The sequence below is a fragment of the Pseudomonas sp. PA-1-6B genome (assembly GCF_021609545.1).
Taxonomy (GTDB): Bacteria; Pseudomonadota; Gammaproteobacteria; order Pseudomonadales; family Pseudomonadaceae; genus Aquipseudomonas; species Aquipseudomonas fluorescens_BV.
This window is the reverse complement of the sequence record NZ_WJZM01000038.1, coordinates 1-57,392: the sequence shown is the minus strand read 5'-3', so window position 1 is coordinate 57,392 and position 57,392 is coordinate 1. Positions and strand designations below refer to the sequence as shown.

General features: G+C 61.5%; 50 protein-coding genes. 26 read left to right on the top strand and 24 right to left on the bottom strand.

Going from position 1 to position 57,392, the window contains the following annotated elements:
* Positions 1-688: LysR substrate-binding domain-containing protein (locus GIV35_RS18265; RefSeq protein ID WP_236491424.1), on the bottom strand; the 688-nt coding region annotated here is incomplete at its 3' end.
* A 94-nt stretch (positions 689-782) separates the two neighbouring features.
* Between GIV35_RS18265 and GIV35_RS18260 the strand changes: the two genes are divergently transcribed.
* The 5 genes from GIV35_RS18260 (at position 783) to GIV35_RS18240 (ending at position 6,525) form a co-directional block, all read left to right on the top strand.
* Positions 783-1,967 (top strand): MFS transporter, encoded by a 1,185-nt coding sequence (locus GIV35_RS18260; protein WP_236265898.1) that lies wholly within the window; start codon positions 783-785, stop codon positions 1,965-1,967.
* Between the two features lie 64 nt (positions 1,968-2,031).
* Entirely contained in the window at positions 2,032-2,751 is a 720-nt protein-coding gene (locus tag GIV35_RS18255; protein WP_236265899.1) for an SDR family oxidoreductase, read from the top strand.
* 65 nt (positions 2,752-2,816) lie between these two features.
* Positions 2,817-3,299, top strand: coding sequence for a VOC family protein (locus tag GIV35_RS18250; RefSeq protein ID WP_200648956.1), 483 nt, complete (start codon positions 2,817-2,819; stop codon positions 3,297-3,299).
* 686 nt (positions 3,300-3,985) lie between these two features.
* Complete coding sequence (locus tag GIV35_RS18245; RefSeq protein ID WP_072434648.1) at positions 3,986-5,362, top strand: pyridoxal-phosphate dependent enzyme; 1,377 nt, start codon at positions 3,986-3,988, stop codon at positions 5,360-5,362.
* Positions 5,359-6,525, top strand: coding sequence for a cystathionine gamma-synthase (locus GIV35_RS18240; RefSeq protein ID WP_014718631.1), 1,167 nt, complete (start codon positions 5,359-5,361; stop codon positions 6,523-6,525). The genes GIV35_RS18245 and GIV35_RS18240 overlap by 4 nt, the downstream gene beginning before the upstream one ends.
* A gap of 136 nt (positions 6,526-6,661) precedes the next feature.
* Here GIV35_RS18240 and GIV35_RS18235 read toward each other — a convergent pair whose 3' ends face one another.
* Entirely contained in the window at positions 6,662-8,860 is a 2,199-nt protein-coding gene (locus tag GIV35_RS18235; RefSeq protein WP_236265782.1) for an OsmC domain/YcaO domain-containing protein, read from the bottom strand.
* Between the two features lie 164 nt (positions 8,861-9,024).
* On the opposite strand from GIV35_RS18235, the gene GIV35_RS18230 reads away from it, so the two are divergent.
* Entirely contained in the window at positions 9,025-9,603 is a 579-nt protein-coding gene (locus GIV35_RS18230; RefSeq protein WP_198716576.1) for a cysteine hydrolase family protein, read from the top strand.
* A gap of 109 nt (positions 9,604-9,712) precedes the next feature.
* Here the strand turns inward: GIV35_RS18230 and GIV35_RS18225 are convergent, their stop codons facing one another.
* A complete protein-coding gene (locus tag GIV35_RS18225) occupies positions 9,713-10,162 on the bottom strand; it encodes an NUDIX hydrolase (protein WP_236304446.1) in 450 nt (149 codons plus the stop codon).
* A gap of 149 nt (positions 10,163-10,311) precedes the next feature.
* On the opposite strand from GIV35_RS18225, the gene GIV35_RS18220 reads away from it, so the two are divergent.
* On the top strand, positions 10,312-11,748 hold the full coding sequence (locus tag GIV35_RS18220; protein ID WP_200648960.1) for a hypothetical protein: 1,437 nt from the start codon (positions 10,312-10,314) through the stop codon (positions 11,746-11,748).
* A gap of 7 nt (positions 11,749-11,755) precedes the next feature.
* On the opposite strand, the gene GIV35_RS18215 is transcribed toward GIV35_RS18220, so the two are convergent.
* Together GIV35_RS18215 and GIV35_RS18210 are read right to left on the bottom strand one after the other, a co-directional pair.
* Complete coding sequence (locus GIV35_RS18215; protein ID WP_236265890.1) at positions 11,756-12,529, bottom strand: nucleotidyltransferase domain-containing protein; 774 nt, start codon at positions 12,527-12,529, stop codon at positions 11,756-11,758.
* Positions 12,526-13,005, bottom strand: coding sequence for an AAA family ATPase (locus GIV35_RS18210; RefSeq protein ID WP_236265891.1), 480 nt, complete (start codon positions 13,003-13,005; stop codon positions 12,526-12,528). Before GIV35_RS18210 ends, GIV35_RS18215 begins: the two co-directional genes overlap by 4 nt.
* Positions 13,006-13,747: 742 nt before the next feature.
* Between GIV35_RS18210 and GIV35_RS18205 the strand changes: the two genes are divergently transcribed.
* Positions 13,748-14,173 carry a DUF2231 domain-containing protein gene (locus GIV35_RS18205; protein ID WP_054921373.1) on the top strand — a complete coding sequence of 142 codons (426 nt, stop codon included), beginning with the start codon at positions 13,748-13,750 and terminating at the stop codon, positions 14,171-14,173.
* On the top strand, positions 14,170-15,462 hold the full coding sequence (locus GIV35_RS18200; protein ID WP_200648963.1) for a PQQ-dependent sugar dehydrogenase: 1,293 nt from the start codon (positions 14,170-14,172) through the stop codon (positions 15,460-15,462). Before GIV35_RS18205 ends, GIV35_RS18200 begins: the two co-directional genes overlap by 4 nt.
* A gap of 30 nt (positions 15,463-15,492) precedes the next feature.
* On the opposite strand, the gene GIV35_RS18195 is transcribed toward GIV35_RS18200, so the two are convergent.
* Positions 15,493-16,401 (bottom strand): LysR substrate-binding domain-containing protein, encoded by a 909-nt coding sequence (locus GIV35_RS18195; RefSeq protein WP_213152785.1) that lies wholly within the window; start codon positions 16,399-16,401, stop codon positions 15,493-15,495.
* Between the two features lie 92 nt (positions 16,402-16,493).
* Between GIV35_RS18195 and GIV35_RS18190 the strand changes: the two genes are divergently transcribed.
* Positions 16,494-17,477, top strand: coding sequence for a DMT family transporter (locus GIV35_RS18190; RefSeq protein WP_213152784.1), 984 nt, complete (start codon positions 16,494-16,496; stop codon positions 17,475-17,477).
* Positions 17,474-18,319 (top strand): alpha/beta fold hydrolase, encoded by an 846-nt coding sequence (locus GIV35_RS18185; protein ID WP_236265779.1) that lies wholly within the window; start codon positions 17,474-17,476, stop codon positions 18,317-18,319. Before GIV35_RS18190 ends, GIV35_RS18185 begins: the two co-directional genes overlap by 4 nt.
* On the opposite strand, the gene GIV35_RS18180 is transcribed toward GIV35_RS18185, so the two are convergent.
* Positions 18,306-19,709 (bottom strand): MFS transporter, encoded by a 1,404-nt coding sequence (locus GIV35_RS18180; RefSeq protein ID WP_236304485.1) that lies wholly within the window; start codon positions 19,707-19,709, stop codon positions 18,306-18,308. The genes GIV35_RS18185 and GIV35_RS18180 overlap by 14 nt on opposite strands.
* A gap of 491 nt (positions 19,710-20,200) precedes the next feature.
* Here GIV35_RS18180 and proP point away from each other — a divergent pair, with 491 nt between their 5' ends.
* Complete coding sequence (gene proP / locus GIV35_RS18175; protein WP_014718644.1) at positions 20,201-21,703, top strand: glycine betaine/L-proline transporter ProP; 1,503 nt, start codon at positions 20,201-20,203, stop codon at positions 21,701-21,703.
* A 53-nt stretch (positions 21,704-21,756) separates the two neighbouring features.
* Positions 21,757-22,263 (top strand): GAF domain-containing protein, encoded by a 507-nt coding sequence (locus tag GIV35_RS18170; RefSeq protein ID WP_105226979.1) that lies wholly within the window; start codon positions 21,757-21,759, stop codon positions 22,261-22,263.
* On the opposite strand, the gene GIV35_RS18165 is transcribed toward GIV35_RS18170, so the two are convergent.
* A complete protein-coding gene (locus GIV35_RS18165) occupies positions 22,238-23,161 on the bottom strand; it encodes an AraC family transcriptional regulator (protein ID WP_236265577.1) in 924 nt (307 codons plus the stop codon). The genes GIV35_RS18170 and GIV35_RS18165 overlap by 26 nt on opposite strands.
* 163 nt (positions 23,162-23,324) lie before the next feature.
* On the opposite strand from GIV35_RS18165, the gene GIV35_RS18160 reads away from it, so the two are divergent.
* Positions 23,325-24,347, top strand: a complete 1,023-nt coding sequence (locus GIV35_RS18160; protein WP_034127597.1) for an alpha/beta hydrolase — start codon at positions 23,325-23,327, stop codon at positions 24,345-24,347.
* The gene (locus tag GIV35_RS18155; protein WP_236265579.1) at positions 24,344-25,534 is read left to right on the top strand and encodes an MFS transporter; all 1,191 of its coding nucleotides are present in this window, start codon (positions 24,344-24,346) and stop codon (positions 25,532-25,534) included. The genes GIV35_RS18160 and GIV35_RS18155 overlap by 4 nt, the downstream gene beginning before the upstream one ends.
* Here the strand turns inward: GIV35_RS18155 and GIV35_RS18150 are convergent.
* Positions 25,527-26,348: an AraC family transcriptional regulator gene (locus tag GIV35_RS18150; RefSeq protein WP_198716564.1), complete on the bottom strand. Its 822-nt coding sequence runs from the start codon at positions 26,346-26,348 to the stop codon at positions 25,527-25,529. The two genes, GIV35_RS18155 and GIV35_RS18150, sit on opposite strands and share 8 nt — an antisense overlap.
* 102 nt (positions 26,349-26,450) lie before the next feature.
* Between GIV35_RS18150 and GIV35_RS18145 the strand changes: the two genes are divergently transcribed.
* Positions 26,451-27,662, top strand: a complete 1,212-nt coding sequence (locus tag GIV35_RS18145) for an MFS transporter (RefSeq protein WP_003190861.1) — start codon at positions 26,451-26,453, stop codon at positions 27,660-27,662.
* 191 nt (positions 27,663-27,853) lie between these two features.
* On the opposite strand, the gene GIV35_RS18140 is transcribed toward GIV35_RS18145, so the two are convergent.
* A complete protein-coding gene (locus GIV35_RS18140; protein ID WP_236265581.1) occupies positions 27,854-28,168 on the bottom strand; it encodes a DUF2834 domain-containing protein in 315 nt (104 codons plus the stop codon).
* Between the two features lie 191 nt (positions 28,169-28,359).
* Between GIV35_RS18140 and GIV35_RS18135 the strand changes: the two genes are divergently transcribed.
* Positions 28,360-30,069 carry an amidase gene (locus tag GIV35_RS18135; protein ID WP_236265583.1) on the top strand — a complete coding sequence of 570 codons (1,710 nt, stop codon included), beginning with the start codon at positions 28,360-28,362 and terminating at the stop codon, positions 30,067-30,069.
* 566 nt (positions 30,070-30,635) lie between these two features.
* On the opposite strand, the gene GIV35_RS18130 is transcribed toward GIV35_RS18135, so the two are convergent.
* On the bottom strand, positions 30,636-31,961 hold the full coding sequence (locus GIV35_RS18130; protein WP_236265710.1) for an aminotransferase-like domain-containing protein: 1,326 nt from the start codon (positions 31,959-31,961) through the stop codon (positions 30,636-30,638).
* Between the two features lie 89 nt (positions 31,962-32,050).
* Between GIV35_RS18130 and GIV35_RS18125 the strand changes: the two genes are divergently transcribed.
* Genes GIV35_RS18125 through yghX form a run of 3 tightly spaced genes read left to right on the top strand, consistent with a single transcriptional unit; the run spans position 32,051 to position 34,419 of the window.
* Positions 32,051-32,941 carry a DMT family transporter gene (locus GIV35_RS18125; RefSeq protein WP_034125991.1) on the top strand — a complete coding sequence of 297 codons (891 nt, stop codon included), beginning with the start codon at positions 32,051-32,053 and terminating at the stop codon, positions 32,939-32,941.
* A gap of 51 nt (positions 32,942-32,992) precedes the next feature.
* Entirely contained in the window at positions 32,993-33,487 is a 495-nt protein-coding gene (locus GIV35_RS18120) for a PaaI family thioesterase (RefSeq protein WP_054897340.1), read from the top strand.
* Between the two features lie 44 nt (positions 33,488-33,531).
* Positions 33,532-34,419 (top strand): YghX family hydrolase, encoded by an 888-nt coding sequence (gene yghX, locus GIV35_RS18115; RefSeq protein ID WP_105226988.1) that lies wholly within the window; start codon positions 33,532-33,534, stop codon positions 34,417-34,419.
* 111 nt (positions 34,420-34,530) lie between these two features.
* Here yghX and GIV35_RS18110 read toward each other — a convergent pair whose 3' ends face one another.
* Positions 34,531-35,403, bottom strand: a complete 873-nt coding sequence (locus tag GIV35_RS18110; RefSeq protein WP_223023793.1) for a LysR family transcriptional regulator — start codon at positions 35,401-35,403, stop codon at positions 34,531-34,533.
* Positions 35,404-35,532: 129 nt separating this feature from the next.
* On the opposite strand from GIV35_RS18110, the gene ampC reads away from it, so the two are divergent.
* Positions 35,533-36,675: a class C beta-lactamase gene (ampC, locus tag GIV35_RS18105; RefSeq protein ID WP_213153893.1), complete on the top strand. Its 1,143-nt coding sequence runs from the start codon at positions 35,533-35,535 to the stop codon at positions 36,673-36,675.
* Positions 36,676-36,868: 193 nt separating this feature from the next.
* Here ampC and dctM read toward each other — a convergent pair whose 3' ends face one another.
* The 8 genes from dctM to GIV35_RS18065 all read right to left on the bottom strand — a co-directional run bounded on the left by dctM (position 36,869) and on the right by GIV35_RS18065 (position 45,528).
* Positions 36,869-38,149 carry a C4-dicarboxylate TRAP transporter large permease protein DctM gene (dctM, locus tag GIV35_RS18100; RefSeq protein ID WP_014718351.1) on the bottom strand — a complete coding sequence of 427 codons (1,281 nt, stop codon included), beginning with the start codon at positions 38,147-38,149 and terminating at the stop codon, positions 36,869-36,871.
* Complete coding sequence (locus GIV35_RS18095) at positions 38,149-38,781, bottom strand: TRAP transporter small permease (RefSeq protein WP_105226991.1); 633 nt, start codon at positions 38,779-38,781, stop codon at positions 38,149-38,151. Before GIV35_RS18095 ends, dctM begins: the two co-directional genes overlap by 1 nt.
* 139 nt (positions 38,782-38,920) lie before the next feature.
* The gene (locus GIV35_RS18090; RefSeq protein ID WP_236304326.1) at positions 38,921-39,904 is read right to left on the bottom strand and encodes a TRAP transporter substrate-binding protein; all 984 of its coding nucleotides are present in this window, start codon (positions 39,902-39,904) and stop codon (positions 38,921-38,923) included.
* 218 nt (positions 39,905-40,122) lie between these two features.
* A complete protein-coding gene (locus GIV35_RS18085) occupies positions 40,123-40,938 on the bottom strand; it encodes an HpcH/HpaI aldolase/citrate lyase family protein (protein ID WP_236265931.1) in 816 nt (271 codons plus the stop codon).
* 14 nt (positions 40,939-40,952) lie between these two features.
* The gene (locus GIV35_RS18080; RefSeq protein ID WP_105226994.1) at positions 40,953-42,146 is read right to left on the bottom strand and encodes a CaiB/BaiF CoA transferase family protein; all 1,194 of its coding nucleotides are present in this window, start codon (positions 42,144-42,146) and stop codon (positions 40,953-40,955) included.
* Positions 42,147-42,156: 10 nt separating this feature from the next.
* Entirely contained in the window at positions 42,157-43,506 is a 1,350-nt protein-coding gene (locus tag GIV35_RS18075) for an MmgE/PrpD family protein (protein WP_223023795.1), read from the bottom strand.
* A gap of 11 nt (positions 43,507-43,517) precedes the next feature.
* Complete coding sequence (locus GIV35_RS18070; protein ID WP_223023796.1) at positions 43,518-44,681, bottom strand: acyl-CoA dehydrogenase family protein; 1,164 nt, start codon at positions 44,679-44,681, stop codon at positions 43,518-43,520.
* Positions 44,682-44,709: 28 nt separating this feature from the next.
* Positions 44,710-45,528, bottom strand: a complete 819-nt coding sequence (locus GIV35_RS18065; RefSeq protein ID WP_223023797.1) for an FAS1-like dehydratase domain-containing protein — start codon at positions 45,526-45,528, stop codon at positions 44,710-44,712.
* Between the two features lie 245 nt (positions 45,529-45,773).
* Between GIV35_RS18065 and GIV35_RS18060 the strand changes: the two genes are divergently transcribed.
* Together GIV35_RS18060 and GIV35_RS18055 are read left to right on the top strand one after the other, a co-directional pair.
* The gene (locus GIV35_RS18060) at positions 45,774-46,673 is read left to right on the top strand and encodes a LysR family transcriptional regulator (protein WP_034126002.1); all 900 of its coding nucleotides are present in this window, start codon (positions 45,774-45,776) and stop codon (positions 46,671-46,673) included.
* A 116-nt stretch (positions 46,674-46,789) separates the two neighbouring features.
* Complete coding sequence (locus GIV35_RS18055; RefSeq protein ID WP_236265634.1) at positions 46,790-48,604, top strand: serine hydrolase domain-containing protein; 1,815 nt, start codon at positions 46,790-46,792, stop codon at positions 48,602-48,604.
* Between the two features lie 50 nt (positions 48,605-48,654).
* On the opposite strand, the gene GIV35_RS18050 is transcribed toward GIV35_RS18055, so the two are convergent.
* Positions 48,655-49,932: an ATP-binding protein gene (locus tag GIV35_RS18050; protein WP_105226998.1), complete on the bottom strand. Its 1,278-nt coding sequence runs from the start codon at positions 49,930-49,932 to the stop codon at positions 48,655-48,657.
* A complete protein-coding gene (locus GIV35_RS18045) occupies positions 49,933-50,640 on the bottom strand; it encodes a winged helix-turn-helix domain-containing protein (protein ID WP_054921321.1) in 708 nt (235 codons plus the stop codon).
* Positions 50,641-50,797: 157 nt separating this feature from the next.
* On the opposite strand from GIV35_RS18045, the gene GIV35_RS18040 reads away from it, so the two are divergent.
* On the top strand, positions 50,798-51,997 hold the full coding sequence (locus GIV35_RS18040) for an MFS transporter (protein WP_236265635.1): 1,200 nt from the start codon (positions 50,798-50,800) through the stop codon (positions 51,995-51,997).
* On the opposite strand, the gene GIV35_RS18035 is transcribed toward GIV35_RS18040, so the two are convergent.
* Complete coding sequence (locus tag GIV35_RS18035) at positions 51,953-52,555, bottom strand: tRNA-(ms[2]io[6]A)-hydroxylase (RefSeq protein WP_032892116.1); 603 nt, start codon at positions 52,553-52,555, stop codon at positions 51,953-51,955. The genes GIV35_RS18040 and GIV35_RS18035 overlap by 45 nt on opposite strands.
* A gap of 149 nt (positions 52,556-52,704) precedes the next feature.
* Here GIV35_RS18035 and GIV35_RS18030 point away from each other — a divergent pair, with 149 nt between their 5' ends.
* Complete coding sequence (locus GIV35_RS18030; RefSeq protein WP_198716214.1) at positions 52,705-53,568, top strand: universal stress protein; 864 nt, start codon at positions 52,705-52,707, stop codon at positions 53,566-53,568.
* A 134-nt stretch (positions 53,569-53,702) separates the two neighbouring features.
* Here GIV35_RS18030 and GIV35_RS18025 read toward each other — a convergent pair whose 3' ends face one another.
* Positions 53,703-54,170 carry a DUF1289 domain-containing protein gene (locus GIV35_RS18025; protein WP_003190830.1) on the bottom strand — a complete coding sequence of 156 codons (468 nt, stop codon included), beginning with the start codon at positions 54,168-54,170 and terminating at the stop codon, positions 53,703-53,705.
* Positions 54,171-54,565: 395 nt separating this feature from the next.
* Between GIV35_RS18025 and acnB the strand changes: the two genes are divergently transcribed.
* Positions 54,566-57,175 carry a bifunctional aconitate hydratase 2/2-methylisocitrate dehydratase gene (gene acnB / locus GIV35_RS18020; protein ID WP_003190828.1) on the top strand — a complete coding sequence of 870 codons (2,610 nt, stop codon included), beginning with the start codon at positions 54,566-54,568 and terminating at the stop codon, positions 57,173-57,175.
* Positions 57,176-57,392 lie beyond the last annotated feature (217 nt).

Here is a 57,392-nt window from a genome sequence, read left to right as displayed (position 1 = left end):
GCGCCAATGCCTCACCACTATTGCCCTCAATCGTCCCCGCCAACTTCAACGAAAACTCCCGCCCCTCCACCCGAAACGGCCAATCCGGCGCCGCTCTACGGAAGTTGAAGCGCAGGCAGTTGTGTTGCAGTAAATCCTGCGGCGTCACCGGGGTGCCATGCTTTACCAGGTACTCCGGTGAGGCGACGATAACCTGCCCGGTAGAGCCGATATGGCGGGCGGTCAGGGGGCTGTCGGCGAGGGGGCCGAAGCGGATGGCGACGTCGGCTTGGCCGCCGAGGATGTCCACGACTTCGTCGCCGAGCATCAGGTCGACGACGATGGCGGGATAGCGGGCGCTGAAGGCGGCGATCAGGGGGACGATGGTCATGCGGCCGTGGGCCAGTGCGGCGCTGACGCGCAGGCGTCCGCGGGGCGCGCCCTGGTCGGTGATGGCGTCTTCGACTTCGGCCATGTCGGCGAGGATGCGTCGGGCGCCGCGCAGGTAGGCTTCGCCTTCGGCGGTGAAGGTGATGGCGCGGGTGGTGCGCAGTAGCAGACGGGTGCCGATGCGCTGTTCGGTGCGGGTAATGATGCGGCTGATGGCCGATGGGGTCAGCCCCAAGGCCCTGGCCGCGCCCGACAGGCTGCCGTGCTCGGCGACCATAGTGAAGACTTCCATCTCTCCCGAACGCCCGCCGATGTCCATTTGTGCCTCCTGCGCAAAGCTGTAGTTCCCAACCAAGGGCTACTGCTGCAAAAGGCAGGATTGTAGCATTTGGCTCACAGATGAGGAGTCACCCATGCGTATCAATCCACCCCTTGTAGCATTGTCCGTCGGTGCCTTTGGCATCGGGGTCACAGAGTTTGCCCCTATGGGCATGTTGCCCGGTATCGCCGCTGATCTTGATGTTTCCATTCCCGCTGCAGGGCTGTTGGTAAGCGCCTACGCCATGGGCGTGTTGATCGGCGCGCCGATCATGACCCTGGCGACGGCCAGGGTGCCCCGCCGTTATCTGCTGATCGGGCTGATGGCGATTTTTACCCTGGGTAACTTGCTGTCGGCGCTGGCCAGCAACTACCAGACATTGATGATCGCCAGGCTGGTGACGTCGCTCAATCACGGAGCGTTCTTTGGGATTGGCTCGATCGTGGCCGCAAGCCTGGTGGCGCCCGAGAAGCGCGCGGGGGCTGTGGCGGCGATGTTCATGGGGCTGACCCTCGCAACCATTGGCGGCGTACCCCTGGCGACCTGGTTTGGCGAGAACTTTGGTTGGCGCACCGCGTTCTGGGGCATCAGCGGGCTTGGCGCGGTGGTCATGGCGGCGCTGTGGTGGGCCTTGCCCAATGCTCCGGCGCCCAAAGGTGGCGGGCTGATGGCGGAAATCCGTGTGCTGGGGCGCGGGCCGGTGCTGGCCGCGTTGGCGCTGACCGTGGTGGGCTCGAGTGCGATGTTTACGGTATTCACCTACATCGCGCCGATTCTGCGAGATGTCACCCACGCTTCGACCAACTTCGTCACCGGGATGCTGGTGCTTTTCGGAATCGGGCTCACCCTGGGCAATGTGTGGGGTGGCAAGTCAGCGGATCGGTCGGTGGACCGCACTTTGATCATCTCGCTGGTGGTGTTGATTGCTGTGCTGTTGGCCTTTTCGGTGCTTATGCAATGGCCGCTGCCCGCCGCGTTGTCGATCCTGCTGTGGGGCGCTGCCAGTTTTGCCCTGGTGCCGCCGTTGCAGATGCGGGTGATGGAGGCCGCCAAAGACGCGCCTAACCTGGCTTCGGCGATGAACATCGGTGCGTTCAATTTTGGGAATGCGATTGGTGCGGCGTTGGGGGGCGCAGTGATCAACGCTGGGCTGGGCTACCCGGCGATTTCTCTGGCGGGCGCAATCATGGCTGGGCTGGGTTTGTTGATGGTGCTGGGTTTGGGCTGGCGTGCGCGGCGCGCAGGTTTGCGGACTTGTCCGGAAGCGGTGCAAGCGTAAGCACACGCTGGAAAGCCCCCTCCAACTGCCTTATAACTACGCCCTTCAGTCAAGGAGACGCGTAATGAAAACCATGGTAGTTGGCGCCAGCAAAGGCCTGGGCAAGGCCCTGATCGAGGGGTTGGGCGAAGCCGGGGATACGCTGATCGGTGTATCCCGTAGCCGTCCTGACCAGCTCAACCACAAGGCTGATGTGCAGGTGCACTGGATCGAAGCCAACCTGGCCGAACCCGCCAAAGCTGCCCAGGCCATTGAGGCCTCGGTAGCCGAGAGCGGGCTGGATACTCTGATTTACAACCTGGGTATCTGGGAAGAGTTTGCCTTCGATCCGGCGTACCACTTTTTGGCAGACAGTGATGAGCAACTCGAAGCCATTGTCACGTGCAACATCACCTCTACTTTGTTGTTGATCAAACGCCTGCTGCCGGTGCTGCTCAACAGCGCCAACCCACGGATCATCCTGACCGGCTCCACCTCCGGCCTGCCGCAAAGTGGCCGCCCGGAGGTGGCCTTCGGTGCCTCCAAGTTTGCGCTGCGCGGGATTGCCGATGCGTTGCGTGAAGGCTATCGGCATCAGCGCCTGGGCGTGACCTGCCTGAACCTCGGTTACCTGAACACCGAAGACCCGTTGAGTGCACCGCTCGCAGTGGCGGCGCAACGCGGTGAAGGTCAATTGATCCCTGTACACGACGTGGTTCAGGTGGTGCGCATGACGCTGAGCTTGTCGCCGGCGAGTTTCGTCAAGGACATCACCTTGCCGGCGATTCTGGATGAGCGGTTTTAGACGGGGAAGAACGTCTGAGGCTATCGTCTAGACTTCATGCACCTTTCAACCCGAGGAGCCTTGCGATGAACAACAAAAACACGATCTGCCTCTGGTACAACGGCGATGCTCTGGAGGCAGCGACCTTCTACGCCAACACCTTCCCCGACAGCGAAGTAAAGGCCGTACACCGTGCGCCTGGCGACTACCCATCCGGAAAGCAGGGCGATGAGTTGACCGTGGAGTTCACCGTACTGGGTATCCCCTGCGTGGGCCTCAATGGCGGCCCGGCGTTCAAGCACAGTGAGGCGTTTTCCTTTCAGGTGTCTACCGAGGATCAGGAGGAAACCGACCGTTTGTGGCATGCCATCATCGACAACGGTGGGCAGGCAAGCGCTTGCGGTTGGTGCAAGGACAAGTGGGGGCTGTCGTGGCAGATCTCGCCGAGGGTGTTGGTCGATGCAGTTACCAGTACAGATCCTGCCGTCGCCAAGCGTGCATTTGAAGCGATGATGACCATGACCAAAATCGACATCGCTGCCATCGAAGCCGCCATTGCCGGAAACTGAACTGTGGGAGCGCTCGAGCCTTAGCGAGGCCGCGATAGCGGTGGGTCAGGCAGCACAAATGCCAACAGCACCACCGCCATCGCAGCATAGGTATCTACACAACTTTGTGGGTTGTAACAGCAGACGGTAACCACGATGCGAAGCGAGTCGCTCTTGATCTTAGGCGCCCCGTTAAACCACGCTGGCGGATTACGGGCACACCGAGCCTAGGCGAGGTGCCGAGTGGTGGGGCAAGAGCGTTTTGCTTACTTTGGCCTGGGCCGGCATCCCGGCTTTTGCAAAGTGAGCCGCCGTCAGGGCGGAACCATCGGTGGCCGTTACCTTAATCATGGATATCTACTCGATCATATCCAATATCCCGGTCGGCTGGCAGACCGCCTTCGCAGGCAAGCCAGCTCCCACATTTGAATCGCGGCGCGTTAGTTAGATCGACGCCGGCTGTCAGGCCGTCACGGGAGCAAGCTCCCTCGCCACAGGTTCAGCGTCGCACCAAATTTGTGTAGATACCTATGACCATCGCAGGCAAGCCAGCTCCCACACTTGGATCGCGCGCCCCCCTCCATGCGGCAAAAAAATTCATACAACGGACGCCCGGTTGCGACACCGTCAATACCGGCCTATGTTCCAAGCCATGCGGTTTTTTTGCTGTCCCCCGCCCTGCGCCCATCCCGTAACCAGGAGACGACATGCCCACCCCTTCACGCCCTGCTGTACTCGAGCTGATCGGCAACACACCGCTGGTCAAGGTCAGCCGCTTCGATACCGGCCCCTGCACGCTGTTTCTCAAGCTGGAATCGCAAAACCCCGGCGGTTCCATCAAGGACCGCATCGGCCTGGCGATGATCGACGCGGCTGAGCGCGACGGTCGTTTGCGCCCTGGCGGTACCATCATTGAAGCCACCGCCGGCAATACCGGCCTGGGCCTGGCGCTGGTGGGCCGGGCCAAGGGTTATCGGGTGGTGTTGGTGGTGCCCGACAAGATGTCCACGGAAAAGGTGCTGCACCTCAAGGCCATGGGCGCCGAGGTGCATATCACCCGCTCCGATGTGGGCAAGGGCCATCCCGAGTATTACCAGGACGTGGCGGCACGTTTGGCCAAAGATATTCCGGGCTCGTTCTTCGCCGACCAGTTCAATAACCCGGCCAACCCCTTGGCTCACGAGACCAGCACCGCGCCGGAGATCTGGGCACAGACTCAGCACGACGTGGACGCCATTGTGGTGGGCGTCGGCTCGGCCGGCACCCTCACCGGTTTGACGCGGTTCTTCAAGCGCGTGCAACCCGAGCTGGCCATGGTGCTGGCCGACCCGGTCGGTTCGGTGATGGCCGAATACAGCCGCAGCGGCAAGCTGGAAACCCCTGGTTCCTGGGCCGTGGAAGGTATCGGCGAAGACTTCATCCCTTCGATTGCCGATCTGTCCAGCGTGCGCCACGCCTACTCCATCAGCGATGCCGACAGCTTCGACCACGCCCGCCAATTGCTCAAGGCCGAAGGCATCCTCGGCGGCTCATCCACCGGCACCCTGCTCGCCGCGGCCTTGCGCTACTGCCGCGAGCAAACCGAGCCCAAGCGCGTGGTGACCTTTGTTTGCGACACCGGTACGCGCTACCTGTCGAAGGTTTACAACGACCAGTGGATGAACGACGCGGGCCTGTTGCAGTACAAGCACTACGGCGACCTGCGCGACCTGATCGCGCGCCGCTTCGAAGACGGCCGCGTGATCAGCGTAAGCCCCGACGACACCCTGCTCACCGCCTTCCAGCGCATGCGCCTGGCGGACGTGTCGCAACTGCCGGTGCTGGTCGATGGCCAGACCCTGGTGGGCGTGATCGACGAGTCCGACATCCTGCTGGGCCTGCACCACGACGCCGCAGACTTTTCCATGACCGTCGCCAGCGCCATGACCAACACCCTGCACACCCTGGCCCCCAGCGCCAGCCTGGCCGAACTGCAGGCTGAGCTGGATCGCGGCCTGGTCGCCATCATTGCCGACGCCGCAGGCTTTCATGGCCTGATCACCCGCGTCGACCTGCTTAACCACCTACGGAGATCCCTTGCATGAGCCAGCCCGATAAAAGCGCGTTTGCCACCCGTGTGATCCACGCCGGGCAGTCACCCGACCCGACCACGGGCGCGCTGATGCCGCCGATCTACGCCAACTCCACCTACCTGCAAGACAGCCCCGGCGTGCACAAGGGTTTTGACTATGGCCGCTCCCATAACCCCACGCGTTTCGCCCTGGAACGCTGCGTGGCCGACCTTGAAGGCGGCAGCCAGGCATTTGCATTTGCCTCGGGGCTGGCGGCGATCTCCACCGTGCTGGAGCTGCTGGATGCCGGCGCGCATATTGTCTCGGGCAATGACTTGTACGGCGGCACTTTCCGTCTGTTCGACAAGGTGCGCCAGCGCAGCGCCGGGCACCGCTTCAGCTATGTCGACCTCAGCGACTTGTCGGCGTTTGAAGCGTCATTGCAGGACGACACGCGCATGGTCTGGGTCGAAACCCCAAGCAACCCGCTGCTGAGCCTGACCGACCTGCGCGCCGTGGCCCGTATCTGCCGTGCCCGCGGGATTATCTGCGTGGCCGACAACACCTTTGCCAGCCCCTGGATCCAGCGCCCGCTGGAGTTGGGCTTCGACATCGTGGTGCACTCCACCACCAAATACCTCAATGGGCATTCTGATGTGATCGGTGGTATCGCTGTTGTTGGCGACAACGCTGAATTGGCCGAACGCCTGGGTTTCCTGCAAAACTCCATCGGCGCCATCGCCGGGCCGTTCGATGCCTTCCTGACCCTGCGCGGGGTAAAAACCCTGGCGCTGCGCATGGAGCGCCATTGCAGCAATGCCCTGGACCTGGCCACCTGGCTGGAACAACAGCCGCAAGTGTCACGGGTTCACTACCCGGGCTTGCAATCCCACCCACAGCACGACCTGGCGAAACAGCAGATGCGCGGGTTTGGCGGGATGATTTCAGTGGACTTGAACAGCGACCTGGCCGGCGCGACGCGCTTTCTGGAAAACGTGAAGATCTTCGCCCTGGCCGAGAGCCTGGGTGGCGTGGAAAGCCTGATCGAGCACCCGGCGATCATGACCCATGCCAGCATCCCGGCGGCGACGCGAGCGCAATTGGGGATTGGCGATGGGCTGGTGCGCTTGTCGGTGGGGGTTGAAGATGTGGAGGATTTGCGCGCCGATCTGGCGCAAGCCTTGGCCCACATCTAACTCAATTTCCAGGGTGGCCGTATGTGGGAGCTGGCTTGCCTGCGATAGCATCACTGCGGTGTAACAGACACACCGAGGTGCCTGCATCGCAGGCAAGCCAGCTCCCACACAAGCCCAGTCCCACAAGGGGCATGTATCAGCCTTGGGTGATGTTCGCCCGCGCCGCATGCAGTTTCTTGTAGCTATCGATCAAGCGCAAATGCCGGTCCAGGCCTTCCAGCTTCATGCTGGTCGGCGTCAGCCCATAAAAGCGCACACTGCCGTCGACCGAGCCGATCACCGCATCCATGCGCTCATTGCCAAACATGCGCCGGAAGTTGGCCTCGTAGTCAGCCAGCTCTAGGTCATCATCCAGCTCCATCTCCAGCACCGCGTTCATCGCCTGGTAAAACAGGCCGCGCTCAACGGTGTTGTCGTTGTACTGCAGGAACATCTCTACGCATTCCTTGGCCTCTTCATACTGCTTCAGCGCCAGGAATATCAGCAGTTTCAGCTCCAGGATGGTCAACTGGCCCCACGCGGTGTTGTCGTCGAACTCAATGCCAATCAACGTAGTGATATCGGTGTAGTCGTCCAGCTCACTTTCTATCAGGCGCTCGACCAACGCCTGCAGCTCCTCCTCGCTGAGGCGGTGCAGGTTGAGGATGTCTTCGCGGAAAAACAGCGCCTTGTTGGTGTTGTCCCAGATCAGGTCGTCCACCGGGTAGATTTCCGAGTAGTCCGGCACCAGGATGCGGCAGGCGGTGGCGCCCAGGTGTTCGTACACCGCCATGTAGCATTCCTTGCCCATGCCTTCGAGGATGCCGAACAGCGTGGCGGCTTCCTGGGCGTTGGAGTCTTCGCCCTGGCCGGAGAAATCCCATTCAACGAATTCATAATCCGACTGAGCACTGAAGAAGCGCCACGACACTACGCCGCTGGAATCGATAAAGTGTTCGACGAAGTTGTTCGGCTCGGTGACCGCCTGGCCTTCGAAGGTCGGCTGCGGCAGGTCGTTCAAGCCTTCGAAGCTACGGCCTTGCAGCAGCTCGGTGAGGCTGCGTTCCAACGCCACTTCCAGGCTGGGGTGCGCGCCGAACGAGGCGAACACGCCGCCGGTGCGCGGGTTCATCAAGGTCACGCACATCACCGGGAATTCACCGCCCAGGGACGCGTCCTTGACCAGCACCGGAAAGCCCTGGGCTTCCAGGCCTTCGATACCCGCCAGGATGCCCGGGTACTTGGCCAGCACTTCGGCGGGGACGTCCGGCAGCGCAAATTCGCCTTCGATGATTTCGCGCTTCACCGCTCGCTCGAAAATCTCCGACAGGCACTGCACCTGGGCTTCGGCCAAGGTGTTGCCAGCGCTCATGCCGTTGCTCAGGTAGAGGTTTTCGATCAGGTTGGACGGAAAATACACCACCTCGCCATCGGACTGACGCACGAACGGCAGCGAGACAATGCCACGGGCTTCGTTGCCGGAGTTGGTGTCGAACAGGTGTGAACCACGCAGCTCGCCCTCGCGGTTGTAGACTTTCAGGCAGTAGGCATCGAGGATTTCACTCGGCAGCTCATCGTTGGGGCCCGGCTGGAACCAACGCTCGTCCGGGTAGTGCACGAACGGCGCGTTGGCCAGATCCTCGCCCCAGAACTGGTCGTTGTAGAAAAAGTTGCAGTTCAGACGCTCGATGAACTCACCCAGCGCCGACGCCAGCGCGCCCTCTTTGGTCGCGCCTTTGCCGTTGGTAAAGCACATCGGCGAATGGGCGTCGCGGATATGCAGCGACCACACGTTGGGCACGATATTGCGCCACGAGGCAATCTCGATCTTCATGCCCAGGCCCGCGAGAATCGCCGACATGTTGGCGATGGTCTGCTCCAGCGGCAGGTCCTTGCCGGCAATGTAGGTGCCTGCTGCGGACGTGGAGTTGGGCATCAACAACGCCTGGGCATCGGCGTCGAGGTTGTCGACTTCCTCAATCACGAATTCCGGCCCGGCCTGCACCACCTTCTTCACGGTGCAGCGGTCGATGGAGCGCAGGATGCCCTGGCGGTCCTTGTCGGAGATATCTGCGGGCAATTCGACCTGGATCTTGAAAATCTGGTTGTAGCGGTTTTCCGGGTCGACGATGTTGTTCTGCGACAGGCGAATATTCTCGGTGGGAATATTGCGCGTCTGGCAGTACAACTTCACAAAGTACGCCGCACACAACGCTGACGAAGCCAGGAAGTAGTCGAATGGCCCCGGTGCGGACCCATCGCCCTTGTAGCGGATGGGCTGGTCGGCAATGACCGTGAAGTCATCGAACTTGGCTTCAAGCCGAAGGTTGTCGAGAAAGTTGACCTTAATTTCCATGCGGGCACACCAGAATAACGAGCTAAACAAATTGGCCGCCATTATGAAGCGTTTCGCCGGGAAGTCTCAGGGTTTTGCGTATGGGCTGCCGATCGGTGCTAACGTCCGCCCTGTGGGAGCGCGTTGCTCCAGTTAGATAATGTTCACCTCTGCCAGGACAGGCCATGGAACCGATAGCGACGAACGCCGCACTGTTGATCATCGATATGCAAAAAGGCATGGCCGATCCCACACTAGGCCGCCGCAACAACCCAGACGCTGAGCAGCACATACAGCAATTGCTCAATGCCTGGCGCCAGGCGAAACGCCCGATCATTCATGTGCGGCATATCTCCCGCTCTGCCGCTTCGGTGTTCCGGCCAGGCCAGCCCGGTTGTGAGTTCCAGGATGCGCTGCACCCACTGGCCCATGAGCATGTGGTGGAAAAAAACGTACCGGATGCATTCAGCGCCACGGGCCTGGAGCGCTGGCTGCACCTGCGCTCGATCCAGCAGTTGGTGATCGTCGGGGTCATCACCAACAATTCAGTGGAATCCACCGCACGCTCGGGCGGCAACCTGGGGTTCGACGTGATCGTGGCGGCGGATGCGTGTTTTACCTTCGATCAAACCGACTTGTCGGGGCGGCTGTGGGCCGCAGAGGATGTGCATGCGTTGTCGCTCAGTAACTTGGCGATGGACTATGCAAGGGTGTTCAACACCGGGGAAATATTAGATCCATATAACCCGCGATGCGCTTTTTGATGCAATGCTGCACCTGTGGCGAGGGAGCTTGCTCCCGTGACGGCCTTAAAGCCGCCGCGTGCCTAAATGTGGCCCCGATTCGCCTGCCCCCATCGTTCATGGAAAACGGCTAAAACACCCCGGCATCCTCCAGCATTTGCGGCAACGCCTGCGGCCATACCGTATCGCTCGTCGCGTGCAGCGCCTGTGCCGACCACCAATGATGATCCGCCATCACCTGGGCCTCCTCTACCGTCCACTCGGCCCTGGAAAGCGCGTCGCTGGATGCATGCACAACGAAGTACCGCTCAACCGCCAACAGGGTTTCACCGCTGGGTAACATCAACGGGAAACTACGCTCTGCCACGGATTCGCCGACGCTGCTGACGGTGATACCCGTCTCTTCGCGCAACTCACGAATAGCAGCGCTGTGGAAGCTCTCCCCTGCCTCCACGCCACCGCCGGGCGTGGCCCAGTAATCCTGGCCGGCCAGGGCGCCGTCTTTATGCACGAAGCGAAACAGCAACACTTGCTGTGCAGGGTTGATGACCAGTAATCGTGCGGCTTTGCGTTCACGCATGTGATTGACTCCTTTCCTACCACTATGGAAGACCATTTTAACCGCACAAATCCCGGTGTTTTCGTCGTGCAGGCACTTCGCGCTAAAGGTTGCTGTAATATCCCCTCGCAAATCAATACAGCCAAGCCAGTAACAGGAGCGACAGTGCCATGAAGGACCATGATTCGATGAAACCCAGGCGTAAGACATTCAAGGCGCTTGTCGACATAGAACGCGACGGGGACGGGGACGGCTGGGTAACGTTGGATTGTTTCAGTACGGGACTATCACGTTCGCGCTTTTATGGCATAAAAAGAATCGGCGGTTTGCTTACCCTGCGTCTGTCTCTCTCTTACCTTTCGCAGCGTTTTCCAATCATTGAAAACTCGGAAAGCCAGTGGGTGCAACTCGGGGTAGCTTCCCATGCGAGCGAAAATTCGGTTGAAGCGTCAGTCGTGATGTTCGGGGATAACGCCGAGCCTGTCGTCCTGCACATTTACGACATCACTCCCCTCAAGTTGAGCGGAGACGAATATGACGCTTTCATGCTGGCGGACGCATCGCGCGCGCCTGAAACGCTCATCACCGGCATACTGGATGTCTCGTTGCAGGGCGCGGGCCAACTCTCGGTCGCTGCATATGATGTAGGTCAGGGTAACTGCAACGCGATCATTGATAAGTTTGAACATCCGCGCGTCTTTTTTGATTTGGGATGGGCGCCCAACTTTCATGCGCGGACGCGACCACCGCGTCAGCCAAATTTTTTCTCATGCGACTACGTTAGAGTTGCGCCCGTCGTTCTCTCTCATTGGGATATGGACCATTGGTCATACGCAATCGCCAGAAGCAAGTACAACCCTAAGAGCTTGACCACTCGGCACGAGTTTAACCGTAAGGCGCTGGCTCGCTTCTGGATTGCCCGCCCGCCCGAACGGCCAGAACACCAAGTTAGCCCACTAGCATTGAGTTTCTATGAAGCGCTGACAAAGACGCAGCTTATGCCCGGTATCTCGGCCATGCTTCTGTGGCCGGATAACTGCACACAGATACCGTTTTCCGAGGGCTGGCTCGAAGCGTGTGAGCCCACACGGCAGACTCCGGCTGACAGAAATAACACCGGAATCGCGCTGTTCGTCCAACCCAAGGGCCAAGGGCCGGCAATTCTCATGACAGGTGACGCCGACTTTCCGTCGATCCCCTCCCTCACAAGCAACCGGCAACTTGAGTTAGCCGGTATGGTGGCACCTCATCATGGGTCGAAGATAACGGTATCCGCTGTTCCCAATCCTAAGCCGGGCACCCCAATGAAGCTGGCTCTGTCCGTAGGCAAAGGAAATGAATACGGACACCCTGCCCAGGCATCGCTCGATGCGTATAAAGCTGCAGGATGGCATGGCACAGCGATGCTCACTCAAGACCGGCAGGTCTGCCAGGGTGACCACATCGACGAGCATGCTCATGGCAACATTCTGCTCAAGTTTTCGGTCGATGCAGAGGACCCAAAATGCGGTTGCTGTAGCGTACTTGGAGGTTGCTTGTGCATGACGCCAAGTACCGCCCCTCACATCCCACCGGTTGCCGGAGTGAAGCCCAGGCGCTTGCTTTAGGTCAAGATCATTGTGCCGCAACCAGCCAACTCAAAAATGCTCGTAATCGCGTGGTAAATACCTCGCGCTCCGCACTCGGGTTGCGTGCCTCAAACAGGAAGTACGCGATTTGCACACGCATGTTCGGGTAATGCAGAGCAAACAGGCCGACGTACTCTTCCAGGGTTTGCGGCCAGATTTGCGCGTCTTCCGCTCGCAGGGTATGGGTAGCCCGAATCAATGCCCGCGCGGCTTCCCGCTGCAAGCGATAGCGCGTGTGTTCAGTGCTGGCCTGTTCGATGCGCAACAGGTACGCCGTAAGCGCCTGTTCAAAATCGCCGTTGACCGCCAAGGCGATGGCGCGGGACGGGCGAAACGGTTCGACGTGCAGTGACAGGTCTTCGCCCCAGAGACAGCGGCAATGATGTTTGAGCCAGAAGCCCCAACTGTTTAGGTTTTCAGGCGCCAACACCTGGGCGCGGTGGCCGATGTCGAAGTCGATCTTGGTGACTTGGGGATACCGTTGCTCCAAGGCGAGTCGGGCTGACTCCAACTGTTCAAGCACCGGCGCATCCGGTGGTTCGATCAGTATCAGGGAAAGGTCAAGATCAGAAGTGCCGATCTCTCCTTCGCCCCGTGCGATGCTGCCATACAGGTAAATCCCGAGCAGCCCGAACTCAGGCCGGGACAAGGTAGCGCAAACGTCCGTCAGCAGGGGCTGGAACTCGGGTTGTATAGGCCCATCAGCGACGGTGAGGATATAGCCGTCGGCATCGATGCCTGCAGGTTTTTGGATGTTCACGGGCGGTGCACCTCAATCACCAGACCTTCCTCTTCTCTCGGCACACTGAAATGGCGAGCGATCAGGTCGAACTCGGCATCGGTGGCGGCAAAATCGTGATCCCCCTGGGCATTGCGCGCATGCAGGCGCGCACGACAGGTGGCATCGTCCAGCTCCAGGTAATGCAGGCGGTGTGGCACCTTGGCTGCCTGGGCCAGGCCAAGCAACCATTGACGATTGGCGAGGGTATTGGCGGGAAAATCCAGCACCACATTGACGCCGCACGCCAACAGATCGATCACCAGCGGCTCAAGTACTCCACGAACCTGCTGGGCACAGCGCAGGTAGTCGGCAATGCTCTGGATCTCACCAGGGTAGAGACTGGCCAGCCACTGGTCTTCGCTGAGCACAATGGCTGCGTGCTCGGTGGCAAGGGTCTTGGCGAGTGTGGACTTACCGGAGGCGATCTTGCCGCATAACAGGTGCAGGGTGGGCATAACGCGATTCCTCATGTCGGGCCAGGAAGGATGAGTCATATAGCCTCTGTGGTAAACATATGCAGGCAAGGTATCTACATAACGTTTTGAGCTGTAGCAGCAGACGGCAACCACGATGCGAAGCGAGCCGCTCTTGATCTGCTTTTGATCTTGATCTCAGGCGCCCCGTTAAACCACGCTGGCCGGAATTCGACAGTGATTTGGGGGGTAAACCGGCAGGGATGCCGGTTTAGCCGCCCCGCGCCATGGATGGCGCGTGGCGGCGGCCCCCCAAATCACTGGCGGATTACGGGCACACCGAGCCCAAGCGAGGTGCCGAGTGGTGGGGCAAGAGCGTTTTGCTTACTTTTGTCTGGGCCGGCATTCCGGCTTTTCAAAAGTGAGCCGCCGTCAGGGCGGAACCCTAGGTGGCCGTTACCTAAATAACGGATATGTACCCGGTCCAACTGTGTTGACTGCCAGGCCGCCTTCGCAGGCAAGCCAGCTCCCACAGTTTGATTGCGGAGTGTCAGGTAGATCTGTGTCGGCTGTCAGGCCGTCACGGGAGCAAGCTCCCTCGCCACAGGTTCAGCGACGCACCAAAATTGTGTAGATACCTATGCATATGCAGGGGAACGCCGGATCGAAACACACCTCGACACGCCATCCCAGTGAACTTTCTTACAAGTGCCATGCTCCTTTCCTATGCGAAGTCAGCGCGCCCTGAGTCCAGGGTGCAGAACGATAAGGAGCCGCCACCAACATGACTACCCTCTCCACTTACCCCGTCGTCAGGCCTGGGCCGTTGCATGGCACTTTGCTTGCCGGCACCGTGCCGTTGTTTCTCGGGGCCTTGCTCAGTGATATCGCCTACGGCCAGACCTACCAGATTCAATGGGCCAATTTTGCCTCCTGGCTGATCGCCGGAGCGCTGGTGTTCTGTGGTTTTGCCCTGCTGTTTGCACTGGTCAACCTGGTGCGCGCCGAACACAAGGGCGGGCGCCCGGTGGCGTACTTCCTGCTGTTGTTGGGCACATGGGTGCTTGGGCTGGTGAACGCCTTTCAACATGCCAAGGATGCCTACGCCATGATGCCTGCAGGGTTGGTGCTGTCGGCGATCGTCACCGTGCTGGCGATTGTCGCCACCTGGATCGGCTTGACCAACCTGCGCTCAGGAGCTGCCCGATGAAACCACTCAACACACTGACCCTGCTCAGCGCCGCCCTGTTGCTGAGTGCCTGTGGCGGCGAAGGTGACAAGACCCAGGCGCGCGGCCCTGACCCCAAGCTGCCCGAACAACAAAGCAGCCTGTTGCCGAGCATGAAGATTGCCGAGCCCACGCCGTGGGGCGAGCAAAAGCCCAAGGTGCCCGAAGGCTACAGCGTCACCGCCATCGCCACCGACCTTGCGATCCCGCGCCAGACCCTGGTGCTGCCCAACGGCGATATCCTGGTGGCCGAAGGCCGTGGCGGCAGTGCGGCCAAGCTCAAGCCCAAGGACGTGATCGCCAGTGTGATCAAGGCCCAGGGCAACACCAAGGTCAAGGGCGGCAACCGCATTACGCTGCTGCGTGACGCCGACGGTGACGGCACCTATGAACTCAAGACGGTATTTGCCGACAACCTCAACGCACCCTACGGGCTGGCATTCGCCGACGGCAAACTGTATGTGGCCAACCAGGACGCACTGGTGCGCTTTGACTACGCCGACGGCCAGACCAAGGCCAGCGCCCCGCCCGTCAAAGTCACCGACCTGCCGGCGCAGATCAACCATCACTGGACCAAGTCGTTGGCTGTGAGTGAGGACGGGCGTCAGCTGTATGTGGGCATCGGTTCCAACAGCAACATCACCGAACGCGGCATGGAAGTGGAGATCGACCGCGCTATGGTCTGGCAGATCGATGCGGCCACCGGTGCACACAAACCCTACGCCACGGGCTTGCGCAACCCGACGGCACTGACTATCCAACCGGGCACCGGGCAACTGTGGACGGTGGTCAACGAGCGCGATGAACTGGGCCCCGATCTGGTGCCGGACTACCTGACGTCGGTGCGTGAAGGTGCCTTCTACGGCTGGCCCTACAGCTACTGGGGCCAGAACGTCGACCCCCGCGCGCAACCGCAGAACCCGGCCAAGGTGGCTGCGGCGATCAAGCCCGATTACAGCCTGGGCTCCCATGTGGCCGCGTTGGGCGTGGATTTCTCCATCCCTGCCATGGGTGAAAAATTCGCTGACGGCGCGTTTGTCGGCGAGCACGGCAGTTGGAACCGTGACAACCCAGTGGGCTACAAGGTGATCTTCGTACCGTTCAGCAACGGCAAACCGGCGGGCGAGCCCATCGACTTTGCCACCGGCTTTCGCGGCGACGATGGCAAGACCCGTGGGCGTCCAGTGGGGGTGACGGTGGACCCCAAAGGCGCGCTGATCATTGCCGACGACCTGGCCAATACGATTTGGCGCGTCACGCGTAACCAATAACCGCAGATGACAGGGGCAGCGACGCCCCTGTCAGCCGTCACTTTGCAATTGTGCGTCAAGCCAGGCCAACAACGCCGTGACCTCCTCCCGACTGCCCGCCCCTTGCTGCCTGTAGACCGAAATAGCCTCGGGCAACAACACGCTTTCTGCGCAGGGCCGCACCAGCGCCCCACTCTCAATCAGCCGGCTTGCGGTACGACGCCACCCCATGGCGATACCGTACCCTTCCACGGCGGCCTGCAACATCAGCGGGTAACTGTCGAAGGTGGCACTGCGTGCATCCCTGGCCAGCGTGTGGCCGAACATCTGCAGCCACTCATCCCATTCCATCAAGTGCGGAGGCTCGGAGCTGTGGTGCAGAAATGTGCAGGGCTGTAATTCAGCCAGTGATAACGGTTGTTCCGGGCAAAGGTAGCTGGGGCTGCACACCGGGAACACCTCGTCCGAAGCGGTAAACATCAGCGTATGGCTGCCACTGGCGCGCCGGGTACTTTGCAGGGCCACATCGAAATGCCCGTCGAACTGGGTGATCGGCCGCGTGCAGGTCACCACCTGGATCTCGATCTGCGGGTATTGCTGGTGGAAGGTTGCCAGGCGCGGCATCAACCAATAGAACGCCTCGCATAGCTGGCACAGCAGTACCACGCGATTTCGCTGGGGCGATGTTCTCAGGCTGACCGCGCCCTCACTGATGCTGTGCAAGGCCAGGCTGACCACCCGCCCCAGCTCACGCCCTTCTTGCGTCAGGAACACTCCACGGTTGCGCCGACAAAACAGCTGGACCCCCAGGTTGTCTTCCAGCCCGCGGATCTGCCGACTGACAGCCGCCTGGGTGATGTGCAATTCATCGGCCGCCTTGGAGAAACTCTCCAGGCGCGCCGCCGCTTCAAACGGCAGGAGGCTGGCCAGAGGCGGTAGGGTTTTGCCAAGTGCATTCATAATCTGTGGTTATGCATCCAAGGCTGAAAACTCGTTTGTAGCACACCCGCCGCGCTGGGCACCATGAATCCCTCACTTCATGGATCAGCCTGATGACCAGCGCCCGCGCCTCACTCTTTACCGGTGTGATATTTGCCGTTGTCGCCACCCTGGGCTGGGCGCTGAACTTCATTGCGCCCTACGTCACGGGCCTCTACAGCCTCTACGACTTGATGGCCGTACGGTTTCTGATGGCCGGTGGGCTGGGTCTCGTCTGGATGATGGTGTGCGGGGCGCAATTGAGTGTGCTCAGCACCGGCCAGTGCGTGCTCGCGGCAGCACTCGGCGCACTGGGTTGCCTCGGTTATGGCGTGTGCATTGCTGCCGGAGTGATGTTCGGCGGCCCGGTGCTGACGCCAGCGTTTGTCGGCATGGTCCCGGTGCTACTGGCGTTGATAGGCAACGCCAGTCACAAGACCCTGCAATGGCGCCAGTTGGTGATGCCGTTGTCCTGCCTCACCGTGGGGCTGTTGCTGGCCACGGTCAGCAGCCTCCAACTGCCCGCCTCCGGCACCGGTTCCTGGCTGGCGGCTCTGTGCTTCTCCCTGGGCGCAGTGGCCTTGTGGCTGGGGTTCAGCGTCATCAATCAACAGCAACTGGCGCGCCTGCCAGCCAGCGCAACCGGCCTGTGGACTGCCCTGATGCTGGTAGGCGCAGGCGGCGCGGCGCTGTGCCTGATGCCATGGCTATATGCGCTGGGCTTGTTCCGGTTGCCGACCCTTGGCGCGGCTTGGAGCCAGGCATGGCCGCTGTATGCCTGGAGCCTGGGCATCGCGGTGATGTCCACGGTGGTCGGCGCCTGGGCCTGGAACGCGGCAACCCGGCGCCTGCCCATGGTACTGAGCGGTCAGTTGATTGCCCTGGAATCACTCTTCGCCAGCCTGCTCGGTCTAGGCTTTCACCAGCGCTGGCCGACGCCAATGGAAGCCGTGGGCCTGGCTGCCGTGCTCGTCGGCGTGGTCATGGCGGTTCGTATCCTCCTGGCGCAGGCAAAACCCGCCACAACCCATCAGACCTTAGGGGAGACTCAACCATGACCCATTCAAACGACGCACTGGCACTGCCCCACACCTTTGACTTCCGCACTCAAGCCGTGCGCTGGGGCCAACTGGGTACCCAGGGGCCGGCGCTGGTGATGGTGCATGGCACGCCGTTCTCCTCCCATGTGTGGCGGCGTATCGCGCCCTTGTTTGCCCAGCAGTACCGCGTGTTCTATTACGACCTGCTTGGCTATGGCCAGTCTGAACAGGCGCCGGGCCAGGACGTGTCTCTGGGCGTGCAAAACCTGTTGCTCGCCGCCCTGCTGCACCATTGGGGCCTGGAACGCCCCCATGTGCTGGCCCATGATTTTGGCGGTGCCACGGCACTGCGTGCGCATCTGCTCGATGGCTGCGACTATGCCAGCCTGTCCTTGATCGACCCCGTCGCCATGGCGCCCTGGGGTTCGCCGCTGGTGCAGCATGTGCGCCGCCATGAACAGGCCTTCAGCGACGCGCCGGCCTATATCCATGAGGCGCTTGTGCGTGCCTATCTACAGGGCGCCGCCTTCACGCCGCTGCCTGCCGAGGTGCTGCTCGCCTACGTCACACCCTGGACAGGCGAGATTGGCCAGCCCGCCTTCTATCGCCAGATTGCACAGATGGACCAGCGCTATACCGACACGATTGAAGACCGGCTCGCCGAGCTGCGTTGCCCGGTGCAATTGCTCTGGGGAGAGGAGGACCAATGGATCAACGTGGCACAGGGCGATGCGCTCGCAGATAGATTAGGTGCACGCTACCTGCGCGTCCCGCGGGCGGGGCATCTTATGCAAGAGGACGCGCCCGAGGTCATCACCGCTGCCTTGATGACCTTTCTAGCCAGCGTCACAGATCAGTGATTTCCTTGTGGCGCGGCACCAGCGTCTTCATCACGCTCCAGGCCACCAGGTAAGCCAGGGCGCAGATGGCAAACATGATCATGTAGCCGGTATGGATGTCGTTGATGGACTTGTAATAGTCGAACACCCAGCCCCCGATCTTGGTCATGAGCACGCCGCCCAGGCCACCGGCCATGCCGCCTATGCCGACCACCGAAGCCACGGTTTTCTGCGGGAACATATCGGACACGGTGGTGAAAATGTTGCATGACCACGCCTGGTGTGCCGAAGCGCCCACACCGATCAGCAGCACCGGCACCCAGAAGCTCAGGTAACCCAACGGCTGCGCCAGCAACACCACGAGCGGGAACAGCGCAATCACCAGCATGGCTTTCATGCGCCCGTCATAGGGGGCATCGCCGCGCGCCATGAAGTAGCTGGGGAACCAGCCGCCGCCAATACTGCCGACCATGGTCATGCTGTACAGCACCGCCAGCGGCATCACGATATCGGCGCCTTTCATGCCGTATTGGGCAGACAGGTAGGTGGGCAACCAGAACAGGAAAAACCACCACACGCCGTCGGTCATGAACTTGCCGAAGGCAAACGCCCAGGTCTGGCGGTAGGTCAACAATTTGAACCAGGAGACTTTCTTCACAGAGGTGCCCGTCGGTGCCGGGGTGAACGGCTGTACGATCTGGTCGCTGCGAATGTAGGCCAGCTCTTCAGGTGACAGGCGTTTTTGCTGTTCCGGTTTTTCGTACACGGCGGCCCACACGGCTACCCAGACAAAACCCAGCATGCCAATGACCATAAACGCCGCCTCCCAGCCCCACATACCAGCAATCAGTGGCACACAGATTGGCGCCAGGATCGCACCGACGTTGGCCCCGGAGTTGAAGATGCCGGTGGCCAGGGAGCGTTCTTTCTTGGGGAAATATTCGGCAGTGGCCTTGATCGCGATCGGGAAGTTACCCGCTTCGCCAATCGCCAATACCGCTCGTGAGAGCATGAAACCGGCAATGGACACCGGGATTACGGCCAGGCCAATGGCACCACTGACCGCCGCGATGCCCTCGCCCATCGGCACCGAAAACGCATGCATGATCGCGCCAGTGGACCAGATGCCAATGGCTACCACATAGGCGGCCTTGGTGCCGATCCTGTCGACGAAGCGCCCGGCAAACAGCATGGAAATGGCGTAGACAAACTGGAACACCGCCGCGATGTTGGCGTAATCGGTGTTGCTCCAGCCAAACTGCGTTGACAGTTGCGGTGCCAAGAGGCTGAGCACCTGGCGGTCGAGGTAATTGACCGTGGTCGCGAAAAACAACATCGCGCAGATCGTCCAGCGATAGCTGCCGACCGCCTGGCCGACACGAAGGGCACTGATGGGCTCGTTCAGATTCATGGCATCACTTTTTATTTTTGTTAGGTAGGACATATGTAACGTCATATGTCGTCGTACAACTGCGAGTTTTATAGCGAGACGCCCACGCTGTGTCAATCGCAAAGATTGCCGCTTATCCAGCATCTACGTGGAATAGGAAAAGGTCAGGTTTGTGAAGTTATAGGATGACATAGCCTCAACATCAGTCAGTATCAACAAAGACAACCCCCTGTGGGAGCGCTCGAGCTTTAGCGAGGCCGCGATGGCGGCAGGTCAGGCAACGCAAATGCCAACAATACCGCCGCCTTCGTAGCCTCGCCGGGGCTCGACAACTCCCACATTTGATCTGTTTTGCCGCTAGTTATGCATAAGCCTCGAAAACCGACGTTTCATCCCATGCGATAAAAAATACACAAAGCGGTGAATTATTTCGTGTCCACTTGTATCTGAACTGACAGAGCGGTGCCATCGTAGCGATGGCACCTCCCCTGTTCAGCTTTTGAGTGGCCCGCATGAAACTACGTAAAAAACGCGTCAAACCCATCGGATTGAAAGACATCACCATTGTCGACGACAACAAGATGCGCAAGGCGATCACCGCCGCCGCACTTGGCAATGCCATGGAGTGGTTCGACTTTGGCGTCTATGGCTTTGTCGCCTATGTGCTGGGCAAGGTGTTCTTCCCCGACGCGTCCCCCAGCGTGCAGATGATCGCAGCACTGGCCACCTTCTCCGTACCTTTCCTGATTCGCCCGCTGGGCGGCCTGTTCTTCGGCGCACTGGGCGATAAGTACGGGCGGCAAAAAGTCCTGGCCGCCACCATCGTGATCATGTCCTTGAGCACCTTTGCCATCGGCTTGATCCCCGGCTATGCCTCCATTGGCATCTGGGCCCCGATCCTGTTGCTGCTGTGCAAAATGGCCCAGGGTTTCTCGGTGGGCGGCGAGTACACCGGCGCGTCGATTTTCGTGGCTGAGTACGCCCCGGACCGCAAGCGCGGCTTCCTTGGCAGCTGGCTGGACTTCGGCTCCATCGCCGGTTTCGTGCTCGGCGCGGGTGTGGTGGTGTTGATCTCCACCGTGCTCGGTGAAGCAGAATTCGAGGCCTGGGGCTGGCGCCTGCCGTTCTTCCTCGCCCTGCCCCTGGGCATCATCGGCCTGTACCTGCGCCACGCGCTGGAAGAAACCCCGGCGTTTCAACAGCATGTCGACAAACTCGAACAGGGTGACCGCGAAGGCCTGAGCCACGGCCCTAAAGTCTCGTTCAAGGAAATCGCCACCAAGCACTGGCGCAGCCTGCTGACCTGCATCGGTATCGTCGCGGCCACCAACGTGACCTACTACATGCTGCTCACCTACATGCCGAGCTATCTGTCCCACAACCTGCACTATGCCGAAAACAGCGGCGTGCTGATCATCATCGCGATCATGGTCGGTATGTTGTTCGTGCAGCCGTTCATTGGTTTTGTCAGCGACAAGATCGGCCGCAAGCCTTTCATCATCGCCGGCAGCATTGGCCTGCTGTTCCTGTCGATCCCGGCCTTCATGCTGATCACCAGTGGCAAGACCGGCCTGATTTTCGGCGGCCTGTTGATTCTGGCGGTGGTGCTGAACTTCTTTATCGGCGTGATGGCGTCGACCTTGCCAGCAATGTTCCCCACCCACCTGCGCTACAGCGCCCTGGCCAGTGCGTTCAACGTCTCGGTACTGATCGCCGGTGTTACGCCGACCGCCGTGGCCTGGCTGGTGGAGAGCACCAACGACCTGTACATGCCCGCCTATTACCTGATGGTGTTTGCAGTGGTTGGACTGATCACGGGCCTGACCATGAAGGAAACCGCCAACAAGCCCCTGCGTGGCGCGGCCCCGGCGGCTTCCGACATGGAAGAAGCCAAGGAGCTGCTGCAGGAGCATCACGACAATATCGAGCAGAAGATCGAAGACATCGATGCCGAGATTGCCGCGCTGCAGACCAAGCGGGAAAACCTGGTACAGCAACACCCGCGCATCAACTAATAACCTGACTGTGCGTGGTCGCGGCCTGCGACCACGCCATTGGAGCGTTCAGCATGGTTTCAAGCGTCACCGCCGCACACAGGTTACTCAGCGCAGACGAGCGCGCCGCGATTGCCGAAATTGAAGCAACCACCAACATTCTCAAGCTGGTCACCCGTCTGACCGGGATGAGGTTCGCCGGCATCGCCAAGTTCACCGACCTGGAATGGGTGGTGTGTTCGGCCTACGACCCGCTGCAAATGGGCATCAACGTCGACGACGTACTCGACCTTGAAACCACCCTGTGCAGTGAGTTCTGCATCAACCCACACACCCTGTTCATTCCCCAGATCAGCCAGAACGGCCGTTTCGCGTCACGCCCGGTGGTCAAGCAATACGCCATCGAAAGCTACGCCGGCGCGCCGATCTTCCTGCCCGATGGCCGCCTGTTCGGGGCGCTGTGTGCGCTGGACTCACGGGCCATGCTGTTCGACGACCCGAACCTGCCGGAAACCCTGAGCCTGTTCGCACGGCTGATTGGCTGCATCTTTTACGCTAATCTGACCCCTGCGGATCACTGACACCCGCCCTGCCCCGCAGTGTTGCCATATCACGCTTGGGCGGCACCCCGAACAGCCGGCTGTACTCACGGCTGAATTGCGACGGGCTCTCATACCCGACTTTGAACGCGGCACTGGAGACATCCTGGTGCTCGTTCAACATCAATCGTCGTGCTTCATTCAGACGCAGCCATTTCTGGTATTGCAGCGGGCTCATCGCGGTCAGTTGCCGGAAGTGATGGTGAAAGGTCGCCGCGCTCATTTGCACCCGCGCTGCCAGCTCTTCCACACGCAGGGCCGCGTCGAAATTCAACTTCAGCCAGTCGATCGCCTTGGCAATTCGATAGCCCTGCCCGTCCACCGAGCAGATCTGGCGCAGTCGGCCGGCCTGGTCGCTTTTCAATAGCCGGTAATGAATCTCGCGCTGGATCAATGGCGCGAGTACCGGAATAGCCTCGGGTTCATCCAGCAACGCCACCAGACGCGCGAATGCGGCCAGCATGCCGTCGGTGACCGTGCCGATCCCCACACCCTTCATGACTGCGCGCTCACGCACCGGCGGCAAGCCACTCTGGGCGATCAGCTCGGCGAGCATGCGCAGGTCCAGCTTGAACGTCAGCCCCAGGCACGGCTGCTCGGGGCTGGCCGCCAGCACCTCGGAATTGGCCGGGATGTCCAGCGATGTCACCAGGAACCGGGAAGTGTCGTAGGGGTAGCCCTCGCCGCCGACCCACAACTGCTTCTCGCCCTGGGCCACCAGCACGATGCACGGCTCAACCATGCACACCACCGGCGCAGCGGGTTGCTCACGCCGATAAAAGCCCAGGCCGGGGATCGGCATGGCGTAGTCGCCGGACAACGGCGTGCGCGAACCAACCGACTGGATCAGCGCGTTCAGGGGGGTGGGAGTGGACGTCATGACAGACCCTTTCAATGCTTCATTGCACTTTACCCGCGCAAGCCACGGGCGTCGTCACCTGGCACTGAAACTCAGAGGATCAGGCAAGTAATCCACTCAAATGCACTACAGAAGCCCTGCCGTCACCCGGAAAATGTGCGAACACTTCTCGAGGAACACCCCTATGAAACGCCTCTTGCTCGCCCTGGGTTTGCTGGTGACTTCTCTTTCTTCATTTGGAGCCGATATGTCTAACGGTGCGGATAACTTCTACAGCAGCGACACAGTGACGGCCGAACCTGTCACCTTCAACAATCAATACGGCATGCAGGTCGCAGGCACGCTGTTCATGCCCAGGCACCTTGCCCCAGGCTCAAAGCACGCAGCCCTGGTCGTCGGCCACCCGATGGGCGCCGTCAAAGAGCAAAGCGCCAACCTCTACGCGACCAAAATGGCTGAGCAGGGTTTCGTGACCCTGTCCCTGGACCTGTCGTTCTGGGGCCAAAGCGCCGGCACACCACGCAACGCGGTGTTGCCCGACCTATACGTGGAAGACTTCAGCGCCGCCGTGGACTTTCTCGGCACTCGCCCACAGGTCGACCGGGAACGCATCGGTGCCATCGGCATTTGTGGCAGCGGCAGTTTTGTGATCAGTGCTGCGAAGATCGATCCGCGTCTCAAGGCAATCGCCACCGTCAGCATGTACGACATGGGCGCGGCCAACCGCAATGGCCTCAAGCACGGCATGACCTTGCAACAGCGCCAGCAGATCCTGCGCCAGGCCGCCAACCAGCGCTATGTAGAGTTCCAGGGCGGCGAGACCCTCTACACCGGTGGCACGCCGCAGAGCCTTACCGGCGACCCGGTCGGCGACGAGTTCTACGACTTCTACCGCACCCCGCGCGGCGAAGTCACCCCGGCAGGCGCCTCATCGCAAACCACCACCCGGCCGACGCTGACCAGCAACGTCAAGTTCATGAACTTCTACCCCTTCAACGATATCGAGACGATCTCGCCGCGCCCACTGCTGCTGATTACCGGGGCCAACGCGCACTCCCGTGAATTCAGTGAAGACGCCTATCAACGCGCCGCCGAGCCCAAGCAATTGCTGATCATCCCCAACGCCGGCCATGTAGACCTGTACGACCGCGTCGAACTGATCCCGTTTGACACGCTCACCACCTTCTTCCAGAGCCACTTGCAGTGAGTTCCGTTACCCCTCAACCGCAACGCTGGGGCGCGGTGCTGGCGATGTCGCTCGCGGCGTTTGCCTTGGTCGCCTCCGAATTCATGCCGGTCAGCCTGCTGACACCGCTGGCCGCTGACTTGCACATCACTGAAGGCCAGGCCGGCCAGGGCATTTCCGTGTCCGGGGTGTTTGCCTTGCTCACCAGCCTGGTGATCGCGGCGGTTGCCGCGCGGATGGATCGCAAGCGCCTGCTGATGGCCCTGACTCTGCTGATGATCGTCTCTGGCAGCGTGGTGGCGTTCGCGCCGAATTACGCGGTGTTCATGCTCGGGCGCGCGTTGATTGGGGTGGCGATTGGCGGCTTCTGGTCACTGTCGGCGGCCACGGCAATGCGCCTGGTCGAACCCGCCCAAGTGCCAAGGGCCTTGGCCATCGTCAACGGTGGCAACGCCCTGGCGACGGTGATCGCGGCGCCGCTGGGCAGCTTTCTTGGCGGCCTGATTGGCTGGCGCGGCGCATTCTTTTGCGTGGTGCCAGTGGCCGTGATTGCACTGGCCTGGCTGTGGCTGAGCTTGCCGGCGCTCAAGCACAGCGGCACGGCGGCCACCGGCAATGCGCTGCGCCTGCTGAAAAACGCCAAGGTGGCCTTGGGCATGTGCGCCGTCAGCCTGTTCTTCATGGGCCAGTTCATGCTGTTCACTTACCTGCGGCCGTTCCTGGAAGGCGTGACCCGGGTCGAGGTGTCCACCCTGTCGCTGATGCTGCTGGTGCTCGGCCTGGCCGGCCTGGCGGGTACGGTGTTGATTGAGCATTTGCTCAAGCGTCACCTGTACCCGACGCTGATTGCCATTCCGTTGATCATGGCCGGCATTGCCCTTGCGCTGGTGGGGTTCGGCGGTTCAGCGATTGTCACCACCCTGCTGTTGGGCTGCTGGGGCCTGGTAGCGACTGCTGCACCGGTTGGCTGGTGGACATGGCTGGCGCGCACCTTGCCCGACGACGCTGAGGCCGGCGGGGGGTTGATGGTCGCCATCATCCAGTTGGCGATTGCCGCCGGTGCCACCGTCGGTGGCGTGGCATTCGACTTGAGCGGCTACCGGGCCACCTTCGAGCTGAGCGCCGCCTTGCTGGTAGTCGCCACGCTGCTGGCTTACCTGGCATCCCGCCGCCCTGCTCATGCGCGCATGGCGAGCGACGCTACTTGAAAAAATGACTTGGCGTTTTACCAAACTGTTTCTTGAACATGCTGGTAAAAGCGCTGGGGCTTTCGTAGCCCAATTCAAACGCCACATCAATGATCTTCTCCCCCACCGCAATGCGCTCCAGCGCCAGCAGCAACCGCGCCTGCTGGCGCCATTGGCCGAAAGTCATGCCGGTTTCCTTGCGGAAAAGGCGCTGGATGGTGGTCTGGTCCAATCCCAACCGCGCACTCCAGTCGGCCACGGTGGAGGCATCACTCGGCTCATCCTGCAACGCCAGGCAAATCGGTCTCAGACGCGGGTCGGCAGGCTGGGGCAGCGACAGCGGCAAGGCCGGGAGAATGGCCAGTTCGTCAAGAATCAGGTGCATGATCCGCGCGTCGCGTGAATCCTCGGCATACGGCGGCTTCAAGCTCACCGAGGCCTTGATCAGTTCACTCAGCAGCGGCGAAACCGTCACCGTCTTGGGCTCGGCCGGCAGGTTGGGGAAGCTGTCCGGGCGCACGAACACGCTGCGCATCTTCAGCGTACCCACGCAACGCAGTGAGTGAACTTGACCGCAAGGCATCCAAAAGCCACGATTGGGCGGCACCGTCCATTGCCTCAGGGCCGAGTACACCACCATCACACCGCCAATGGCGTACAGCAGTTGGTGCTTGTTGTGGCTGTGTTCGGGGATCACCCAGTTTTCGGGGTAATCGGTGGCCGAACTGATGACGGCCCAGTCGCCCTCATCGATCTCTCGCAGAAATTTATCCAGTGATTTGATCATTTCGCCCTTTTTGCGATGGTTTCTGCCCGAATTGCGCGAGACAGGCATTGGCGCCGAATCTAGCATAAACGCCGAGTCCAGATGGAGTGGCGGTTCACATCACCGCCGCCCGCCTCCACGCCTGTCAGCTGCCTTGTACGGAATGCCCGCATGTCCACAGTCACAGCGTCACCCGCCGCACCTTCGACCAGCCCGCAAGTAAGCCCCTTAGTCATGCGCGTCCTGGGCGCCTGTGCCCTGGCGCACCTGATCAATGACTTGATCCAGGCTGTGCTGCCATCGATCTACCCGATGCTCAAGGCCAACTACGGCCTGAGCTTCACCCAGGTCGGCCTGATCACCCTGACCTTCCAGTTGACCGCCTCGCTGCTGCAACCGTGGATCGGCTACCACACCGACCGCCACCCCAAACCCTGGTTATTACCAGCGGGCATGGTGTGCACCTTGATCGGCATCCTGATGCTGGCCTTTGTCGGCAACTTCCCGGCGATATTGCTCGCGGCGGCGCTGGTGGGTGTGGGGTCATCGACCTTCCATCCGGAAACCTCTCGCGTCGCACGCCTGGCTTCCGGTGGGCGCTACGGCCTGGCGCAATCGACCTTCCAGGTCGGCGGCAACACCGGCAGCGCTTTCGGCCCGTTGCTGGCGGCGGCAATCATCATTCCCTACGGCCAAAGCCACATTGCCTGGTTCGGCCTGTTTGCGGTGTTCGCCATCCTGGTGCTGTACGGTTTGAGCCGCTGGTACCGCCACCACCTCAACCTGTTCAAGCTCAAGCAAGGCAGCCAGGCGACCCACGGTTTGTCCAAAGGCCGCGTGACCTTCGCCCTGGTGGTACTGGCTGTGCTGGTGTTCTCCAAATACTGGTACATGACCAGCCTGACCAGTTACTTCACGTTCTACCTGATCGAGAAATTCCAGCTGTCGGTGGCCAGCTCGCAGATGTACCTGTTCCTGTTCCTCGGCGCAGTGGCCGTGGGCACCTTCGCCGGCGGCCCGATCGGCGACAAGATCGGCCGCAAGAAAGTCATCTGGTTCTCGATCCTCGGCGCCGCACCGTTCACCCTGGCCCTGCCCTACGTCGACCTGTTCTGGACCGCCGTACTCAGCGTGGTCATCGGCTTTATCATCGCCTCGGCGTTCTCGGCCATCGTGGTGTTTGCCCAGGAACTGGTGCCGGGCAATGTGGGCATGATCGCCGGGATATTCTTCGGCCTGATGTTCGGCTTCAGCGGGATCGGCGCGGCGCTGCTCGGGATGCTCGCTGACCATCACGGCATCGAATACGTGTACAAGCTGTGCTCGTTCCTGCCGCTGGTGGGCATCCTCACGGTACTGTTGCCGTCGACCAAAGGCGTTTGATCGATCACGTCGCCCCATAGCCGTAGTTATCTACAACTTTGGGGCGACGCGGGACCTGTGGCGAGGGAGCTTGCTCCCGTGACGGCCTGACAGTCGGCGCATATTTATCTGACACCACTAGCTCCCACTTTGGATCGTCGTGCGTCAGGTAGATCAGTGTCGCTGGCAGGTCGTTACGGCAGCAACAAGCCTCACTTCATGACCCGACGAGAAAACCCATTAACCACGACATAAAGCAACGGCCCTACCGATACAAACACTGCCGTCAGTAAAAAATACGGCAGCACTGAGACCATCGACCGCCCTCGCCCACGCGCATCCCGGTACATCCACACACACGCCAGCACCGCCATCAGATACAGGTCAATCACCACCTGCGCCGTATCGGGCCGGGACATCAGTTCCCAACCAAATGCCAGCAGTGACTGCTCGGCCGTGAGCATGGTCGCCACCGTATAGAGGGTAAACCCGAGCAAGGCCGCCAGGGCGACATAAGGTCTGTGCATGGTTTCTTCCTTGAAGTGCTACGTTAATCAACGCGGCCACCTTAGCGACAAGAGGCTGCCGCTCGCAATCCTGCAGACGTCTTTCTCGAGATGTCCTGCGCGCCGCCTACACGAAGTATGCCGCGCTGGTTTTGTGAAATATCTGTACGTAGACTGCCGCCATACCCCCACTTGAAGGCGGCGAAAAAAACGTGATGCAAGTTACTGAAGTCTCCATTGCCCAATTGCGCGCTGCGCTTGAAGCCGGCCAGACCACGGCAGTTGAACTGGTGCAGGCGTACCTGGCGCGGATCGATGCCTACGATGGCCCGCAGACGGCCACTGCGCTGAACGCCGTGGTGGTACGCAACCCCGATGCGCTCAAAGAAGCCCAGGCGTCTGATGCACGCCGCGCCAAGGGGCAAACCCTGGGGCAGCTGGATGGCATTCCTTACACCGCCAAGGACAGTTACCTGGTCAAGGGGTTGACGGCTGCATCCGGCAGCCCGGCGTTTGCCAAGCTGGTGGCCCAGCGCGATGCCTTCACCATTGAACGTCTGCGTGCCGGTGGCGCTATCTGCCTGGGCAAGACCAACATGCCGCCAATGGCCAATGGCGGTATGCAGCGTGGCGTGTACGGTCGCGCCGAAAGCCCCTACAACGCCGACTACCTCACCGCGCCGTTTGCGTCGGGTTCCTCCAACGGCGCTGGTACCGCCACCGCCGCCAGCTTTGCCGCGTTCGGGCTGGCTGAAGAAACCTGGTCCAGCGGTCGCGGCCCGGCCTCCAATAATGGCCTGTGTGCCTACACGCCGTCCCGTGGCGTGATTTCGGTGCGCGGCAACTGGCCGCTGACCCCGACCATGGACGTGGTGGTGCCCTACGCGCGCACCATGGCCGACCTGCTGGAAGTGCTCGACGTCGTGGTGGCCGAAGACCCGGACACACGTGGTGACCTGTGGCGCCTGCAACCCTGGGTGCCGATCCCCAGCGTCACCTCGGTGCGCCCGGTGTCCTACGCGGCGCTGGCAGTCGACAGCGAAAACCTGGCCGGCAAGCGCTTTGGCGTGCCGCGCATGTACATCAACGCCGACCCGGAGGCTGGCACCAGCGAAAAACCCGGTATCGGCGGCCCGACCGGACAAAAGATCCACACCCGCGCCACGGTGATCGAACTGTGGCAAGCCGCGCGCCAGGCATTGGAAGCGGCGGGTGCCGAAGTGATCGAAGTGGATTTCCCGCTGGTGTCCAACTGCGAAGGCGACCGCCCCGGCGCGCCGACGGTGTTTACCCGTGGCCTGGTCTCTAAAGAGTTCCTCCACGACGAGCTGTGGGAGCTGTCTGCATGGGCCTTCGATGATTTCCTGCGTGCCAACGGCGACCCGCACCTGAACCGCCTGGCCGATGTGGACGGGCCGAGCATCTTCCCCCACGACCCCGGTACCCTGCCCAACCGTGAAGACGACCTGGCCGCTGGCATGGACGAATACGTGCGCATGGCCCAACGCGGCATCACGCCATGGGACCAGATCAGCACCGTGCCCGATGGCCTGCGCGGCCTGGAGCAAACCCGGCGCCTGGACCTGGAAGACTGGATGAATACCCTCGGGCTGGACGCCGTGCTGTTCCCCACCGTGGCCGATGTAGGCCCGGCGGATGCCGATGTGAACGAAGCCTCCGCCGACATTGCCTGGAGCAACGGCGTGTGGGTCGCCAACGGCAACCTAGCCATCCGCCACCTGGGCGTGCCCACCGTCACCGTGCCGATGGGCGTGATGGCGGACATCGGCATGCCGGTGGGGCTGACCTTTGCCGGGCGTGCCTATGACGATTCGGCGCTGTTGCGCTTTGCCTCGGCGTTCGAAGCCACCGGCAGCAAACGGATGATCCCGCCGCGTACGCCACCATTGGCAGCCCGCTAAACGCGGTCACCTGTGGGAGCTGGCTTGCCTGCGATGGCGACCGTTCAATCGACAGAGATGTCGAATGTGCCGCCCAAAGGTAACCACGATGCGAAGCGAGCCGCTCTTGATCTTGATCTGCTTTTGATCTTGATCTCAGGCGCCCCGTTAAACCACGCTGGCCGAACGCAGGCTTGAATTCGTGGGTAACCCGGCAGGACGCCGGGTTAGCCGCCCCGCGCCATGGATGGCGCGTGGCGGCGGCCCACGGATTCAAGCCTGCGTTCGGGCACACCGAGCCTAAGCGAGGTGCCGAGTGGTGGGGCAAGAGCGCTTTGGTTACTTTCGCGCTTTTCGAAAGTGACCCGCCGTCAGGCGGAACCCTAAGTGGCCGTTACCGCAGGAATGGATATGTACTCGGTATAACAGTGTCGGCTGTCAGGCCGCCATCGCAGGCAAGCCAGCTCCCACATTTAGATCCCGGAGCATCAGGTAGATTGGTGCCGGCTGTCGGGCCGCCATAGGTGGCAAGCCAGCTCCCACATTTTGCCCGTATTTCAAATCAAGCCCTGTGGCTATGTGTTCGCTCACCACGCCACCACCTTACGCACCGTCACCAGCGCCTCACGCAACGCCGCCATGGGCACCGACCCCAGTGCCAGGCGCAGCGCGTGGGGCACCTGGGCCGAGATCGCGAACGGTTCGGCGGTTGAAACAGAGATGCCCGCGCGCTGCAAGGTCATGGCGACCTGATCGGCGCGGGCGTCCTCCGCCAACGGTAGCCACAGAAAGTAGGATGACGGATGGCTGATGGTCTTCACCCCTCTCAGCACCTGCGCCGCCAACGCCTGACGGGCCTGGGCATCCGCACGCTTTTGCGCCTCCAGTTGCGTCACCGTCCCATCTTCGAGCCAGCCCACCGCAATCGCGCTCATCACCCCCGGCACGTTCCAGGTGGTAGCCATGATCGTGCGTTCCAAGCCGCTCACCCAAGCCATAGGCGCAGCGATAAAGCCCACGCGTAAACCGGTGGCGACACTCTTGGACAGCCCGCCGATGTACACCGTGCGCTCCGGTGCGAGGGTCGCCAAGGGTGGCGGCGCTTCTTCGGCGAGAAACGCATAGGCGCCATCCTCGATGATCATCAGCTTGTGCTGCCGGGCGATTGCCACCAAGCGCTCACGCTGCGCCAGGCTCATCACCCAGCCCAGCGGGTTATGCAGGGTCGGCATGCTGTACACCGCTCGCACCGGGCGCTGGCGACACAGGCTGTGCAGGTGGTCCAGGTTCGGGCCGTTGGCCGTGACTGGGATGGCGACCAGTTCCAGGTGCAGGGTTTCGGCCAGCACCTTGAACCCCGAATAGGTCAGTGCATCCACCGCGACCACATCCCCAGGCTTGAGCAAGGTCATCATGCTCACCGCCAGGCCATGCTGGGCGCCGCTGACCACCAGCACCTGCTCGGCTTGCACCGTCAACCCTCGGTTCAACAAGTGCCGGGCCACGGCGGCGCGCTCGTGCACACGTCCGGCATGGGGCTGGTAACGCAGCAACGCCTCCAGGTCGCCAGACAGGGCGAGTTGGCGCAACGCCGTGCGCAGCAGCTCGGCCTGGCCCGGCAACGACGGGTAGTTGAAATTCAGGTCAAGCACACCCGTCGCAACCGTCATCTGCCCACTGCCCTGCCCCGGTGGCAAGGCAATCTCACGTACGAAGGTGCCGCGCCCGGTTTCGCCACTGACCAGGCCCATGGCTTCCAGCTCGCTGTACACCCGGCTGGCGGTGACCAACGCCAGGCCATGCTCGGCCGCCAATTGCCGATGGGTAGGCAACCGCGTGCCGGGCTGCAATTGGCCGCTGCGGATGGCCTCGGCGAAGGTATCGACCAGCATCTTGTAGCGAGCACGGGGCATAGGGCTGTATCCATGACAATTTTTTGATTGTCTTAATCTTCAATCCTAGGATGCCCAGCACGCAACTGCCATTTTCGGACAGGTCCCCCATGGAACGCACTTCTCCTCTCGGCACTCTGGACAGCAGCACCCAGGGTTGGATCAACGGTTTTATCGGCGTGGTGATTTTCAGCGGTTCGCTGCCAGCCACGCGCCTGGCGGTCATGGAGTTCGACCCGGTGTTCCTGACCATGATCCGCGCCACCCTCGCGGCGCTACTGGGGTTGTGCCTATTGGGGGTATTCAAGGAAAAACGCCCCACGCGCCAGCAATGGGCACCGCTGGTTATCGTCGCGCTTGGCGTGGTGATCGGCTTTCCACTGCTGACGGCCCTGGCCCTGCAGTACGTGACCTCGGCCCACTCCATCGTCTTTATCGGCCTGCTGCCACTGGCTACGGCGGTGTTCGGTGTGCTGCGCGGCGGTGAACGGCCGAGGCCGGTGTTCTGGTTGTTTTCGATCCTGGGCAGCCTGTTGGTGATGGGATATGCCGTTGCCCAAGGCTTGAGCGCCGCACCCGCGGGCGATGTGTTGATGCTGTTGGCCGTGCTGGCATGCGGCCTGGGGTATGCCGAAGGCGCCAAGCTGTCGCGCAGCCTGGGCGGCTGGCAGGTGATCTGCTGGGCGCTGGTGGTGTCGCTGCCGGTGGTGGCGCCCTTGAGCCTGTTGTTGGCGCCGTCTACCCTCAGCGGTATCAGCTTGCCGGCCTGGTTGAGCCTGGGCTACGTGGCGGTGTTCAGCATGTTGATCGGCTTTGTGTTCTGGTACCGAGGCCTGGCCCAGGGCGGGATTGCCGCGGTCGGCCAGTTGCAGTTGCTGCAACCGTTCTTCGGCCTGGCGCTGGCAGCGGGTTTGCTGCATGAACAGGTCAGCCTGGGCATGGTGCTGGTGACGGTGGCGGTGATCGGCTGCGTGGCCGGGGCGAAGAAGTTTGCTCGCTAACCCCTGGCCTGCTAAATAGAAGCGTCGCCCAAAAAATAACAAGGACTCTGCATGCACAGCGCTTCTCTCCAGGACACCACGGCGCCGGAAGGCATCTGCTACGGCTGCGGCAGCAGCAACCCCCATGGCCTGCACATCAAGAGCCGCTGGGATGACGATGGCGTACACGTCATTGCCGAGCATCAACCCGAGGCCAAATACAGCGGCTGGCCAGACCTGGTCTACGGTGGCCTGATCGCCATGCTGGTGGACTGCCATTCCAACTGGACCGCCATGGCCTACCACTACCGCGCCGAACAGCGTGAACCCGGCAGCCTGCCGCGCATCGACTGCGTCACCGGCAACCTGGGGATCAAATTCATCAAGCCCACGCCCATGGGCGTGCCCCTGGTCCTGCGGGCGCGGGTCGAAGGCGAAATCGGTCGCAAAAGCCGGGTGGTCTGCGAAGTGTATGCAGGCAGCGTGCTCACCGCCGTCGGCGACTCGGTGTTCGTGCGCGTCGACACCGGGCAACTGGCCGCCGCCGCCCATGGCCGCGAGGTTTGATCCTGGTCTACAGTGACGGCAACCGCTAATCGAGGACTGCACCGATGACTCGTCTGACCGCGAAAGACTTTGCTCCCGAACTGCTGGAGCTCTACGACGGCTATGCCCACGGCAAGATCAACCGCCGCGAATTTCTCGACCGCGCCGCGCTGTTCACCCTCGGTGGCCTCACCGCTTCGGCATTGCTCGCGGCCCTGAGCCCCAATTACGCCTTGGCCGAGCAGGTGAAATTCACCGACCCGGATATCGTCGCCGACTACATCACCTACCCCTCGCCCAAAGGCAACGGCACCGTGCGCGGCTATCTGGTACGCCCAGCCAAGGCGGCAGGCAAGCTGCCCGCCGTGGTGGTGGTGCATGAAAACCGGGGCCTGAACCCCTATATCGAAGACGTCGCCCGACGCCTGGCCAAGGCCGGCTTTATCGCCTTGGCCCCGGACGGCCTGACCTCGGTGGGCGGCTACCCTGGCAATGATGAAAAAGGCGTGGCCCTGCAGCAGACCGTCGACCCGACCAAACTGATGAACGACTTCTTCGCCGCCATCGAATGGCTGATGCAGCACGACAGCAGCACGGGCAAAGTCGGCATCACCGGGTTCTGTTATGGCGGTGGCGTGACCAATGCAGCGGCGGTGGCCTACCCGGAACTGGGCGCGGCAGTGTCGTTCTACGGGCGCCAACCCGACGCCAAGGACGTGCCACGCATCAAGGCGCCGATCATGTTGCATTTCGGTGAACTGGATACGCGCATCAATGAAGGCTGGCCGGCGTATGAACAGGCATTGAAAGCCGCGGGGACGAGGTATGAGGCGTTTATCTACAAGGGCGCCAATCATGGTTTTCATAATGATTCGACACCGCGCTATGACGAAGCAGCGGCGAACCTTGCCTGGGAACGCACCCTGGGATGGTTCCGCCAATACCTCGCCTAGCCAAGCGCTGACTGTGGGAGCGGGCTTGCCCGCGAAGGCGGTGTGTCAGTCGCTGCACCTGTTACTGCACGACCGCTATCGCAGGCAAGCCAGCTCCCACCTTTGATCACCTCAGGCAACACTCGCCTGCAACCACCCTTTGAACGCCAACATCGCGGGTGTCTCAGCCCGCGACTGCAAGCGCGTCAACCAATAGCTGCCGGTGGTGATCCCCACCTCGAACGGCTGGCGGATCACATCGTTCTCCAATTGCCGTGAAAACATCAGGGCTGGCGCCAGTGCTACGCCAGTCCCTTGCAGCGCGGCCTCCATCATCGCCAGCGAAGAGTCGAACACCACGCTGCGCGGCATCCGTGTATCGCTGGGCAAACCGGCGGCCTGGAACCACAGGTTCCACTCATCGGCACGGTAGGAACGCAGCAAGGTGTGTTTCAGTACGTCAGCCGGGCTGTGCAGTTGTTCGGCAATCTGCGGCACGCACAACACCGTCAGCGGTGCCTCAAGCAAGGGGCAGGCGTCGGTGCCGTGCCACGCGCCGGCGCCAAAACGGATGGCATAATCCAGGCCCTCGGCGGCGACATCCACGCGGTTGTTGTGGGTGGACAAGCGCAAGTCGATCAACGGGTAGCGGCTGTGAAAATCCGCCAGGCGTGGCAACAACCAGCCCACCGCAAAGGTACCGACTGCCCCCACCGTCAGGACTTCACGGTAATGGCCGCCTTCAAATTGATCCAAGGTCAGGGCAATACGGTCGAAGGCGTCACGCAGCACGGGCAGCAGGGATTCGCCTTCGCTGGTGAGCATCAAGCCCCGTGGCAGGCGCTTGAACAGCGTGACGTTGAGTTGCGCTTCGAGACTTTTGACCTGATGACTGACCGCCGCCTGGGTCACGCACAGCTCAATGGCCGCACGGGTAAAGCTCAAATGGCGCGCCGACGCTTCGAAAGCGCGCAACGCATTGAGCGGCAGGTGGGAACGCAACATGGCTTGACCCAAATTTTTCTAATGGCAGGTGCGAGATATCATCGTTTGCCGACACCCGGAAATCCACCTACATTTGCCACGCCTGCGCAGGCTCCGATCGTCATTGCCTTATTTACATGGAAGCGAACCATGAAACACACCCTGAAAAAATATGCGGTTTCAGCTTTGTTGCTCGGCGCCGGCAGCTGCATGGCCGCCACCGATATGCGCCAGGTCGTGGACAGCCACGTCACCCCTCTGATGAAACAGCAAGGCATCCCGGGCCTGACGGTCGCGGTCGTCCAACACGGCAAGGTGCAATACTTTAACTACGGCGTCGCCGCCAAAGACACCCAGGCACCCGTCACCGAAAACACCCTGTTCGAAATCGGCTCAGTGAGCAAAACCTTCAACGCCACCCTCGGCGGGTATGCCCAGGCCATCGGCAAGCTCAAGCTGTCGGACATGACCAGCCAACATCTGCCCGTCCTGGCTGGCAGCGCGTTCGATCGCATCAGCCTGCTGCAACTGGCCACTTACACCGCCGGCGGCCTGACGCTGCAGTTTCCGGATGCCGCCGACAGTGCAACCACCATGATGGATTACTTCCAGCATTGGAAACCCACTTATGCGCCGGGGGAACAACGCCTTTACTCCAACCCCAGCATTGGCCTGTTCGGTTACGTAACCGCAAAAAGCCTGGGCCAGCCATTCACCGTCGCCATGGAAAAAACCCTGCTGCCCAAGCTGGGCTTGACCAATACCTATACTCGCGTCCCCGCCGACAAGGCCGGCCAGTACGCCCAGGGCTATGACAGCCAGCAGAAACCGGTACGCGTCAACCCCGGCGCCCTGGACTTCGAAGCCTACGGCATCAAGAGCAGCAGCCAAGACCTGGCCCGCTACGTGATCGCGAACATGCACCCGCAAACCCTGGAACAACCGGTGCAACAGGCCATTGCCACCACTCACGCCGGCTACTACACCGTCAACGGCATGACCCAGGGCCTGGGCTGGGAACGCTACCCCTACCCCATCAGCCTGCAAGCGTTGCTGGACGGCAACTCCACACCGATGGCGATGGAGCCGCACAAGGTCACCTGGCTCAAACCCGCCCAGCCGCAGCCTGCCAATGTGCTGTACAACAAAACCGGGTCCACTGGCGGCTTTGGTGCGTACGTGGCGTACGTGCCTAGCAAGGACATGGGGGTGGTGATTCTGGCGAACCGGAACTACCCGAATGCCGAACGGGTGAAAGTAGCGCACGCGATCTTGAGTGCGATGGACCAATAAGGCCGCCATCGCAGGCAAGCCAGCTCCCACATTTGGATCGCGGCGCGTCAGTTAGATCAGCTTCCGCCGTTGGGTAGTCACGGGAGCAGGCGCCCTCGCCACAGGGCCAGCGTCGTCCCTGAGTTGTGTAGATACCTATGCCCCGATGAGGAAGTGTCTGACCCACCGCCATCGGGGCAAGCCCCCTCCCACCCTACATTCCGAGCCACTGCGGCAGCGCCAGGGAAATGAACGGCAAGTACGTCACCATGATCAGGAACACCAACAGGATCATCAGCCACGGCATCGCCGCGCGAATAGTCTGCCCCAATGTCAGCCCGGTCACCGCCGAGGTCACGAACAGGTTCAGCCCCACCGGCGGGTGCACCAGGCCGATTTCCATGTTCACCACCATCACAATCCCCAGGTGAATCGGGTCAATGCCCAGCTTCATCGCAATCGGAAAAAAGATCGGCGCCAGGATCAGCACAATGGCCGAAGGCTCCATAAAGCTGCCGGCAATCAGCAGCACCACGTTGACCATGATCAAGAAACCAATCGGCGTCAGCCCTTCGGAGATCACCCACGCGGTGATTTGCTGGGGGATCTGTTCGGTGGTCAGCACGTGGGCAAACAGCATGGCGTTGGCGATGATGAACATCAGCATGATCGACAAGCGTCCCGACTCCAGCAGCACCTTGGGGCAGTCGCGCAGCTTCATGTCCTTGTAGACGAACAGCGCGACGAATGCTGAATACACGGCCGCCACGGCCGCCGCTTCGGTCGGGGTGAACATGCCGCTGTAAATGCCGCCGAGGATGATCACCAGCAGCAACAGGCCCCAGAACGCTCGGCGTGCACAGCTCAGCCACTCACGGAATGTCGCCCGGGGTTGCGCCGGCAGCTTCTTGATGCGGGCGACGATGTAGATCGCGACCATCAACATCAGGCCCAGCAGCAAGCCCGGAATCACCCCGGCCATGAACAACTTGCCCACCGAGGTTTCGGTCGCCGCCGAATACACCACCATCACAATCGATGGCGGGATCAGAATGCCCAAGGTCCCGGCATTGCAGATGATGCCCGCACCAAATTCCTTCGGATAACCGGAGCGCACCATGCCCGCCACGGCAATCGAACCCACTGCTGCCACCGTGGCCGGTGACGACCCGGACAGCGCTGCAAACAGCATGCACGCCAGCACTGCGGCAATCGCCAGGCCACCGCGGATATGCCCGACACAGGCGTTGGCAAAGTCGATCAGCCGCTGGGCCACGCCGCCGGTGGTCATGAAGGCACCGGACAACAGGAAAAACGGAATCGCCAGGAAGGTGTAGGCATCGCTGGTTTCAAACAGCTTGATCGCCAGGGAACTCACCGAGTCCTGGCTGAACATCAGGATCGACACCGCACCGGACAGCCCCAGGGCAATCGCAATCGGCACGCCCAGGAACATGAACACGAACAACAGCAAAAACAGACAGAGCACGGCCATCAGTGACGCTCCTCATGACTGCCGGCCAACTTGCTGGCCTCACCGGCCTCATCGGCCAACCCCAACCCGACCTGGCGGTGGGTAAAGATGCGGTAGAAAATTTCCAGGTAGCGGATCAATACCAACGCAAAGCCAATGGGCACGATCACCACGATGTCGCCGACATCGATGCCGAACTGGTCAAGGTCTTCGGCGCCGATATGCGCGGTCATCACCGCACTCACCCACTTATAGCTGGCCACCATGAACAGCCCGGCATAGGCCAGGCAGCACAGGCAGGCGAGCATGCCGAGCAGGCGCTGCACCGGGCGCCGGGTCAGCCGCACCAGCGCGTCCACGCCCAGGTGGCCGGCGGTGCGCACGCCGTAGGAAATGCCGAAAAAAATCAACCAGCCGAACATCGCCTTGGTCAGCGCCACACTCCAGGTCATCTCTTGGGCCCAGGTCATGGTGCCGTCGCCCAGGGCATTGAAGAAGGCGCTGCTCCAGGCCCATTTGTCGGCCAGGGCAAAGAACAGGGTGTAGACGTTGTTGAGCATGACGTAGACGAACGTCACCAGGGTCATGGCGGCCAGCAGGAAAGCGATAAAGGCTTCCTCCAGGTGCTCCCAGACGCGCCTTAGCGTTTGCATGGCAAAACCTCGCGTGGCAAAGATAGGTAAAAACCAGGTCAACCTGTGGGAGCTGGCTTGCCTGCGATAGCGGTGGACCAGCCGCCAGTTGTATCAACTGACACACCGCAATCGCGGGCAAGCCCGCTCCCACAGAGGATTACTGGTTGGAAGCGTCCGCCGCCTTGATCAGGTCAGCCCCAATCTCGCCTTCGAACTTCTGCCACACCGGGCGCATGGCTTCGCGCCACAGCGCACGTTGCTCGGGGGTCAGTTCGATGATTTCGCTGGTCTTGGCGTCGATGATCTTCTGCTTGGCCGACTGGTTCAGCGCTTCGGCCTGCTTGTTCACCTCCACGGTGACCTCGGCCATGATCTGCTCCAGGGTGCTGCGCACATCCGGCGCCAGGCCGTTCCAGAACGTCGCGTTAGTGATCACCATGTAGTCGATCAGGCCATGGTTGGACTCGGTGAAGTACTTCTGCACTTCGTTGACCTTCTGGCTTTCATAGTTCGACCACGTGTTCTCGGTGCCATTCACGGTACCGGTCTGCAGGCCCTGGTAAACCTCGGCAAAGCTCATCTTGCGCGGGTTGGCGCGGATCGCCTTGAACTGTTCTTCGAGCACACTGGAAGCTTGCACGCGGAACTTCAGGCCACGGGCGTCCTTGGGTTCATGCAGGGCCTTGTTGGCAGAGAGTTGTTTGAGGCCGTTGTGCCAATAGGCCAGGCCGAGGATGTTTTTATCCTGCATCGAGGTCAGCAGTTGCTTGCCCTGGGCCGCCTGGAAACGGTCGACGGCGGCCAGGTCGTTGAACAGGAACGGCAAGTCGTATATCTGCACTTGCTTGGTGTAGTGCTCGAATTTGGCCAGGGACGGCGCCAGCATCTGCACATCACCCAGCAGCAATGCTTCCATTTCCTTGCCATCGCCAAACAGCGACGAGTTCGGGTACACCTCGACCTTGACCTTGCCGGGCAGGCGCTCTTCAGCAAGCGTTTTGAACAGCAGCGCGCCTTGGCCTTTAGGGGTGTTTTCGGCAACCACGTGGGCGAACTTGATCACAATCGGGTCTGCCGCCTGGGCCAGGCCAGCGGTAAACAAGGTGGCGGCGCACAGCAGCGCCCGGGAAAGCTTGAGCATGGGAATCACCTTCTTATTGTTGTGTTTAAGGCAAGGTGCCTGATGTTACGCGTGTCGTGAATTTCGAATTTTAGATACCTGCGTTCGGCCTGGCCGAACGCGTCCAGTGTGGGAGCTGGCTTGCCTGCGATAGCGGTGTGTCAGGCAACACAGACAGTGACTGTTCTGCCGCTATCGCAGGCAAGCCAGCTCCCACACTTTGTTCCCGGTTTTGTCAGTTACAGTTGCGCGGCCAGCAGCCTTTGAGCGCGCAGCAACACCGGCGCATCCACCATCTGCCCATCAATCTGATAAGCCCCTGCCCCATGGACGCACGCCTCCACCACCCGCCTGGCCCAGGCCAGCTCTTGGGCGCTCGGCGCCAGCGCTGCATGGATCACCGCGACTTGCTTGGGGTGAATGCACAACGCCCCGGCAAAACCCATCTCATAGGCGTGCCGGATCGAACGGTGCAGGCCTTCGGGGTCGTCGATGGCCGGGTGCACGCCGTCCAGCGGCGCCGCCAGGCCCGCGGCGCGCGAATGCACGATCAGCGCCAGGCGCGCCTGGTCGAGGGCCAATTCAGCGGCGCGGGAGTGACTGCTCAGGTTCAGGTCCAGCGCCAGGTCCAAGCCACCGAACGACAGGCGCTCCACCTGGGGCGCCTGGGCAATCTGCGCCAGTGCCAGCAAACCGCGTGCGCTTTCGATAATCGGCCAGATAGCCTTGCCGGTCGCGGCCACCACAGCCACCTGGGCCGCGCTTTCGACCTTGGGCAGCAATACCCCGGCGACATTTGCATGGGCCTTGCAGAACGCCACGTCCTCAAAATGCTCGGCATGTTGCGGCGCGTTGATGCGCACCCACACCCGGGCTTCAGTATGGGCGCACAGGAATGCATCCAGATTATCCCGGGCCTGACGCTTGAGCGGTTCTTCTACCGCGTCTTCAAAATCCACAATCACTGCGTCGGCGCCGCTGGCCAGGGCCTTGGCAAACCGCTCCGGGCGGCTGCCCGGCACAAACAGCGCAGAACGTACTAATGGCTTTGGCATCACGTGATTCCTGATTAGATAACGCCGCGCTCGCGCAGACTGTTAATAGCCTCAATGGAGTAACCCAGCTGCTCAAGGATGCCTTGGCTGTGTTGCCCCAGCGCTGGCACGCCGTCCATGCGCGGGGTAAACGCAGCGTTACGGGCCGGTGGCAACAGCGACGGCAACGGCCCCGCCGGGCTGTCGACGTCACGCCAGCTGTCGCGGGCCTTGAGTTGCGGGTGGTCCCACACGCCTTGCATGTCGTTGACCCGGGCACTGGCAATTTGCGCGTGCTCCAGGCGCTGGATCACCGCCTCGACGTCCAGTGGGGCAAAGCGCTCCACAATGATCTGGCGCAGCACCTCGCGGTTGGCCGAGCGCTTGAAATTGGCGCTGAAGCGCTCGTCCGTGGCCAATGCCGGGGTGAGCAGCACTTTGTCGCAGAACGCCGCCCATTCGCGCTCGTTCTGCAAGCCGAGCATCACCGTGCCGCCGCCCCCGGTGGGAAACGGCCCGTAGGGGTAAATCGTCGAATGCGCGGCACCCGCACGCGGTGGCGGCGGCGCGCCGTCGAAGGCGTAATACATCGGGTAGCCCATCCACTCCACCAGGCTTTCGAGCATGCTCACATCGATGCGACTGCCCTGGCCGGTTTTGCCGCGCAGCAGCAGCGCCGACAGAATGCCGCTGTAGGCGTACATCCCGGCGGAGATATCCGCGATGGAGCAACCGGCTTTGGCCATCTGTTCTTCACCTGGGCCTCCGGTCACCGAGAGAAAGCCGCCCTCGCTCTGGATCAGCAGGTCGTAGGCTTTCTTTTTCTCGTAGGGCCCACCTTCGCCATAGCCGGAAATATCGCAGACGATCAGGCGTGGGAAGCGCGCGTGCAGCGCCTCGAACGATAAGCCCATGCGCGCCGCCGCGCCGGGGGCAAGGTTCTGCACCAGCACATCGGCATCGGCCAAAAGCGCATCCAGAATAGCGCCCGCCTCGTCCTGCTTGAGGTCCAGGGTCAGGCTTTCCTTGGAGCGGTTGGTCCAGACGAAATGCGACGCCAGGCCACGCACCCGCTCGTCATAGCCACGGGCGAAGTCGCCGGTGCCGGGGCGCTCTACCTTGATGACCCGGGCACCGAGGTCGGCCAGCTGGCGCGTGCAAAATGGCGCGGCAATCGCGTGTTCCAGGCTGACGACGGTGATGCCGTCCAGCGGTCGTTGTTCAGTCATGACAAATCCCTCAAAGCCAATGGGCCATGGACGCGGTAGTGCGCAGGTTCCACACCTGCTCGATCAGGCCTCTGGCCTGGGGCGGGGTGCGGGCGCCGCTGAAGTGGGCCAGGCGCTGGAACTTATCCGCCAGTTCGGCCCGACTCAGGGTGTTGCCCGGGTCGCCCTTGGGTTCATCAATGGCACCGCGCAGCGTGCGGCCATCGGTGGTGGTGACCGTGACGCGGCCCAGCCAGCGTTGCGGGTAGGCGCTGTCGACTTCCGGGTCCAGGGTCATGCTGACCTTGTCGCGAAACGCCGCGACCGCAGGATCGGTCAACGCCAGCTCATGGAATTCAGGCAACCCGGCTTTGCCATGCACAGCGATCAGCCCAAGCACGGTGCCCATGGAAAATTTGGCCTGGTGCACGGTGGCCGGCACCGTCACTCGACCCAGCACATCGATGGCGCCTTGGTGCACGTGGGTTTGCACCTGGGAGATCTGCGCAGCGCTCAAGCCTTCACGCTGCATCACGGCCAGCAGCGCATCGGCAGCAGGATGGGTGTGGCGACAGGAGGCGTGGAATTTGAACGAGGTCTCCACCAGCGCCCAACGGCTGCCCAGCTCGGAAGACAATTTGCCCGGTTGGGCATCACTGGACATACCTGCCGCCAAACCTTGCTCACCTTCAAGGATATTGCGCGCGCCGGTCAGCCCATCGGCCGTAAGGTAAGCCGCCAGCAAGCCGTCCGCCGCCGCCTTGGCCGTGTGCAGTTGCTTGGAGTCGGCGGCATCGCGCAGAAACTCCCACAGCCCGGCAGCCTGGGTGCCGGCGCTGCCGAGCAGGTTGATGAATTGTTCTTCGTTGAAATCGAGCAACTTGCCCACCGCGACCGCCGCCGCCAGGGTGCCGACCGTGGCCGTGGTGTGGAAGATGCGGTAGTGGGAGCGGCCCATGAACTCACCGATGCGAATCCCCGCCTCGTAGCCGGCCACCGAGGCCAGCAAGAGTTCACGGCCAGACTTGCCGAGGTCCTGGGCAGCCGCCAACGCGGCGGGAAACACCACGGTGGCCGGGTGCAGCACGGAACTGTTGTGCAGGTCATCCTGCTCCACCAGGTGTGAGGAGGCGGCGTTGACCAGTGCGGCGAAATACGCGCTGGTGCCGGTGCCGTTGACGATCACCTGGGCCGGACCGCTGCTCGGGCCCATCTTCTGCGCGTAGCGTTCAAACAAGGGAATCGGGTGCGCGCCTTGGCTGGCCAAGGCGGACGCGAGCCAATCCAGGTACAGCTCTTCGGTGCGCGCCAGCACGGGCTCGGGCAATTGTGAATACGTCAGCTCGGCCAGGAACCGGCACAGGGCTTGGGTAGGGCTCATTGCTCAGGCCCTCAAAAGCTACGTGGCAGTTCGAGCAAATGCTCGGCCACGTAGGACAGGATCAGGTTGGTGGAGATCGGCGCTACCTGGTACAGGCGGGTCTCGCGGAATTTGCGCTCCACGTCGTACTCGCAGGCAAAGCCGAAGCCGCCGTGGGTTTGCAGGCAGGCGTTGGCCGCTTCCCAGGACGCCTTTGCCGCCAGGTACTTGGCCATGTTGGCACTGGCCCCGGCGCTCTTGCCGCTGTCGTATTCCTCGCAGGCACGCCAGCGCATCAGGTCGGCCGCTTCGATCTCGATATGCGCCTCGGCAATCGGGAACTGCACGCCCTGGTTCTGCCCGATGGGCCGGCCAAACACCACACGGTCGCGGGCATAGGCGCTGGCCTTTTCGATGAACCAGCGGCCGTCACCGATGCACTCGGCGGCAATCAGCGTGCGCTCGGCATTCAGGCCATCGAGGATGTATTTGAAGCCCTTGCCCTCCTCGCCAATCAGGCTGTCCAGGGGCAGCTCCAGGTTGTCGAAGAACAGCTCGTTGGTCTCGTGGTTGACCATATTGGCAATGGGCTGCACGGTCAGGCCGTTGCCGATGGCCTGGCGCAGGTCTACCAGGAAGATCGACATGCCTTCGGACTTTTTCTTTACGTCGGCCAAAGGCGTAGTGCGCGCCAGCAGGATCATCAGGTCGGAATGCTGTACCCGAGAGATCCAGACTTTCTGGCCGTTGATCACGTACTTGTCGCCGCGCTTGATCGCCGTGGTCTTGATCTTGGTGGTGTCGGTGCCGGTAGTGGGCTCGGTGACGGCCATCGACTGCAGGCGCAACTCACCGCTGGCCAGCTTGGGCAGGTAGAAGCGTTTTTGCGCCTCGCTGCCGTGACGCAGCAGGGTGAACATGTTGTACATCTGGCCGTGTACGGTGCCCGAGTTGCCGCCGCAGCGGTTGACTTCCTCAAGGATCACCGAGGCTTCGGCCAGGCCCAGGCCGGAACCGCCGTATTCTTCGGGAATCATGGCCGACAGCCAACCGGCGTCGGTCAGGGCCTTGACGAAGGCTTCGGGGAAGCCTTTTTCTTCATCGATCTTGCGCCAGTAAGCGGCATCGAACTCGGCGCACAAGGCGCGCACGCCGTCGCGGATGGCCTTGAGTTCTTCGTTGTCATGGGCATTCATTAACGGCTCTCCGCCTGTTGTTATCGGGTTATTCGAAATGCACGTGGGCGGTCTGTGCCAGGCCTTCAGTGTTGCCCGCCCAGAGTTCTGCGACGCCGGTTGCGGTGATACGCCCGCCGACCTCAAAAGGCTGTGGCGCAATCAGTGGGCGCACGCCGCGATAGGCAAAGCGGCGCAGGGTCGCCTCAGGGTGCGCTCGGCAGAACGCACGCAGGTTCAAGGTGGCGATCAGCGGGCCATGCACCACCAGGCCGGCATAGCCTTCGGTGCCGGTGACATAGGGGTAGTCGTAGTGGATGCGGTGGCCGTTGAACGTGACGGCGCTGTAGCGGAACAACAGGGTCGACGTCGGCTCGACGGCCTCTGTCCATTCGCCCCGGGCCAGCGCGTCGCCGCTGCCAGGCTTGGGTGGCGTGGGTTCGCGGTAGACGATGTCCTGTTCCTCGCGGATGGCCAGGCGCCCTTCCTGGGAGTAGTCATGGCGCACGGTGACAAATAGCAGTGAGCCGGTGCGCCCGGTCTTTTCTTCGACCTGGGTGATGGTCGACACGCGCGTAGCCGCCTCGCCAGCCCGCAGTGGCTGCAGAAATTCAACACGCCCACCGGCCCACATGCGATTGCGGTTATCGGCCGGCGGCAGGAACCCGCCTCGTGCCGGGTGGCCGTCGCCGCCCAACGCCACCTCCGGCAGCGGGTCCTGGAAAAAGCACCATTGCCACAGCGCAGGCACAGCGTCGCCGTCGGCAGGCACCTCTTCACCTAACGTCGCGGCGATGCGCTTGAGCAGGTTATGACTCAGGTGGTCGTGGGCGGTCTCACTTCGGCCGATCCAATCAGTGGCGCTCATCGGGTGCAGGTCCTCAGGCAGTGGGTGTCTGCCGTGGATCATGCAAGGGCCTGCCCGTTCTGAGAATTTGCATTTCAATAAACCAGCGTTCGGTTAAGCTGAACGCACCATTCCTATGCGTACCTCTTGTGGCGAGGGAGCTTGCTCCCGTGGGGGCGCGAAGCGGCCCCAAAAAACAGGCCTGCTTCGCAGTCCAGCGGGAGCAAGCTCCCTCGCCACGGGTGATCACAAGCCTGGAGTTTTGCATGCACTTTGATCTTGCTGACCTGCGCCTGTTTATCCATATCGCCGAATCCCCCAGCCTCACCCAGGGTGCCAAGCGCGCCTTCCTGTCGCCGGCTGCCGCCAGTGCGCGGATCAAGGCCCTGGAAGGTCAGCTCGACACGCGCCTGTTGTACCGCGATAGCCGGGGCGTGGAGATCACCCCGGCAGGCGAGCGCCTGTTACACCATGCGCGGTTGATTATGCGCCAGGTGGATTACCTCAAAAGCGAGTTCACCCAATACGGCGTGGATTCCGCCGGGCATATCCGTATCTTCGCCAACACCACGGCGGTCACCGAGTTTTTGCCGGAGGTCTTGGCAGGCTTTCTGTCACAGCGCCCGGGCGTCACTGTCGATCTGCAGGAACGCCTGTCACGGGACATCGTGCGTGGGGTGCTCGATGGCACCAGTGACATGGGCATCATCGCCGGCCCCGTGGAAGCCTCCGGCCTGCAGGTGTTGCATTTCAGCACCGATGAACTGGTGCTGATGGTGCCCGTCGGGCATCCGTTGGCCGACCAGCCTTCGGTGACCCTTGAGCAGACCCTGGCGTATCAGCATATCGGCCTGCATGAAGGCAGCACGCTGTTGAGTTTCCTGCGCGAACACGTCGAGCGTCTGGGCAAGCAATTGTCGCTGCGTATCCAGGTCTCGAGCTTCGAGGCGATCTGCCGAATGGTCGAGGCCGGCGTGGGCATTGGCATCATTCCAGAGTCCGCCGCCCTGCGTCACAGCCGCACCATGCAGTTGGTGACGGTGAAACTGGACGAGCCCTGGGCGATTCGCGAGCGCAGTATCCTGGTACGCGAGCTGGAAGCGCTGCCGGGGACCATTCGCGCCCTGATCGCCACGTTGATGCCCGCCCCCCTGGGCAAATCCTGATGTTTTTATAAGCGGCCGTTAACAGTCTTTGACAGTTTCCCGACAAAGCACTCAAAGATTCTCGGCCACCGCCGCCCTAGCATTCCAGCATCCAAATCATCATTCGGGTGCTCTTGATGTTTCGCAGACTGCGCGGTATTCCGCTATTGGGTTGCCTGTTGGGCAGTATCGGTTGCCACTCGCAACCGCCTGCCCCGCCGCCGATTCAAAAAGGCGATTACGGCGCAATCATCCGCTACCTGCAAACCCGCATTCCCCGGGAGATGGCTCGGGACAATGTGGCGGGATTGTCGATTGCCCTGGTCAATGGCCAGGAGCTGATCTGGGCCCGCGGCTTTGGCCTGGCTGACAAAGACCTGGGGGTGCCGGTCACGCCCAATACCGCGTTTCGCGCAGGTGGCATCTCCAAGCTGCTGACCGCCACGGCGGCGCTGCAACTGGTGGAGCAGCAACACCTGGCGCTGGATGCGCCGATCCAGCAGACCCTGCGTGAGTTCTACGTAAGGTCCCGCTTTCACAGTGACCAGGCCGAGGCGGATCGAGCGATCACCTTGCGGCGCTTGCTCAGCCATCAATCCGGCTTGCCCAGCGAGCACCTGCGCGACCTGCGCAGCACCTATGCCATGGGGCAAATGCCGATGCGTGTGTCGGGTGTGTGGCTGAGCAGCCTGCCGGGCTCCCAGGTGGCGTATTCCAACCTTGGCTATGCCTTGGTGGGCGCCGCCATTGAGCGCAGCAGCGGCAAAAGCTTCGAAGCCCAGTTACAAAGCAGCCTGCTCACACCCTTGCGAATGAACCAGTCCAGTTTCCTGGGTACCGGTGCGCAAATGAGCTATCGCGCCCACGGCTACGAGGATGGCAAGGCCAGCACCGACCCCCAGGTGCGTGACCTCGCCGCCGGCGGCCTGTGGACCAGCCCCAAAGACCTCAGCCGCTACGTACGCATGCTGTTTGCCAAGGGCACCTACAAGGGCAGCCACATCCTCGGCAGCACGTCTATCGACGCCATGTTTACCCAGCAAAACACCGGCAATGCCTTGGATTTCGACTGCCAGATGGGCTTGGGCTGGTTCTTGGCGCCCTGTGGTGACGAGCCCATCGGCCCCGGTGTGCGCACCTACCAGCACAGCGGTGGCGGCGACGACTTCGTGGCCCAGTTGACCCTGCTGCCGGATCAGCAACTGGCCGTGGTCATCATGGCCAACGACAGCAACGCCGAAGACATGGTGGTGTCGCTGACCACCGACAGCCTGCGCCTGATGCTCCAGGCTCAGACCGGCAAGCCCGTATGCGCCGATGACTGCCAGGCCCCCAGCCACGGCCTCAAGCTGCGCCATGTACCGGCGGCGGTGGATCGCAAGCGCCTGGCAGGCTTCTACGCGACCGCCTGGGGCGTGTTCCGCATCAGGGATGAGCATGCGCGCTTGAGCGGCGAACTGGCCGGCTACGATTTCCAGCTATTGCGTGATGAGCAAGGCTGGCTGCGGGCGCAGAAAAAGATACTGGGGTTCTGGCGCAAGGACCTGGGCGAGTTGGGCCGCGTGCAGTTGGATGTGGTCACGGTACAAGGCCGCCAAATGCTCACCGCCCGCAGCCACGGCCAACGCATTGCCATCGGCGAGCGCATCGAGCCGCCGCCCTTGTCCGCCGCGTGGGCCAACACGATCGGCACCTACCAGGTGCTCAGCAGCCATGAACCCGACGCGCCATTGAGTGGCATCAGCGTGCGCCAGGAGGACGGTTTCCTGGTGATTCGCGGCCAATTGCACGGCGAGCCGCTGACCGACTACATCCTGCTGCCCATCGACAACGCCCATGCGGTGCTGGCCGGCAACGGCTACGGCCTGGGCGATACCGTCAGCCGACAGGTCAACGGCCTGAGTGCTTCGGGCTACTCGTTCAAACGCACCCATTCACCTTTGAAGCTCTAGTGGGACGGTTAGACTCGCGCCCTTCCCCATGCCAGGTATTCACATTAGAACTACTCAGCATATGCCCACGTCATCCGAAACGACGCCCCGCCCCACTCCGAATCCTGCACTTCCACCTGCCCTCCATGCCACTGGCTGACACGCTTGACCAGCGCCAGGCCCAGACCAAATCCGCCTGTGCGGCGGTCGCGGCTGGCGTCAAGGCGCAGGAAGGGTTCGAATATCTTGGTGCGACCCTCCAGCGGTACCCCCGGCCCATCGTCGTTGACCCGCACTTCGTAACCGCTGCCAAACTTGACCAGCGACACTTCCACGCGGCGATCGGCATAACGAATCGCGTTGCGCAGCAGGTTGATCACCGCCCGCGCCATAAAGCGTGGCTCGATCTGGATAACGTCCACCTCGCAGGTGCGCAACGACAACTGCACCCCTTCCGCTTCGGCCTCCAGGGCCACGCTGCCGATCACACTGTCGAGCCAACTGTGGGCCTCGATTTGCTCGCGGGTGACCTGGGTAGCGCCCGGCTCAAGGCTGGCATAGGTCAACAGCTCGGAGACCATTTCTTCCAGTTCACCGAGGTCGGCGTACATGTCGTTGATCAACGCTCGGCTTTGCCGTGGGTCACTCTGCTGCCTGAGCTGGTCCAGCTCGAATGACAGCCGCGCAATCGGCGTACGCAATTCGTGGGAGACCGCGTTGGTGAGTTCGCGCTGGTTGGCGATCAAACCTTCGATGCGCTCGGCCATCTGGTTGAAGTGCCCGGCCAGTGAACGCACGGTGGAGCGAGTCGGCAGCAAGATGCGCGAGCCCAGGTCATTGTCACCGAAACGTTGCGCTGCCAGGCGGATGTGCTCCAGGTCGCGCCAGTGTGGACGCACCCAGAAATACAGGACGATGGCCAGGCTCACGCCCAGGAAAGCGTAGGCCCAGAGGTACAACCACTTGGGTTCTTCCGGCAACCTGATTTCGAGCAGTTGCGGGCCGTCGTCGATAGGCGCAAGAAATTTCATGAAGTCTTCGCGCACCACCACCTGACCAGCCGCCAGGAGTTTCTGTTCCCGTTCGCTCAAATTCTGGGCGTCGCGCTGCACCAGTTCGAGCCGCAAGCCGTAATGCGGTTGCAGTTCGTCCAGGCGTGCCTGGCGCGCCTCTGCCTGCACGGGGCGCAACTGCTCCACCAGGGCCCACGCCGGGCCGCGCAGGGCTTCACGGTTATAGGTCTCGTTGGACTCGGGCATGTAAGCGTCAAGGCCGAAGTCGACCAGCCAGATCGACCCGGCCAGGCCGAGCGCGAGAATCAAATAGAGGCGCAGGTACAAGCGCAGCATCTACACCTCCCACGCGAACGGATTGAACAGGTAGCCCTTGCCCCAGATGGTCTTGATGCACACCGGCTCGCGGGGGTTGTCATTGAGCTTGCCGCGCAGTTTGCTGATGTACACGTCTACGCTGCGGTTCAGCCCGTCAAAGGCAATGCCGCGCATGCGGTTGAGGATGTCGTCGCGAGAGAGAATCTTGCCCGCGCTGCTGGCCAGCAGCCACAGCAACTCGAACTCCATGGTGGTGAGGTCAATGGTCTCGCCGCCCAGGCGGACCACCCGGCAACTGCGATCAATCGACAAACGGCCAAATTCCAGGGCGCCGCGCACGGTGGGCTCGGGCACCTGGCGGCGCTGCAGCGCACGCAGGCGCGCCAGCAACACCGGCGGTTTGATCGGCTTGATCACGTAGTCGTCAGCACCGGACTCAAGGCCAAGGATATGGTCCAGGTCATCTTCCTTGGCGGTAAGGATCACGATGGGCGTATCCGACACGTTGCGAATCTCGCGGCAGACATGCAGCCCGCTCTGACCCGGCAGCATCAGATCGAGCACGACGATCTTCGGCTTGAAATCCAGGAACGCCACCAGCGCTTCATCGCCCCGGTACACCACCCGTACCTCGAAACCATGCTGCGACAGAAAATGCGAGACCAGCCCTGCCAGCTTTTCATCGTCCTCAACGAGCAGGACCTTGCCCAGACCCAGGTTTTCCATAAGTTCTCAGTGTGAATGCGCGGATTGAAATGGGGCCATTATAGGTGGCAAGCTGGCCGACAGAGGTGGCTGACCAGTCCCCAGCGAAGAAGCTTCATGCTTTTAAGAGTTTTTAACAAATAGCCTGCAGTTTTTAACGCCATTGACAGGGAGTTCCATGCGCAAGGATTACCTGGCGTTCTTCATTTCGCTGTTCCTTTCACGGCTGGCCGATCAGGTTCTGCTGTTTATCGTGCCACTGATCGTGTTCCAGACCACGCAAAGCGTGTCGTGGGCGGGGTTGGCATTTTTTGTCGAGTCACTGCCGCGCTACCTGGCGTTTCCGGTGTGCGGCGCGTTGTGCGACAGGTTTTCACCGGTGCGTATCCTGCATATCAGCCAGGTGTATCGGGCCTTGGCCTGCGTGGTGGCGATAGCGCTGTATGGGCTGTTCGACGGTATCCATTGGCTGGTGATGCTGTCCGCGTTGTGCGGCGTGCTGACCACCCAAGGCATCATGGCGCGGGAAGTGGTGATGCCGCATATCTTCCAGCAGTACACCTACGCCAAGACCTTGTCCTATTCGCAAATTGCCGACCAGAGCGGGCTGGTGCTCGGCCCGTTGGTGGCGGCGCTGGTGCTGGAAGTCTGGGCGTGGCCATGGGTAGTGCTGGGCGTCGCCGTGCTGTTTGTGCTGGCGGACCTGGCGATGCTGATCTGGCAGCGCAACACGACGGTGAACCTGAAAATACACCAACAGCACCCGGGTATCTGGCTGCAACCATTGCGCACCGCCTCCGGCCATATCTTCAGTCGGGTGGAGTTGAAGCGCATCATCGTCCTGGCGGTCGGCGTGAACCTGATAGTCGGCGTGACACTGGCCACCTCGGCAGCCATGGTCACCGGCCACTACGCAGCGGGCAAAGACGCCTATGCCCTGCTGCAAGCCGCCGGGGCGCTGGCGACCATCGCGATTCTGTTCTACCTGGCGCGCTCATCACTGAAGCTGAAGGTACTGGGCGGGTTGTCGTACTCGATGATCACCGTCGGCGCGCTGATCACCGCGCTCAGCCCCGGCGTGTGGGCCTACGCGGTGGGTTTCTTGCTGGTGACCGGTTTCGACAAGATGTTCAACGTGTACCTGCGCAGCACCCGCCAACGGGTGATCCCGGTGCAAGACTTCGGCAAGACAGTCGGCGTGATGACCTTGCTCAACAACCTGGCCCAGCCCTTGGCGGGCTTGATGATTGCCGGGCTGGCAGCGCCTTTGGGCACGCCGACGGTGATCCTGTTGCTGACCGGGATCACCGCCTTGATCGGTGTGGCCGTGGCCTCAGGCTGGCACGCCACTGTGAAAGCGGAACTCGACGTCGGGTGATTCGATCAGGTCCTGCTCGGTGGCCCGCACCCGCTCGATCACCTGGGCGATGTCCTTGGCGTCGCCGTACTGGTAAGCCAGCTTCAAGTAGCCCTGGAAGTGCCGCGCCTCGCTTTTGAGCAAGCCGAAATAGAACTTGCCGAGTTCTTCGTCCAAATGCGGCACCAGCGCTTCGAAGCGCTCGCAACTGCGCGCTTCGATAAAGGCGCCCACCACCAGGGTATCCACCAGCTTGACCGGCTCATGGCTGCGCACCACCTTGCGCAAACCCGAGGCGTAACGGCCGGCGTGCAGTTGACGCAGTTCGACCTTGCGCTTTTTCATCAGGCGCATGACCTGCTCGTGGTGCACCAGCTCTTCGCGGGCCAGGCGCGACATCATGTTGATCAGGTCAACGTGGCCGTAGTACTTGGCCATCAGGCTCAAGGCGGTGCTGGCGGCTTTGAATTCGCAGTTTTTGTGGTCGATCAGCAGAGTTTCCTGATCGGCCAACGCGGCCTGGACCCAGGCATCTGGGGTGCGGCAGCCAAGGAATTCATGGATTTCGGGCAGGTTCATCGGGCTCACGGGCAAAGGATCACAAAAGGGCGCCGATTATACCGACCCCGCCGCAGACCACCAGCCACCGGCCTTGATGTGTATCAACATGACGGCTGCCGGCCAGCAACTATAGTTAACCAACGCCCGCCCTTTTGGAGATCCCGACCATGCAAGCCATCCGCAGCATCCTGGTGGTCATCGAGCCCGAGCATTCGGAAAGCCTGGCCCTCAAGCGTGCCAAGCTGATTGCCAAAGTGACCGACGCGCACCTGCACCTGCTGGTCTGTGACAAGCAGCACGAGCATTCGGCGCTGCTGAGCCTGCTCAAGGAAGGCTTGCAAGAAGACGGCTACAGCGTCACCACCGAGCAGGCCTGGAACGACAGCCTGCATGAAACCATCATCGATGTGCAGCAAGCCGAAGGTTGTGGCCTGGTGATCAAACAACACTTCCCCGACAACCCCCTGAAAAAAGCCCTGCTGACCCCGGCGGACTGGAAGTTGCTGCGCTATTGCCCAACGCCGGTGTTGCTGGTCAAGACCGCCACCCCCTGGGCGGGCGGCGTGATCCTGGCGGCCATCGACGTGGGCAACGCGGACGGCGAACACCGCTCGCTGCACAATTCGATCATCGACCATGGCTTTGATATCGCCAGCCTCGCCAAAGCGCAGTTGCATGTGATCAGCGCTCACCCCTCGCCCATGCTGTCGGCGGCAGACCCGACCTTTCAGCTCAAGGAAACCATCGAGGCGCGCTACCGCGAGCAATGCAAGGCCTTCCAGGCCGAGTTCGACGTGGACGACAGGCACCTGCATATCGAGGAAGGCCCGGCCGATGTGCTGATCCCACATATTGCCCATCGGTTGCAGGCGGCGGTGACCATTATCGGCACGGTGGCGCGCACGGGGATTTCCGGGGCGTTGATCGGCAATACTGCAGAAGTGGTGCTGGATGCGGTGCAAGGCGATGTGCTGGTGCTCAAGCCGCAGACGCTGATGGATCATCTGGAAGAGCTGGCGACCAAGCCCTGACACCGACCTTCAGGCAATGTGGATCAAATGTGGGAGCTGGCTTGCCTGCGATTGCGGTGGGTAAGCGGGCGCATTTGCTCCTGATACACCGCTATCGCAGGCAAGCCAGCTCCCACATTGACCTCGCCAGTCAGTTAACCCAGCGCATCTTTCAAGAAGCCCGGCGCGATATAGCGCTGGTAATGCGCCTCGGACAAGATAAAGAACTCGCGATCAATGGCATCGCGCAGTTCAGGCAGCGCCCAGTCGCGAAACTCCGGTAACAGCACCATGCCATAGGCCTCCAGGTTATTGATCACCCGGGCCCCACGGGCGATCAACTGGTAGGCCCAGCAATACTCGGACTGGTGCGGCACAAAGCGAATCTTGCGTTGCTCCAACTGCCCGCGCAGGGTCTTGGGGTCGAAAACCTCGACTTTACCGGCCATGACCTGCACCAACAGTTGCTCAAGCCTGAGCCAGACCGCGCGTTTTTCTTCTTCGTTATAGCCGTTCCACTGGATCACTTCATGGTGGAAGCGCTTGCATCCACGGCACACGAGATCGCCGTAGACCGTGGAACACAGGCCGACGCAGGGGGTCTTGATGGTTTGGTTGGGCATGGGCAGCAACACGCAAATCAGCGAAACAGTGCGCCATGTTAGCCCTTTGTCTAAGGTTGATCACCCCGCAAACTTGAGCAGGCAACTTACCTTTAGATTTTTTTTGCCGTAGAATCACCCGGCCTTGTAAGGCGCCAATAATCCGCTGGAAGCTGTTTTCAAAGCGTCACGAGCACAGTCGTTCCTTCAGAACGGTGTTGGCGCAGGTTCGACCCGGTAGGTCAGAGCCCGCGCCAACCCTCATCAGCTCCGTTCTGCAGGCGTAAAACTTTGAAAGCAGCTTCTGTAAGGAATGCCGGCAGCGCTGGCTTTGCGGCCCAAAAAGCCCCCGAGCGCATGCGTGCCGTTCATTTCTGGATGAGCGTCCCGTGGGACCACTGATGAGGGTAATAACTGTGCTTGAAGCCTACCGCAAACATATCGAAGAGCGTGCAGCACTGGGTATCGTTCCCCAGCCGCTTAACGCCGAACAAACCGCAGGCCTGGTCGAGCTGCTGAAAAATCCTCCGGCTGGCGAAGAAGAATTCCTCGTTGACCTGATCACCAACCGCATTCCACCAGGCGTTGACGAAGCCGCTTACGTCAAGGCCGGTTTCCTGTCTGCCCTGGCCAAGGGCGAAGCCACTTCCCCCCTGATCGACAAGAAGCGCGCTGTTGAACTGCTCGGCACCATGCAGGGCGGCTACAACATCGTGACGTTGGTCGAGCTGCTGGACGACGCCGAACTGGCGCCCGTCGCGGCCGCCCAACTCAAGCACACCCTGCTGATGTTCGATGCGTTCCACGACGTCGCCGAAAAAGCCCGCAACGGCAACGAGCACGCCAAAGGCGTGATCCAGTCCTGGGCTGACGGCGAGTGGTTCCGCAACCGCCCTACCCTGGCCGACAAGATCAGCCTGCGCGTCTTCAAGGTCACCGGCGAAACCAACACCGACGACCTGTCGCCGGCGCCTGACGCCTGGTCCCGCCCTGACATCCCGCTGCACGCCCTGGCCATGCTGAAAATGGCTCGCGAAGGCATCGTGCCGGACGAGCAAGGCAAGACCGGCCCGATGAAGCAGATCGAAGAAATGCGCGGCCAAGGCTTCCCGATCGCGTACGTGGGTGACGTGGTCGGTACCGGTTCGTCGCGTAAGTCGGCGACCAACTCGGTACTGTGGTTCTTCGGTGACGACGTACCTTACGTGCCGAACAAGCGTGCCGGCGGTTTCTGCTTCGGCAGCAAGATCGCTCCGATCTTCTACAACACCATGGAAGATGCTGGCGCATTGCCAATCGAATTCGACGTCACCAACATGAACATGGGCGACGTGATCGACCTGTACCCGCATGCTGGCAAAGTCTGCAAACACGGCACCGACGAAGTCCTGACCACCTTCGAAATGAAGACCCCAGTGCTGTTGGACGAAGTCCGTGCTGGCGGCCGTATCCCGCTGATCATCGGCCGTGGCCTGACCGACAAGGCACGCGCTGAGCTGGGCCTGGGCCCGACCGACCTGTTCAAGCTGCCTGAAGCGCCTGTCGACACCGGCAAGGGCTTCACCCTGGCGCAGAAAATGGTCGGCAAGGCCTGTGGCCTGCCAGAAGGCAAAGGCGTTCGTCCAGGCACCTACTGCGAGCCGAAGATGACCACCGTGGGCTCCCAGGACACCACCGGCCCAATGACCCGTGATGAACTCAAAGACCTGGCATGCCTGGGCTTCTCGACCGACCTGGTGATGCAGTCCTTCTGCCACACCGCGGCTTACCCGAAGCCGATCGACGTGACCACCCACCACACCCTGCCTGACTTCATCATGACCCGTGGCGGTGTATCGCTGCGTCCAGGCGACGGCATCATCCACAGCTGGCTGAACCGCATGCTGCTGCCGGACACCGTCGGTACCGGTGGCGACTCCCACACCCGTTTCCCGATGGGCATCTCGTTCCCGGCCGGTTCTGGCCTGGTCGCGTTCGCTGCAGCCACTGGCGTAATGCCACTGGACATGCCGGAATCGATTCTGGTGCGCTTCAAAGGCAAGATGAAGCCTGGCATCACCCTGCGTGACCTGGTGCATGCCATTCCTTACTACGCGATCCAGGCTGGCCTGCTGACCGTAGAAAAGAAAGGCAAGAAGAACGCCTTCTCTGGCCGCATCCTTGAAATCGAAGGCCTGAACGACCTGACGCTGGAACAGGCTTTCGAGCTGTCCGACGCCTCGGCTGAACGTTCGGCTGCCGGTTGCACCATCAAGCTGTCCAAAGAGTCCGTCACCGAGTACCTGAACTCCAACATCACCCTGCTGCGCTGGATGATCGGCGAAGGCTACGGCGATGCACGCACCCTGGAACGTCGTGCCCAAGCGATGGAAGCCTGGGTTGCCAACCCGGAGCTGATGGAAGCCGATGCCGACGCCGAATACGCCGAAATCATCGAAATCGACCTGTCGGAAATCAACGAGCCGATCCTCTGCGCGCCAAACGACCCGGACGACGCCCGTCTGCTGTCCAGCGTCGCTGGCGAGAAGATCGACGAAGTGTTCATCGGTTCGTGCATGACCAACATCGGTCACTTCCGCGCTGCCGGTAAGCTTCTGGAGCAGGTCAAGGGCCAGCTGCCTACCCGTCTGTGGCTGTCGCCGCCGACCAAGATGGACGCTCACCAACTGACCGAAGAAGGCTACTACGGCATCTACGGCAAGGCTGGCGCACGCATGGAAATGCCAGGCTGCTCGCTGTGCATGGGTAACCAGGCACGCGTTGAGCCGAACTCCACCGTCGTGTCGACCTCGACCCGTAACTTCCCGAACCGCCTGGGTGATGGTGCCAACGTCTACCTGGCATCGGCTGAGCTGGCGGCAGTCGCCTCCACTCTGGGTCGCCTGCCGACAGTCGAAGAGTACATGGGCTACGCAGCGAAACTGGACACCATGGCCAGTGACGTCTACCGCTACCTGAACTTCGACCAGATCGCCGAGTTCCGCAAGATCGCAGCAAGCGCCAACATCCCGGTGATTCAAGCTTAACGGTGTGTTGATGTGAAGAACGCCGCGTATCGCAAGGTACGCGGCGTTTTTTTATGCCTGGAATTAACCTTACTGCCAACACAAAAAAAATGTGGGAGCTGGCTTGCCTGCGATGGCCATAGGTATCTACATAACTCTGTTAGCTCAACGGTAACCACGATGCGAAGCGAGCCGCTCTTGATCTTGATCTGCTTTTGATCTTAGGCGCCCCGTTAAA

Bases quoted from the DNA above. Each gene is read 5' to 3' on its own strand.
- GIV35_RS18260 (WP_236265898.1), top strand. From the start codon at position 783: ATGCGTATCAATCCACCCCTTGTAGCATTGTCCGTCGGTGCCTTTGGC.
- GIV35_RS18255 (WP_236265899.1), top strand. From the start codon at position 2,032: ATGAAAACCATGGTAGTTGGCGCCAGCAAAGGCCTGGGCAAGGCCCTG.
- GIV35_RS18250 (WP_200648956.1), top strand. From the start codon at position 2,817: ATGAACAACAAAAACACGATCTGCCTCTGGTACAACGGCGATGCTCTG.
- GIV35_RS18245 (WP_072434648.1), top strand. From the start codon at position 3,986: ATGCCCACCCCTTCACGCCCTGCTGTACTCGAGCTGATCGGCAACACA.
- GIV35_RS18240 (WP_014718631.1), top strand. From the start codon at position 5,359: ATGAGCCAGCCCGATAAAAGCGCGTTTGCCACCCGTGTGATCCACGCC.
- GIV35_RS18235 (WP_236265782.1), bottom strand. From the start codon at position 8,860: ATGGAAATTAAGGTCAACTTTCTCGACAACCTTCGGCTTGAAGCCAAG.
- GIV35_RS18230 (WP_198716576.1), top strand. From the start codon at position 9,025: ATGGAACCGATAGCGACGAACGCCGCACTGTTGATCATCGATATGCAA.
- GIV35_RS18225 (WP_236304446.1), bottom strand. From the start codon at position 10,162: ATGCGTGAACGCAAAGCCGCACGATTACTGGTCATCAACCCTGCACAG.
- GIV35_RS18220 (WP_200648960.1), top strand. From the start codon at position 10,312: ATGAAGGACCATGATTCGATGAAACCCAGGCGTAAGACATTCAAGGCG.
- GIV35_RS18210 (WP_236265891.1), bottom strand. From the start codon at position 13,005: ATGCCCACCCTGCACCTGTTATGCGGCAAGATCGCCTCCGGTAAGTCC.
- GIV35_RS18205 (WP_054921373.1), top strand. From the start codon at position 13,748: ATGACTACCCTCTCCACTTACCCCGTCGTCAGGCCTGGGCCGTTGCAT.
- GIV35_RS18200 (WP_200648963.1), top strand. From the start codon at position 14,170: ATGAAACCACTCAACACACTGACCCTGCTCAGCGCCGCCCTGTTGCTG.
- GIV35_RS18195 (WP_213152785.1), bottom strand. From the start codon at position 16,401: ATGAATGCACTTGGCAAAACCCTACCGCCTCTGGCCAGCCTCCTGCCG.
- GIV35_RS18190 (WP_213152784.1), top strand. From the start codon at position 16,494: ATGACCAGCGCCCGCGCCTCACTCTTTACCGGTGTGATATTTGCCGTT.
- GIV35_RS18185 (WP_236265779.1), top strand. From the start codon at position 17,474: ATGACCCATTCAAACGACGCACTGGCACTGCCCCACACCTTTGACTTC.
- GIV35_RS18180 (WP_236304485.1), bottom strand. From the start codon at position 19,709: ATGAATCTGAACGAGCCCATCAGTGCCCTTCGTGTCGGCCAGGCGGTC.
- proP (WP_014718644.1), top strand. From the start codon at position 20,201: ATGAAACTACGTAAAAAACGCGTCAAACCCATCGGATTGAAAGACATC.
- GIV35_RS18170 (WP_105226979.1), top strand. From the start codon at position 21,757: ATGGTTTCAAGCGTCACCGCCGCACACAGGTTACTCAGCGCAGACGAG.
- GIV35_RS18165 (WP_236265577.1), bottom strand. From the start codon at position 23,161: ATGACGTCCACTCCCACCCCCCTGAACGCGCTGATCCAGTCGGTTGGT.
- GIV35_RS18160 (WP_034127597.1), top strand. From the start codon at position 23,325: ATGAAACGCCTCTTGCTCGCCCTGGGTTTGCTGGTGACTTCTCTTTCT.
- GIV35_RS18150 (WP_198716564.1), bottom strand. From the start codon at position 26,348: ATGCCTGTCTCGCGCAATTCGGGCAGAAACCATCGCAAAAAGGGCGAA.
- GIV35_RS18145 (WP_003190861.1), top strand. From the start codon at position 26,451: ATGTCCACAGTCACAGCGTCACCCGCCGCACCTTCGACCAGCCCGCAA.
- GIV35_RS18140 (WP_236265581.1), bottom strand. From the start codon at position 28,168: ATGCACAGACCTTATGTCGCCCTGGCGGCCTTGCTCGGGTTTACCCTC.
- GIV35_RS18130 (WP_236265710.1), bottom strand. From the start codon at position 31,961: ATGCCCCGTGCTCGCTACAAGATGCTGGTCGATACCTTCGCCGAGGCC.
- GIV35_RS18125 (WP_034125991.1), top strand. From the start codon at position 32,051: ATGGAACGCACTTCTCCTCTCGGCACTCTGGACAGCAGCACCCAGGGT.
- GIV35_RS18120 (WP_054897340.1), top strand. From the start codon at position 32,993: ATGCACAGCGCTTCTCTCCAGGACACCACGGCGCCGGAAGGCATCTGC.
- yghX (WP_105226988.1), top strand. From the start codon at position 33,532: ATGACTCGTCTGACCGCGAAAGACTTTGCTCCCGAACTGCTGGAGCTC.
- GIV35_RS18110 (WP_223023793.1), bottom strand. From the start codon at position 35,403: ATGTTGCGTTCCCACCTGCCGCTCAATGCGTTGCGCGCTTTCGAAGCG.
- ampC (WP_213153893.1), top strand. From the start codon at position 35,533: ATGAAACACACCCTGAAAAAATATGCGGTTTCAGCTTTGTTGCTCGGC.
- dctM (WP_014718351.1), bottom strand. From the start codon at position 38,149: ATGGCCGTGCTCTGTCTGTTTTTGCTGTTGTTCGTGTTCATGTTCCTG.
- GIV35_RS18095 (WP_105226991.1), bottom strand. From the start codon at position 38,781: ATGCAAACGCTAAGGCGCGTCTGGGAGCACCTGGAGGAAGCCTTTATC.
- GIV35_RS18090 (WP_236304326.1), bottom strand. From the start codon at position 39,904: ATGCTCAAGCTTTCCCGGGCGCTGCTGTGCGCCGCCACCTTGTTTACC.
- GIV35_RS18085 (WP_236265931.1), bottom strand. From the start codon at position 40,938: ATGCCAAAGCCATTAGTACGTTCTGCGCTGTTTGTGCCGGGCAGCCGC.
- GIV35_RS18080 (WP_105226994.1), bottom strand. From the start codon at position 42,146: ATGACTGAACAACGACCGCTGGACGGCATCACCGTCGTCAGCCTGGAA.
- GIV35_RS18075 (WP_223023795.1), bottom strand. From the start codon at position 43,506: ATGAGCCCTACCCAAGCCCTGTGCCGGTTCCTGGCCGAGCTGACGTAT.
- GIV35_RS18070 (WP_223023796.1), bottom strand. From the start codon at position 44,681: ATGAATGCCCATGACAACGAAGAACTCAAGGCCATCCGCGACGGCGTG.
- GIV35_RS18065 (WP_223023797.1), bottom strand. From the start codon at position 45,528: ATGAGCGCCACTGATTGGATCGGCCGAAGTGAGACCGCCCACGACCAC.
- GIV35_RS18060 (WP_034126002.1), top strand. From the start codon at position 45,774: ATGCACTTTGATCTTGCTGACCTGCGCCTGTTTATCCATATCGCCGAA.
- GIV35_RS18055 (WP_236265634.1), top strand. From the start codon at position 46,790: ATGTTTCGCAGACTGCGCGGTATTCCGCTATTGGGTTGCCTGTTGGGC.
- GIV35_RS18050 (WP_105226998.1), bottom strand. From the start codon at position 49,932: ATGCTGCGCTTGTACCTGCGCCTCTATTTGATTCTCGCGCTCGGCCTG.
- GIV35_RS18045 (WP_054921321.1), bottom strand. From the start codon at position 50,640: ATGGAAAACCTGGGTCTGGGCAAGGTCCTGCTCGTTGAGGACGATGAA.
- GIV35_RS18040 (WP_236265635.1), top strand. From the start codon at position 50,798: ATGCGCAAGGATTACCTGGCGTTCTTCATTTCGCTGTTCCTTTCACGG.
- GIV35_RS18035 (WP_032892116.1), bottom strand. From the start codon at position 52,555: ATGAACCTGCCCGAAATCCATGAATTCCTTGGCTGCCGCACCCCAGAT.
- GIV35_RS18030 (WP_198716214.1), top strand. From the start codon at position 52,705: ATGCAAGCCATCCGCAGCATCCTGGTGGTCATCGAGCCCGAGCATTCG.
- GIV35_RS18025 (WP_003190830.1), bottom strand. From the start codon at position 54,170: ATGCCCAACCAAACCATCAAGACCCCCTGCGTCGGCCTGTGTTCCACG.